The organism is Burkholderia sp. DN3021 (assembly GCF_049805555.1).
Lineage (GTDB): Bacteria > Pseudomonadota > Gammaproteobacteria > Burkholderiales > Burkholderiaceae > Burkholderia > Burkholderia pyrrocinia_C.
On record NZ_JBNCAB010000058.1, the window covers coordinates 1 to 42,958 of the forward strand.

Sequence of the window (42,958 nt, forward strand, 5' to 3'; positions counted from 1 at the left end):
CCGCCCCGGAGCCCGGTGCGCAGCGGCCGCCGGGCCGGGCGCGTCGCCGCTGGCCGGGCCCGCCCCCCGGTAGTATGCAGGCTTCTTCCCGACCGCCGCCCGCCGCGCCCGCCTGCATGGAACTGAAATGGCTCGAAGACTTCGTTTCGCTCGCGGAAACGCGCAGCTTTAGCCGGTCCGCCGAACTGCGGCACGTATCGCAGCCGGCGTTTTCGCGGCGCATCCAGGCGCTCGAAGCGTGGCTCGCGACCGAACTGATCGACCGTTCGGTCTATCCGACGCGGCTCACGCAGGCCGGGCAGATCTTCTACGAGCAGGCGCTGACGATGCTGTCGCAGGCGCACGAGGCGCGGACGCTGTTGCGCGGCCACGTCGGCGCGCCGGTGCCGACGATCGAGTTCGCGGTGCCGCACACGCTGTCGCTCACGTATTTCCCGCGCTGGCTGCAGCGGATCGAGGCGAAGATGGGCCAGGTCCATACGCGGCTGCGCGCGCTGAACGTGCACGATGCCGTGCTGTCGCTCGTCGAGGGCGGCTGCGATCTCGTGATGGGCTACCACCACCCGAGCCACCCGGTCGCGCTCGATCCGGCGCGCTACGACATGCTGATCCTCGGCAGCGAGCCGATCAGCCCGTTCTCGGCGCCCGGCCGCGCGGGCCGGCCGCGCCATACGCTGCCCGGCACGGCCGACGCGCGCGTGCCGTACCTGTCGTATACGCCGAACGCGTATCTCGGCCGGATGACGGAAGTCATCATCGCGAACGCGCCGACGCGGCTGTTCCTCGATCGCGTCTACGAAACCGACATGGCCGAAGGGCTGAAGGCGATGGCGCTCGCGGGGCACGGCGTCGCGTTCCTGCCGCACAGCGCGGTCGAAGACGCGGTCGCGAGCGGCCGGCTGATCCGGCTCGACCGTGCGGCGCGCGGCGGCGCGCATCCGTTCACGCTGACGATGGAGATCCGGCTGTACTGCGACAAGCTCGCGCTGCAGGGCGACGATCCGCGGCAGAAGCTCGTGCGCGCGCTGTGGGAGGTCGTGCGCGACGAACTGCGCGAGACCGCCGGTTAGCAACTGGGCAGCAGCCGGCGACTGCGCACGATCGACCGCGACCGGCTGACGGCGGGCTTGCCGCGCCTGTCGGACGGCTGTCCGGCGGCCGGTCCGTGCACGATCAACATGATTGTTCGCGGATGCGATGCACGGCCGATCGCGTGCGTTCTTGCGCAAATCGACCGCAGATTTGCGAAAAATCGCGATCATGCAAGAAACGCATAATCGAATAAGCAAACGGCATTGGATAAAAAAAACGGGTTTTTCGACAATGTGCGCACCTGTTGACCGTTGGAGCATCCATGTCTTCGCAATTGCAGTCCATCCCGTCCTACCTGCACGCCGACGATCTCGGCCCGTGGGGCAACTATCTTCAGCAAGTCGATCGCGTCGCGCCGTACCTCGGCTCGCTGTCGCGCTGGCTCGAAACGCTGAAGCGCCCGAAGCGCATCCTGATCGTCGATGTGCCCATCGAGCTCGACAACGGTACCGTCGCGCACTTCGAGGGCTATCGCGTGCAGCACAACGTGTCGCGCGGCCCGGGCAAGGGCGGCGTGCGCTACCACCAGGACGTGACGTTGTCGGAAGTGATGGCGCTGTCCGCATGGATGTCGGTGAAGAACGCGGCCGTGAACGTGCCGTACGGCGGTGCGAAGGGCGGCATCCGCGTCGACCCGCGCAAGCTGTCGCGCGGTGAGCTCGAGCGCGTGACGCGCCGCTACACCAGCGAAATCGGCATCATCATCGGCCCGAACACCGACATTCCGGCGCCGGACGTCAACACCAACGAACAGGTGATGGCGTGGATGATGGACACCTTCTCGATGAACCAGGGCCAGACGTCGACCGGCGTCGTGACCGGCAAGCCGATCGCGCTCGGCGGTTCGCTCGGCCGCAAGGAAGCGACGGGCCGCGGCGTGTTCGTCGTCGGCTGCGAAGCGGCGAAGAAGAAGGGCCTCGAGATCGAAGGCGCGCGCATCGCGGTGCAGGGCTTCGGCAACGTCGGCGGCATCGCGGCGAAGCTGTTCCAGGAAGCGGGCGCGAAGGTGATCGCGGTGCAGGATCACACGGGCACGATCTACCGGCCGGCCGGCCTCGATTCGAACAAGCTGCTCGACCACGTCGCACGCACGGGCGGCGTCGCGGGCTTCGAAGGCGCGGAGCCGATGCCGAACGACGAGTTCTGGACGGTCGAAACCGACATCCTGATCCCGGCGGCACTGGAAAACCAGATCACCGAGAAGAACGCAGCGAAGATCCGCACGAAGATCGTCGTCGAAGGCGCGAACGGCCCGACGACGACGGCGGCGGACGACATCCTGAGCGCGAACGGCGTGCTCGTGATCCCCGACGTGATCGCGAACGCGGGCGGCGTGACCGTGTCGTACTTCGAGTGGGTGCAGGATTTCTCGAGCTTCTTCTGGACGGAAGACGAGATCAACCACCGTCTCGAGCGCGTGATGCGCGAAGCGTTCGCCGGCGTGTGGGCGGTCGCGGAAGAGCACAAGGTGACGGTGCGTACGGCGGCGTTCATCGTCGCGTGCACGCGCATCCTGATGGCGCGCGAAATGCGCGGCCTCTACCCCTGATCATTGACTATGATCTAGCCATGACGCAATCCATCCGGTTGCGTGCATGAACCCTCGCGGGCGGTGCCGAATCCGGTGCCGCCCGCGCGCGCATTGGGGCGCGGAAAGGGTGCCCGGAGCCGGGAGGAAGGCGCCGGACAGCGCGATTCGTAGTTCGGTAAACAACCAGTACTTTCAAAAATATTACTTTGATACACTGGCGCGGGTTTTAGCCAAGGAGATGACCAAAATGAAATACCACAAGGCAGTCCTGATGGTCGCGGCGCTCTGCGCGTTCGCAAGCGGCGCGCATGCTCAGGAGACGGGCACGCTGAAGAAGATCAAGGACACGGGCGTAATCGCGCTGGGCCACCGCGAATCGTCGATCCCTTTCTCCTACTACGACCAGAGCCAGCAGGTGGTCGGCTATTCGCGCGACTTCCAGCTGAAGGTGGTCGACGCGGTGAAGAAGAAGCTGAACCTGCCGAACCTGCAGGTGAAGAACATCCCGGTCACGTCGCAGAACCGCATTCCGCTGGTGCAGAACGGCACGGTCGATATCGAGTGCGGCTCGACGACCAACAATACCGAGCGTCAGCAGCAGGCCGCGTTCTCCGACACGATCTTCGTGATCGGCACGCGCCTGATGACGAAGAAGGATTCGGGCGTCAAGGATTTCGCGGACCTGAAGGGCAAGACGGTCGTGACCACCGCCGGCACGACGTCGGAGCGCCTGCTGCGCAAGATGAACAACGACAAGCAGCTCGGCATGAACATCATCAGCGCGAAGGATCACGGCGACTCGTTCAACACGCTGGAATCGGGCCGCGCGGTTGCGTTCATGATGGATGACGCATTGCTCGCGGGCGAGCGCGCGAAGGCGAAGCAGCCGGGCGAGTGGGTGATCGTCGGCACGCCGCAATCGGAAGAAGCGTACGGCTGCATGATGCGCAAGGGCGACGCGGACTTCAAGAAGGTCGTCGACGACGCGATCTCGCAAGTCGAGAAGTCGGGCGAAGCCGCGAAGATCTACGCGAAGTGGTTCGAGAACCCGATCCCGCCGAAGGGGCTGAACCTGAACTTCCCGCTGTCCGATTCGATGAAGAAGCTGTACGCGAACCCGAACGACAAGGCACTCGACTGACCGCACGGCCGTTGATGCAGAAATGACGCTAATGAGACGGAAGAGGCCACGCTTCTTCCGTTTCTTTTTGCTGGAGTCTTGCCCATGTCTTACCACTGGAACTGGGGCATCTTCCTGAGCCCCGTGTCGACCGGCGAGCCGACGACTTATTTCGGATGGCTGATGTCCGGCTTCCGGGTGACGATCGAAGTGTCGCTTGCCGCCTGGGTCATCGCGCTGATCGTCGGTTCGCTGTTCGGCGTGCTGCGCACGGTGCCGAACAAATGGCTGTCCGCGATCGGTACCGCGTACGTGTCGATCTTCCGGAACATTCCGCTGATCGTGCAGTTCTTCATCTGGTATCTCGTGATACCGGAACTGCTGCCCGCATCGATCGGCACCTGGATCAAGCAGTTGCCGCCCGGCACGCAGTTCTTTACCGCGTCGATCGTCTGTCTCGGCCTGTTCACGGGCGCGCGCGTGTGCGAACAGGTGCGCTCGGGGATCAACGCGCTGCCGAAGGGCCAGCGCGCCGCCGGCCTCGCGATGGGCTTCACGCAATGGCAGACGTACCGCTACGTGCTGCTGCCCGTTGCGTACCGGATCATCGTGCCGCCGCTCACGTCGGAATTCCTGAACATCTTCAAGAACTCCGCCGTCGCGTCGACGATCGGCCTGCTCGACCTGTCCGCGCAGGCGCGCCAGCTCGTCGACTACACCGCGCAGACCTATGAGTCGTTCATCGCGGTCACGCTCGCGTACGTGCTGATCAACCTCGTCGTGATGTCGCTCATGCGCTGGATCGAAGGCCGTACGCGGCTGCCCGGCTATATCGGAGGCAAGTGATGCATCAGTTCGACTGGAGTAGTATTCCCGGCGCGCTGCCGACGCTGTGGACGGGGGCGATCGTCACGCTGCAGATCACGCTGATCGCGATCGTCGTCGGGATCGTCTGGGGCACGCTGCTGGCGCTGCTGCGGCTGTCGGGCGTCAAGCCGCTCGCGTGGTTCGCGCAGGGCTACGTGACGGTGTTCCGCTCGATCCCGCTCGTGATGGTGCTGCTGTGGTTCTTCCTGATCGTGCCGCAGCTGCTGCAGGGCGTGCTCGGGTTGTCGCCGACGATCGACATCCGCCTCGCGTCGGCGATGGTCGCGTTCTCGCTGTTCGAAGCCGCGTATTATTCCGAGATCATCCGCGCCGGCATCCAGTCCGTGCCGCGCGGGCAGGTGAACGCCGCGTTCGCGCTCGGCATGAACTACGCGCACGCAATGCGCCTCGTGATCCTGCCGCAGGCGTTCCGCGCGATGGTGCCGCTGCTGCTCACGCAGGCGATCGTCCTGTTCCAGGATACGTCGCTCGTGTACGTGATCAGTCTCGCGGACTTCTTCCGCACGGCCGCCAACGTCGGCGATCGCGACGGCACGACCGTCGAGATGGTCCTGTTCGCCGGCGCATGCTATTTCGTGATTTGCTCGTTGGCGTCTGTTGTCGTCAAGAGTCTCCAGAAAAAGGTCACACGATGATTTCCATCAAGAACGTTTCCAAGTGGTACGGCCAGTTTCAGGTTCTCACCGACTGCACGACCGAGGTCAAGAAAGGCGAAGTGGTCGTCGTGTGCGGCCCGTCGGGCTCCGGCAAGTCGACGCTGATCAAGACCGTCAACGGCCTCGAGCCGTTCCAGCAGGGCGAGATCCTCGTGAACGGCCAGTCGGTCGGCGACAAGAAGACGAACCTGTCGAAGCTGCGCTCGAAGGTCGGGATGGTGTTCCAGCATTTCGAGCTGTTCCCGCACCTGTCGATTACCGAGAACCTGACGCTCGCGCAGATCAAGGTGCTCGGCCGCGGCAAGGACGAAGCGGCCGACAAGGGCATGAAGCTGCTCGATCGCGTCGGCCTGAAGGCGCATGCGCACAAGTATCCGGGCCAGCTGTCGGGCGGTCAGCAGCAGCGTGTCGCGATCGCGCGCGCGCTGTCGATGGACCCGATCGCGATGCTGTTCGACGAACCGACGTCCGCGCTCGATCCCGAGATGATCAACGAAGTGCTCGACGTGATGGTCGAACTCGCGCAGGAAGGGATGACGATGATGGTCGTCACGCACGAGATGGGCTTCGCGAAGAAGGTCGCGCATCGCGTGATCTTCATGGACAAGGGCGCGATCGTCGAGGACGACCGCAAGGACGATTTCTTCTCGAATCCGAAATCGGAACGCGCGAAGGACTTCCTCGCGAAGATCCTGCACTGAGCGTTCGTGCATGGCGAGCGTGTCATGCGCGCCCATGAAAAAACCGCCCGGCCAAACGCCGGGCGGTTTTTTTTCGCCGGTTGCCCGTCGCCTGCCGCTGGCGGACGGGCTCCCGTCGCGGGCGTTACCAACTGTAGCGGTAGCCGACCTGCCCTGTGATGCCGCGCCGATAGTCGCCGCCTATGTTGCGCGCATATTTCACGTTCGCGTACAACTCGCCCGACTTGCCGAGGCCAGAGGTCACGCCGAGACCGAGCTCGTACCACGTGCGGCCGAGATGCGTCGCGAACGGCGTGCCGCCGACGACGGTCTGGCCCGGCGACAGGAAGTCGTGCAGCACGTCGGCCGTGAAGTACGGCGTCGCGGCGCCGCCGCCCGAGTTCGCTTCGAGGTTCGGCCGGAAGATGCGTACGCCGATGCGGCCGCGCAGCGCGTTCGTCGTCGTGCCCGACACGGCCGACACGTTGTCGTTGAACCCGTTGAGCTTCAGGTACTGGTACATCAGTTGCGCCTGCGGCTCGATCGCGATCGGCGTGCCGCCGATGCCGAACGGCTTGCCGACCTCCTGCGACAGCGCAATGCCGAAGCCGTTCTGCGACGCCTCATTGCCGTAGCTGTCGCGATAGCGGTTGCCGTAGTGCGTGACCTGCCCGACGCTGTCGAAGTACGTGCCGTCGGACAGGTACTTCGTCCAGTAGCCGCCGACGCTCTGCGCGTGCATCTCGACCGAGCCCGTCGATGTCGACAGGTTCTGCGTGTCGGCGCGCGCCATGTCGCTGAAGCTCGCGTTCGACACGCCGATACTGGCCGTCACGCCCGCATGCGTGCTGCCGCCGCCGGGTGCCTGGCCGAGCGTCCAGTCCTTGCCGAACTGCGCGAAGAACGTGCGTTCGTCGGCCGCGAAGCGGCCCGCGTTCGCATCGAGGCTCTGGCCGCCGATGCGCCCCCACACGCCGTCGCGGTTGCCGGGCTGCTGCTTCGCGAGGTTGTAGATGTCGCCCACGCGCTCGTGCAGCTTGCCGAGCGTCGAGAAGCCGTAGTCGAGGTTGAGCAACGGCGTCATCGTGTAGCCGGCGACGCCCGGACGGTAAGCGAGCGTGCCACCGCTGCCATCCCCGTTGCCATTGCCGTCGCCGCCGCCCGACGGGTGGATCGGGTCGCCGGGGTCCGTCGGATCGAGCTGCGAACGCAGGTACCAGCCGTTCGCGTCGCCCTGGCCGCCGCGATAGAGCCGGTATTCGTATGCGCCGGCCTGTACCGGGCCCGCGAGATGGAACGCCGACGCGGTGGTCGTGCCGCCGTTGGCCGTGACGACCACGGGAATCCCGTCGCCGGTCGTCTGCGCGCCGGTGCCGGCCGTGTTGGCGATCTTCAGGCCGGTCGTGCCGCTTGCGGTGCCGCCGTTCACGATCAGCCGGTCGGTCGGCGATGCATCGGCGCCGAGATACGTGTTGAGCGCGATCGTGCCGCCGTTGCCGACATAGCTGCCGGTCGTCAGCGTCTTGTAGCTGCCCGTGAGCGTCGGCGAGCCGACCGGCGCGGCGAACGCGACCAGGCCCGCGTTGTTCAGGCTGCTCAGCACCGAGCTGCCCGTCATGCGCCACGTGCTCGTGCCGTCGATCGTCAGCGCGACCGGGTCGATCGTTCCGGTCAGCGTCGTGCCGTTCGCGAGGAACACGTTGCCGGTGCTCGATGCGTCGGAGACGATGTCGCCCGCGAGGTTCACCGCCGATGCGTTGAACGTCACGTTGCTGCCGTTCGTGAGATTGAGCAGCGTGCCGTTGCCGGCCGTCACGACCGTGCCGTTGCGCACCGCGATGTCGGCCGTGCCGCCGCGCGCGGCGAATGCCGGCCCGGCGGCTGATGTCACGCTGCCGCCGTCGACGAGCACCGAGCTCGTCGCGCCGTTCGCGAGCGTGTCGGATGTCAGCACGCCGGCCGTCGCGCCCTTGAGCGTCGTGCCGGTCAACGCGAGCACGCCGCCGCTGTCCGCGGTCGCGCCGTTGCCGGCTGCGCTGGCGATCGACGATCCCGTATCGCCGATGCGGCCGCCATTTCGCGCGACGACGCCGTCGGCCGCGGCACCCGACGCGGTGACCTGCGCGCCCGATAGCAGCGCGGTCGCGCCACCGTCCATGACGATCGCGTGCGCGCCAACGCCCGTCGTCGCGACCGTCGTGCCGTTGGCCGTGAGCGTCGAATCCGCGCCCGATACGAACAGGCCGCGCGCGTTGGCGCCGGCGGTGCGGACGACCGTTGCCGCATCGGTTGCGATGCGCGCGCCCGCGCCGGTCGATGCGAGGCCGTCGGCGCCATTGCCGGTAGTTGTGACCTGCGTGCCGGACAACGCGATCGCGGTGTTCACGCCGAGGTTGCGGATCCCGCTGCCGGAGCCGCCGACCGCGATCGACGTCGCGCCGGCCGCGAGCCCGCCGCCCGATACGGTCGAGTCGATCAGCACGCCGTCGGCGCTGCCGTTCGCGACGACGGTGCCCGCGCCCGACAGCGCGACCGATGCGCCGGCACCCGTCAGGCGCACGCCCGCGATGCCGTCGTCGGCTTCGATCGAACCCGTGTTGGCAAGCGTCGCCGACGCACCCTGCACGAGCGCGCCGGTGCCGTCGGCTACGCGGATCGTCGACGCGTTGTTCACCGTGCCGAGCGTGCCGGCCACGACGCCCGTCGAGCCGGCACCCGTCAGCAGCACCGTGTCGCGGTTCTCGAGCGTGCCGAGGTTTTGCGCGACGAAGCCCGTCACGCCGGCCGTCGACGACGTGACTGCGGCGTCGTTGGTCAGCGTCGTCGCGACCGGCGCACCGGCGTTCGCGCCGGCGAGGTCGTGCGCCTGGCCGTCGACGACGCCCGCGATCGCACCGGCCGCGTTCAGGTTGATCGTCGCGCCCGCATCGATCGTGCCCTTCGCGCCGCCTTCGACCGCGATTGCGATGCCGTTCGCGCCGTTGACGTTGTAGATCGCGTTGCCGGTCGACAGCGTGGTGCCGGCGTCGGTCGCAAGCACGCCGTGCGCACGCTGGCCGTTGACGTCGGTCGTGAGGGTGCCGGCGGCCGACTGGCCCGTGTAGGTCGCGCCGCCCGCGACGCGGAACAGCGTCGAGTCGTCGGTGTCGACGCTGAGATGCCGCGCGGCGACGTTGATCTTCGAGCTCGCGCCATACGCGTAGAAGCCGATCTGGTTCGTACCCGACATGAAGGCCGGCACCGCGTTGGCGCCGACGTCGATCGTCGCGCCCGAGCGCGCGTGCACGCCGATCGCGCCGGTGCCCGTCAGGTTGAGCGCGCCGTCGAGCGTGGCTTTCGCGAGCGGCCCCTCGGCCCAGACGCCGTAGTTGCGCGTGCCCGATGCCGGATCGAGGCCGCCGGCCACGTCGATCGTGCCGGTCGACGTCACGGCCGTCGCGTTCGTGCCGGTCCCGACGACCATGATGCCGATGCCGTTCACGCCATTCAGCATGATCGTGCCCGTGTTGGTCACGGTCGCGGCGGTATCGGCCGCAAGCATGCCGACGTTCGCGAGCGGCGTGCCGGGCGCCGCGCCGTTGACGACGATCGAGCCCGCGTTGGTCAGCGTGCCGGACGACGAGCCGATGCTCGCCAGCGCGGCGCCGTTCTGCGTCTGCGAGCCGATCACGATCGTGCCGAGGTTGCTCGCGGTGCCCGATGCGCCGAGCAGGATGCCGTACGCGTGCGCGGACAGCGCGACGTCGTTCGCGGCCTCGGGCGACGCGGCATCGTACTGGGCCGCGCGGCCGAGATAGATCGTGCCGCCGGCTTCGTTCGTGAAGCTGCCGCCGGCGACGAGGCCGCCGATCACCTGGCTGTCGAGCGTCGTCGCGTTGACGCCGACGTTGATCGTGCCGGTGTTCGACCCCGTCGCGCCGCCCGTCACGGCTACCGCGTAGTTTTGCAGGTCCGGCTGGTTGCCGTCGAGCGTCCAGGCGCCGACGTTCATCACGCCGTTGTTGACGAACGTCGTGCCCGCACCGTTCGCATACACGCCGTTGCCTTCCGTGTACGCGTTGAAGCCGAAATTGCCCGGCTGCGCGCTGCCGCCCGTGTTGAAGTTGTCGCCGGACGCATAGCCGGACGAGATCGTGCCGTTGTTGACGCCGCTTGCGCCGCTCAGCAGGCGCACCAGCGTGAAGTCGCCCGACAGGCGCCCGTCGTTGATGAAGTGCGCACCGCTCTCCGCGAGGACGGCCGAACTCGAGACGATCGTGTTGGTGCCGCGGAAGTCGATCTGGCCGTCCTTGTCGATATGCAGCGTCGCGTTCGCGCCCATGCCGTGCATCGCCGACAGGAAATCGATCGGCAGCGTGTTCTTGTCGCCCGCGGACACGTTGTTCTGGTACTGGAAGGTTTGCTGCGAAAACGTGACGGCCTGGCTGAATGCGTTGTCGTAGGCGGCCTGCGAGCCGAGCGCGCCGCTTTGCACCGAGCGCACGAGAAAGTCGTTGTATGCGGCGAGCGATGCGGCGTCGGTGACCTTCCATGTGCTGCCGTCGAACGCGGCGAAGGTGCCCGCGTAGGCTGGCACGTCGAGCTGGACGTTGCCGACGGCGCCGCCGTCCGCAAGATAGTTGCCGGCAGTGAACAGGATCTGGTTGCGCGAATTCCAGTTGACGGTGCTTTTCGCGGAGCCCGTGCCGTCCGCGAGGGTAAGGTCGGTCTCCTTCGCGGCCATCGAGATCGCGTTGCCGGCTGCATCGGGCGCGTTCGACGCGTTGCCGATCGACACGTTGAGCGCGCCGCCGGTGCGGCCGACGGTGCCGATGCGCGTGTTCACATACTGATTGCCGTTCACGTCGTTGTAGACGGGCACGGTCTTCGCGCCGGCCGTCGACGCGGAAAACGCGGACGAGTTGTAGGTGGCGACCGACGTGCGGGTGCCCGTGATCGAGTCGGGCGTGCTGATGCTCTGCGTCTTGCCGCCGAGCGACAGCAGCGGCTGGTTCGGGTTGCCAGAGACGACGGTCGCGTTGCCGATCGGCGTGAGGGTGTAGCCGGGGTCGCCGCCGACGCCGGTCCATGCACCCGTCACGCCGACCGTGTCGCCTCCCGACACGGTGGTTGCGCCGGCCAGGTTGTCGTTGACGGTCGGGCTGAAGCCGCCGAGCGCGCAGGTGCCGCCGCTCGCGACGGCCGAGCCGCTGCCGCAGGTCGAGGCATACGCGGAGCCCGCCGACAGCGCGGCCAGCGCGGCGCCAAGCGCCACGACACGAAGCGGCGACGGGCGCGTTGCCGTGCGGGCGGCGCCGCGGCTTGCGCCGGATTCGCCGCCCGAGCGCTTGCCGCGCGCCCGTGCTGTTTCCGCAACCGCGACCCAGCAGCCGGCGGTTTCGCTCCATATCGATCGAAATGAGTGATTCACGACAAGCCCCTCTCTCTTTTTTTGAAGTGGTATTCACCGCGGTGCAGTGAAATCGCAATCCGCGGTGGAGTAATGGCCTGAATGGACGTGCAGCGGCCGTGGCCGTTTCTGCGCCAATCGTGATTCGTTACACCGAGGATGGGGGGGAGTCTAATGATCGGAAGGGTGGTCGATTATCAAAAAAATAATGAATGTGACAATAATGCCGATTTCATTCGGTATTTTTTGATTGTGTGATGAATCGAACTGAAAGCCTTTGTGGATAAGGGTTCGGGTGATTTTGTCAGCGTGGGCGCATGATTGCCGGATCGGTGGGGTGGCGCACGGTTCGCATCGGGGTGGTGCGTTAGAATGCGGTTTCCGGATTATATGTTCTCCGGATTTCCGGATTTATTTGTTTCGGATTTGAGTTATTTTCGCGTGGAAATTAATAAAATCAAGCGAATGTTGTGTGGCGTTGATTCGATATGCTGGAATGTAGCCCGGATGAAACGAAACCGGCACGCGGCAGGCGATTTTCCCCGACGGTGAAAGCCGTACGCATTGCGTGCGCACGAAATCGCCCGCCACGCCCGAACGTTGCGGACGACGGTCTTGCCGTGCGGGAATTGGAACGCGGGAAGGGCGCCGGCGCGCGGCGCTCAGAAGTCGATCGCGTCGTCGGAATCGTCGTCGGCGGCGGCGGCGAGCGCCTCGCGTGCGTCGCGCGGTGCCGAGGCCGACGGGTCGAGCGCCGGATTGCGCAGCTTCTCGAGCACGCGTTCGGGCACCGGGATCTGCATCCGCGCGGCGACGTCGCCGCACTGGAACATGATCAGCTCGCCCGGCTCGAACGCGGTCCAGACCTCGTTGTCGGTGAGCGGCTGCGTCGCGATCACCGCGACGCGATCCTCGGGCGTCGTGTATTTCGCGAAGTCGATCGACAGGTCTTCGTCGACGAGATGCGCGGTCGAGAACGGCCAGCGCCGCACGAGGTAGTGCAGCCGCGTCGAGCAGTGCGCGAAGAGCGCCTGGCCGTTCGACATCAGGAAGTTGAACACGCCGTGATCGGTGATGCCGCGCGTGAGCTCGCCGACGCGCTCGAACAGTTCGGGCAGCGGCGGCTGCGCGCCGGGAAATGCCTCGCGCAGCCCCTGCATCAGCACGCAGAACGCCTGTTCGCTGTCGGTCGTGCCGACCGGGTGGTAGACGCTGCCGTCCATGTTCGGCGCATAGTCCTGCAGGTCGCCGTTATGCGCGAAGATCCAGTGCCGGCCCCACAGCTCGCGCATGAACGGATGGCTGTTCTCGAGCAGGATGTGCCCTTGCGTCGCCTTGCGGATGTGCGCGATCGTGTTCTTTGACTTGATCGGGTAGCGCTTCACCATCTCGGCGATCGGCGACGTGGCCGATGCCTGGTGATCGATGAACAGGCGGCAGGCCTTGTCTTCGAAGAACGCGATGCCCCAGCCGTCGGCATGGTGATCGGTGAGCCCGCCCCGGGCCGCGAAACCTGTGAAGGAGAATGTGACGTCCGTCGGCGCGGCGCAGTTCATTCCTAGGAGTTGGCACATTTTACTTGGGGCGGCAGGCGGAAGCGGGGGGTAACGAACCGGGCGAACCCCGGTACAATGCGGCTTCTAGCATATCACCGAGCCCTGAGCGGTAAAAAGCGGATTCCGCTGGCCAAAGGCCTCGTGTTGCGGTTTGCCGTCAGTCGGCCCGCGCACGCGCGTTCCGGCCCCGCTGATGGCCAGTCCGTTCCTCACGACGCCTCCTATGACTGCCTCGAACGCTTCCTCCCCGGCGACGCTTTCGCTCGCCCGTCCCGACGACTGGCACCTGCACCTGCGAGACGGCGACATGCTGGCCGCCGTGCTGCCGCACACCGCGCGCCAGTTCGGCCGCGCGATCGTCATGCCGAACCTGAAGCCGCCGGTGACGACCACCGCACAGGCGCAGGCCTATCGCGAGCGCATCCTCGCCGCGCTGCCGGCCGGGATGACGTTCGAACCGCTGATGACGCTGTACCTGACCGACAACACGCCGCCCGATGAAATTCGCCGCGCGCGCGAAAGCGGCTTCGTGCACGGCGTGAAGCTGTATCCGGCCGGCGCTACGACGAACTCCGACCACGGCGTCACCGATCTCGCGAAATGCGCGAAGACGCTCGAGGCGATGCAGGAAGCGGGCATGCCGCTGCTCGTGCACGGCGAGGTGACCGATGCGTCGATCGACCTGTTCGACCGCGAGAAGGTCTTCATCGACCGCGTGATGACGCCGTTGCGCCGCGATTTCCCGGGCCTGAAGGTCGTGTTCGAGCACATCACGACGAAGGACGCGGCCGACTACGTGCGCGACGCCGACGCGGCGCCGGGCCTGCTCGGCGCGACGATCACCGCGCATCACCTGCTGTACAACCGCAACGCGATGTTCGTCGGCGGGATTCGCCCGCACTACTACTGCCTGCCCGTGCTCAAGCGCGAGACGCATCGCGTCGCGCTGGTCGAGGCCGCGACGTCGGGCAACCCGCGCTTCTTCCTCGGTACCGACAGCGCACCGCATGCGCGCGGCGCGAAGGAAACCGCGTGCGGTTGCGCAGGTTGCTACACGGCGCTGCACGCGCTCGAACTGTATGCGGAAGCGTTCGACCACGCCGGCGCGCTCGACAAGCTGGAAGGCTTCGCGAGCTTCTTCGGCGCCGATTTCTACGGGCTGCCGCGCAGCGCCGAGACGGTCACGCTGCGCCGCGAGGCGTGGGAACTGCCGCGCGAGATCTTCGCGGGCGACACGCCGGTCGTGCCGCTGCGCGGCGGCGAGACGATCGGCTGGAAACTCGCGTGACCGGCGCGCCGCCGCGCCAAGCCGGCCACACGGCCGGCAGCGGGGCGGCGGATTTCGCGCGGATCGACTGGTCCGCGCCGTGGCTTGCGCAGTACGCGGAGCCCGGCCGCGCCGCACAGGTGGCCGCACCGGCGGGCGATGCCGCGCTGCTCGACGCGCTGAACGGCGTTTTGCGCGACGGCGGGCGCGTCAGCGGTCGCGGCAGGCCGCTGCGGTTCGTGCCGCAGGCCGAACTGCCGCCCGGTGTCGCGTACGAGACCCATATCGCGGACACCGGCGGCGTGCCGACCCGCCACAATCTCCACGACTTCTTCAATGCGCTCGTCTGGTTCGCGTATCCGCGCATCAAGGCCGCGTTGAACGCGCGCCAGTCCGCCGCGATCGACGCGGCGGGCGGCGTCGGGCCCGTGCGCGGCACGCTGCGCGATGCGCTCACGCTGTTCGACGAGAATGCCGCGCTGTTCGTGACGGCCGACCGCGCGCTCGCCGATGCGCTGCGCGGCTTCGACTGGCCGCGGCTGCTGGTCGCCGCACGCGACGCTTGGGGCACGCGCTGCGAAGCGCGGCTCGTCGGCCATGCGCTGCTCGAGAAACTCGTCGCGCCTTACAAGTCCTGCACTGCGCACACGTGGATCGTCGAAGTGAGCGCCGACTATTTTTCGTGGCCCGACGCGCAGCGCACTGCGCATGTCGATGCGCGTGTCGCCGCCGAACTCGCGACGCGCGAGTTGACGAGCCGCGATTTCTCGCCGCTGCCGGTGCTCGGCGTCCCGGGCTGGTGCGACGCGAATGCCGACGCCGCGTTCTACGACGATCCGGCCGTATTCCGCAGCGGCCGCCGCACGCGCGCAGCCGGCGGCGGCGCACAGTGCTAGAATGCGCGTCGCAAAGCAGGCCAGGCAGTCGCGGCCTCGCCGCCTTCGGGCGCGCGGGGGCGAGGAAAGTCCGGACTCCACAGGGCAGGGTGATGGCTAACGGCCATCCGTGGCGACACGCGGAACAGGGCAACAGAAAGCAAACCGCCGATGGCCCGGCGCAAGCCGGGATCAGGTAAGGGTGAAACGGTGCGGTAAGAGCGCACCGCGGCGACGGCGACGTTCGCCGGCACGGTAACCTCCACCCGGAGCAATTCCAAGTAGGCAGGCGCGCATCTTCGGATGCAGGACGGGGCCCCCGTCTCGTCTGCGGGTAGGAAGCTTGAGCGCGTCAGCAATGGCGCGCCTAGAGGAATGGCTGCCACGCGCTGTGCGCTTCGGCGCGCAGCGTGCACAGAATCCGGCTTATCGGCCTGCTTTGCCGTTCGAATGCGAAAGGGCCGGCGTCTCCTTGCGGAGCGCCGGCCCTTTTTTCATACATGCGCGCCGTGCGTTCAGGCGGCGACGATGTCGAACGAATGCGTGAGTTCGGCCGTCTTCGCGATCATGATCGACGCGGAGCAGTACTTGTCGTGCGACAGGTTGATCGCGCGTTCGACCGTGGCCGGGTTCAGGTTGCGGCCGGTGACGGTGAAGTGGAAGTGCACCTTCGTGAACACCTTCGGGTCTTCGCTCGCGCGCTCGGCCTTCAGCGTGACCGAGCAGCCGGTGACTTCCTGGCGGCTTTTCTTCAGGATCAGCACGACGTCATAGGCCGTGCAGCCGCCGGTGCCGAGCAGCACCATTTCCATCGGGCGCGGCGCGAGGTTGTGGCCGCCGCCTTCGGGCGCGCCGTCCATCGTGACGAGATGCCCGCTTCCGGTCTGGGCGGAAAACGCCATGCCGTCCTGACCCATCCAGCTTACTTTGCATTCCATGCTTGCACTCCAGCGTTGCCTGATTCGGATTCGATCCGGCATTGTAGCCCGCAGCGCTTCGGTCGGCTGATGCGGTGCACGACGTGCAGTACCGGAGCCGCGCAAGCGGCGCGCAACAGCGTGCCGAACGGCGATTTCCCTGCTGGTTTTAGGGGTTTTACTCTAGGTGCGGGCTATTTTTGCTCACCCTGGTAGAAGTCATGTGGTTGATTTTAAATAAGAAATTGAATTTTTCTGTCGGTCGTTCGAAATTTCGCATTATGGTTATTGATTTCGCAATGCAAATTTTCTTGTGAAGCCGGCGGCACGTTCGTATAATGAGCCTCATTGGTTGTCGCGCTGCGGCAACCTCCGAATGTCTCCTCCACCCTCCTCCTAAGGTGGATTAAGCCCGAACCAGCCGTTCGGGCTTTTTTTCGTCCCATGCAAACATCGGCGCGCGGCTTGCGCGCCCTGGCATCCCCCGGCATCCATTACGCAGGCTGCCGTGCGGCCGGCTGCGATGTCGCGTCGGGCAGCGTGCCGCGCAAGCGTGCGTCGGGTGCCGGCGCGGTCACGGCCGACGCATGGCCGTGGCCGCGTGCGCAGAAGTGGCGGACGCGTTCGCGCACCGCACGCAGGCGGGCGACGCGATCCTCGGCATGGGCGGTCCGGGCTTCGGCAATGCGCGCATCGAGCGCGTCGAGCTTGGCTTCGCAGCCGGCCTGGGCGGCGACGGCAGGCACCGCGGCGGCCAGCAGCGCGGCCGCGAAGAAGGGCGTAAGTCGTTGTTTCATCATGCTTGTTTGTTGTTTTCCGGGTTCGGCTGGTCTGGCGCGGCAAGGTCATGTGCCGCGCGTCGATGGGTGCCTCCCCGGGCGCTCGGATCGCCTGGCTTGTCGGGGCACGACCGAATTTTCGCCCATTTCGGGCGCCGCGCACACGGGGCGAGGATTCCCTTTGACCGCGTTGCCGTATTTCCTTTATAATTCAGGGCTTTTCCGCATTCATGCCCACGGAAAAAGAACAGGGAGAGCCTGCACCGCGCCTCGAAGCGCACACAGACAAGCAGGAAGAACACATCGGGCAAAGCATTTTTTTTGGATCGATCATGAAGACGTTTTCCGCAAAAGCCCATGAGGTGACGCGCGAATGGTACGTGATTGACGCGACGGATAAGGTTCTCGGCCGTGTTGCCAGCGAAGTGGCACGCCGTCTGCGCGGCAAGCACAAGCCTGAGTTCACCCCGCACGTCGACACTGGTGATTTCATCATCATCATCAACGCGAGCAAGTTGAAGGTCACGGGCAACAAGACGCTGGACAAGAAGTACTACCGTCACTCGGGCTACCCGGGCGGTATCTATGAAACGACGTTCGGCAAGATGCAGGAACGCTTCCCGGGCCGCGCGCTCGAGAAGGCGGTCAAGGGCATGCTGCCGAAGGGCCCGCTCGGCTACGCGATGATCAAGAAGCTGAAGGTCTACGCAGAAGCGACGCATCCGCATTCGGCTCAACAGCCGAAGGCGCTCGAGATCTAAGGGGACCCACATGATCGGTAACTGGAACTACGGTACGGGCCGCCGCAAGAGCGCAGTCGCACGTGTCTTCATCAAGGCTGGCAAGGGCGACATCATTGTCAACGGCAAGCCCATCGCTGACTACTTCTCGCGCGAAACGTCGCTGATGATCGTGCGTCAACCGCTGGAACTCACGAACCACGGCCAGACGTTCGACATCAAGGTGAACGTGAACGGCGGCGGTGAAACGGGTCAGGCAGGCGCAGTGCGCCACGGCATCACCCGTGCACTGATCGACTACGATGCGACGCTGAAGCCGTCGCTGTCGAGCGCAGGCTTCGTGACGCGCGATGCGCGTGAAGTCGAGCGTAAGAAGGTCGGTCTGCGCAAGGCACGCCGCGCCAAGCAGTTCTCGAAGCGTTAATTCCGCTTCATGGCCGCGCCGCTTCCGGGCGGCGTCCGCCGGAAAAACCGCCAGCTTTCGCGCTGGCGGTTTTTTTTATGCCTGCTGCCAGGCCCGTGCTGCGGCGGCTCGCACGGGTACGTTTGATGAAATCGACAAGAACCTATTGATTTCATGGACTTCAGCACGATCTTCTGATCGGCCCTACAATAGCGGCTAAAGCTTCTTGGAGAGTTCGCAATGAACGCTGTTACCGAATCCGCAGCAACGACGACCGAAATGCCGCTTCCGTTCGTCTTCACCGACGCCGCGGCCGACAAGGTCAAGCAACTGATCGACGAAGAGGGCAATCCCGACCTGAAGCTGCGCGTGTTCGTGCAGGGTGGCGGCTGCTCCGGCTTCCAGTATGGCTTCACGTTCGACGAGGAAGTCAACGAGGACGACACCGTGATGAACAAGAACGGTGTCCAGCTCCTGATCGACTCGATGAGCTACCAGTACCTGGTTGGCGCCGAGATCGACTACAAGGACGACCTCAACGGCGCCCAGTTCGTGATCAAGAACCCGAACGCGACCACCACCTGCGGGTGCGGTTCGTCGTTCTCGGTCTGAGCGCACGACAGATCAGCGCCGGTTCGCCGGAATGAAAAACGGGGCTTCATGCCCCGTTTTTTTATGTCCGTGCGCGGCGCCTGCCGGGCGGCAGGCTTTGCGTCAGCCCGGATAGAGCGCGCCGAGCACGCGGTTGCCGGCCGCACCGGTGACCGTCGCGAGATTGCCGGGCTGGCGCGCGGTGAAGCGGTACGCGAGCCACGCGAACGCGAGCGCCTCGACCTGTTGCGGCGGCACGCCGAGCGCGGCCGTCGTATCGACCGTGGCCGGCACGCCGGCCTCGCGCAGCGCGTGCCGGAGCGCGTCGAGCAGCACCGGATTGCGCGCACCGCCGCCGCACACGAAGACGGCCTTGCAGCCGGGTGCGTGCTGCGCGATCTCGCGTGCGACCGAGACCGCGGTGAGCGCCGTGAGGGTCGCCTGCACGTCCTCCGGCGCGACTTGCGCGAACGCGGCGAGCTTCGCGTCGAGCCACGCGGGATTGAACAGGTCGCGTCCGGTGCTTTTCGGCGGCGGCGCGGCGAAATACGGTTCGTCGAGCAGCGCGTCGAGCAGCGGCACGTGTACGGTGCCGCGCGCGGCGAATTTGCCGCCGTCGTCGTAAGGCTTGCCCAGATGGCGGGTCGCCCACGCGTCGATCAGCGCATTCGCGGGACCGCAGTCGAAGCCGCGCACGTCGCCGCCTTCGCCGGGCAGGATCGTGATGTTGCTGATCCCGCCCAGATTGCAGACGACGCGCGTCTCGCCCGGCGCACCGAACACCGTCGCATGGAACGCCGGCGCGAGCGGCGGGGCGGGGGGGGCGGGGGGCCCGCGGGCGCCCACGTCGCGGCTGCGGAAATCGGCGATCACATCGACATGGGTCAGCTCGGCGAGCAGCGCCGGGTTGTTGAGTTGCCGCGTATAGCCGCGCTCGGGGCGATGGCGCACCGTCTGGCCGTGCACGCCGATCGCGCGGATCTCGTCGCGCGACAGCCCTGCGGTGCGCTGCAATTCGTGGCAGCACACCGCGTAGCGCGTGACGAGCGCGTTCGCCGCGAGCGATTCGCGGTCGATCTCGTTGTCGCCGGGTTGCTGCAGCGCGAACAGCGCGTCGCGCAGCGATTGCGCGAAGCCGACGAACGCTTCCGCGAGCACGGCCGGCGCCTTGCCGGCCTCGAAACGCACGGCGACGCCGTCGACGCCGTCCATGCTGGTTCCCGACATCAGCCCGAAGTAGATGCCGTCTGCCGGATGGACGTTTTGCGGCTGTCGTTGCGGCACGTTGGGTTCTCCTGGATCGTACGGCGCGGGCCCGTGCCGCGCACCTTGCGCCCGATTATCCGCGCAACGTGACGCGCCGTTAAGCGATGCGCGCGCAAGTTATGGGAAAATCCCTGTTTTTGCGACATTCTTCCTGGCACCGATGAGCACCGAACCCAGTTCCAAGCCCGTTTTCCCGATCACCGACGAAGTCCGGCATGCGCTCGCCGTCACGAAGCGCGGCGTCGACGAGCTGCTGATCGAGGAAGAGTTCGCGCAGAAGCTCGCGCGCAGCGCGGCCACCGGCACGCCGCTTCGCATCAAGCTCGGCCTCGACCCGACCGCGCCCGACATCCACATCGGCCACACGGTCGTGCTGAACAAGATGCGTCAGCTGCAGGACCTCGGCCACACGGTGATCTTCCTGATCGGCGATTTCACGTCGCTGATCGGCGATCCGTCGGGCCGCAACGCGACGCGCCCGCCGCTCACGCGCGAGCAGATCGAGTCGAACGCGAAGACCTACTTCGAGCAGGCCGCACTCGTGCTCGATCGCGAAAAGACCGAGATCCGCTACAACAGCGAATGGTCGATGCCGCTCGGCGCGGACGGGATGATCAAGCTCGCGTCGCGCTACACGGTCGCGCGGATCCTCGAGCGCGAGGACTTCACGAAGCGCTTCCAGGGCGGCGTGCCGATCTCGATCCATGAATTCCTGTACCCGCTGATGCAGGGCTACGATTCGGTCGCGCTGAACGCCGATCTCGAACTCGGCGGCACCGACCAGAAGTTCAACCTGCTGGTCGGCCGCGAACTGCAGAAGCAGTACGGCCAGGAACAGCAGTGCATCCTGACGATGCCGCTGCTCGAAGGCCTCGACGGCGTCGAGAAGATGTCGAAGTCGAAGGGCAACTACGTCGGCATCAGCGAGAAGCCGACCGACATGTTCGGCAAGCTGATGAGCATCTCGGACACGCTGATGTGGCGTTACTTCGAACTGCTGTCGTTCCGCAGCATGGACGAGATCATCGGCTTCAAGCGCGAAGCCGAAGGCGGCCGTAACCCGCGCGACTTCAAGGTGCTGCTCGCGCAGGAAATCGTCGCGCGCTTCCATTCGCAGGCCGACGCCGAGCGTGCGCTCGAAGACTTCAACCACCGCGCGAAGGGCGGCGTGCCGGACGACATTCCGTCGGTCACGCTCGCGGGCGCACCGCTGGCGATCGGCCAGTTGCTGAAGCAGGCCGGCCTCGTGCCGTCGACGAGCGAAGCGCTGCGCAACATCGAGCAGGGCGGCGTGAAGATCGACGGCGCGACCGTGTCGGACAAGGGCCTGAAGGTCGAGGCCGGCGAGTTCGTCGTGCAGGTCGGCAAGCGCCGCTTCGCGCGCGTCACGCTGACCGCATGATCGCGCTGATCCAGCGCGTGAAGCGCGCCGACGTGCGCGTCGGCGACCGCACGACGGGCGAGATCGGCGCGGGCCTGCTCGCGCTGGTCTGCGCGGAGCGCGGCGACACCGACGCGGCGGCCGACAAGCTGCTGGCGAAGATGCTCGGCTACCGCGTGTTCAGCGACGCGGCCGGCAAGATGAATCTCCCGGTGTCGAATATCGACGGCGCGGGTCGCGCAGGCGGCCTGCTGCTCGTGTCGCAGTTCACGCTGGCGGCCGATACCAACAGCGGGTTGCGCCCGAGCTTCACGCCGGCCGCGCCGCCCGATGAAGGCGCGCGGCTGTTCGACTATTTCGTCGCGGCCGCGCGGGCGCGCCATCCCGTCGTCGAGACGGGCGAGTTCGGCGCCGACATGCAGGTGTCGCTCGTCAACGACGGCCCCGTGACGTTCTGGCTGCAAGTGCGGCCCTGATGCTTCCCCGGAGACGCGCCGCGATGGCCACCACGCAGATTCTTTTCATCCGCCATGGCGAGACGGCCTGGAACCGCATCAAGCGCATCCAGGGGCATATCGACATCCCGCTGGCCGATTCGGGGCTCGCGCAGGCGCAGCGACTGGCCGCGCGGCTCGAGCGAGAGGCGCGCGAGGGTGCGCGGCTCGACGCGGTTTATTCGAGCGACCTGATGCGCGCGCAGCAGACCGCGCAACCCTTTGCCGATGCGCTCGGGCTGCCGCTGCAGTTGCGGGACGGGTTGCGCGAACGCTCGTACGGCGCATTCCAGGGGCACGACAGCACCGAGATCGAGGCGCTGTTTCCGGACGCGTATGCGGCCTGGCAGACGCGCGATCCGGGCTTCGCGCCGGAAGGCGGCGAGTCGCAGCGCGCGTTCTATCACCGCGTGCTGCATGCGCTCGAGCCGATCGTCGCCGCGCATCCGGGCGGCCGGATCGCGTGCGTCGCGCATGGCGGCGTGCTCGATTGCGTGTACCGTTTTGCGAACGGTCTGGATCTGTCGGCGCCGCGCAACTACCAACTGCTCAACACCAGCATCAACGTCGTCGATTACGTGGATGGCCGCGCGCAGGTCGTGCAGTGGGCCGACGTGTCGCACCTGGACGCCGACAGCGACGACGACGGTTATCGCAAGGTGCTCTGAGCACGCGGGGCCGGCCGGCATGGCCGGCCGGGATTCCCCTGAAGGGCGGAACGGCCAGCACGTGCGACCGTGCGTCGGTGCAAGCCCGTCAGCTTGTCACAGGTATTCGACAGTAAATTGAAACGATCCGAAGAGGCGAATCGTCAGGCGGAAGGTGCGCCGTCGGGCGGGGGCGCGGTCGCGCGACGGCGCGCACGCTTCGACGCGCCGTTGACGAGCGCCCAGCGCAGCACGGGTGCGACGGCCCGTACGCCGGGCCGGACCACCGCGCGTCGCAACGGCGCGAACGTCGATACGCGGAGCATGCGCTGCGCCCACGGCGGCAGCAGGTCGATCCCGGCATGCATCATCAGCGACGCGGCCGGCCGCAGCGCGGGCTTCGCGACCGGGACATTCAGCAGGATGGCCATCACTTCGAAGGTATGCGGCCCGGCCTCGAGTTCGGGCTGCATGCGCGCGAGATACGCGGCGACCTCGGCGCGCGAACGGGGCACCTCGTGCGCGCCGAGCAGTTCGGCGATCAATGCCGTTTCGGCGTAATAGCGATCCTGCAATTCTCCCGACAGCGCCGGATTTACGTAGCACAGATGCGCGGCGAGGAAGCTCGATACTTCCGCGATATGCACCCAGGTCAGCAACGCCGGATCGTCGGCGCGGTACGGCCGACCGTCGGGCGCGGTACCTGATACGCGCGAGTGGATCGTTTTCACGCGCTCGATCAGTGCGAGCGCGTCCGCGCGACTGCCGAACGTCGTGCCCGTGATGAACGTGGCGGTGCGCCGCAAGCGGCCGAGGATGTCGGTGCGAAATGACGAGTGATCCCAGACGCCCGCGAGCGCGAGCGGATGGAGCGCCTGCAGCAGCAGCGCGGCGATGCCGCCCGTCATCATCGACGTGAAGTCGGCATGCACGCGCCAGCAGACGGCGTCGGGGCCAAACAGCCCGGGATCGCCGGGCGGCGAAGAGAGATCGAGCGACGGGCCGCCGCCGCCCACGGTCAGGTGCGTGATGCCGGCGACGAGCCGCTTGCGGATCGGCTCGGCCCAGCGCGGGCCCGGTGCGGGTGCGGCGGGGTGGCGGCTAGGCGGCGTCGTCATGGCTGGCGTGGCTCGGGCGGCCGGTTACTTCCCGGCGGGCGTATCCCACATGCCGCGTTCGGTGCTGCCGGCGTCGGGCGCGGAGAGCCCGAAGTGGCGATATGTGAGCAGCGTCGCGACACGCCCGCGCGGCGTGCGCTGCAGGAAGCCCTGCTGGATCAGGTACGGCTCGAGCACGTCCTCGATCGTGTCGCGTTCCTCGCCGATCGCGGCTGCCAGGTTGTCGATGCCGACCGGGCCGCCGTCGAACTTGTACAGGATCGCTTCGAGCAGCTTGCGGTCCATCAGGTCGAAGCCGACCGGATCGACGTCGAGCATCGCGAGCGCGGCATCGGCCACCGCCGCGGTGATCTGGCCGTCGGCCTTCACTTCCGCGAAGTCGCGCACGCGGCGCAGCAGCCGGTTCGCGATCCGCGGCGTGCCGCGCGAGCGCTTCGCGATTTCCAGCGCGCCGTTCGGATCGATCTGCGCGTTCAGCAGCGACGCCGAGCGCCGCACGATGCGCGACAGTTGATCGGCGTCGTAGAACTCGAGGCGCGAGACGATCCCGAAACGGTCGCGCAGCGGGTTGGTCAGCATCCCCGCGCGGGTGGTCGCACCGACCAGCGTGAACGGCTGCAGGTCGAGCTTCACGCTGCGCGCGGCCGGACCTTCGCCGATCATGATGTCGATCTGGTAATCCTCGAGTGCCGGATACAGGATTTCCTCGACGACCGGCGACAGCCGGTGGATCTCGTCGATGAACAGCACGTCGTTCGCTTCGAGGTTCGTCAGCAGTGCGGCGAGATCGCCCGCGCGCTCGAGCACGGGGCCCGACGTCTGCCGCAGGTTCACGCCCATCTCGCGCGCGATGATGTGCGCGAGCGTCGTCTTGCCGAGACCCGGCGGCCCGAACAGCAGCACGTGGTCGAGCGGCTCGGAGCGGCGCTTGGCGGCTTCGATGAAGATCTCGAGCTGGCCGCGCACCTTTTCCTGGCCGACGTAGTCGTCGAGCTGGCGCGGCCGCAGCGCGCGTTCGAACACCTCCTCGTGCGACGAGGTGGGCGTGGCGGCGATGATCCGCTGCTCGGTGGCGAGTTTGTCGGTTTCAATCATGCGGCCATTGTACCGCGCGCCGCTCGCGGTCCGAACTGGCCGAACGGCCGACTGGCGCGCGCCGCGCGGCGGCGCGACACTGCGTCCGACAGTCGGTTCTGGCGGGCGTTATGCCTTCGACAGCGCCTTCAGCGCGAGCTTGATGCCTTCGGACACGCCGGTGCCGGCCGGCACGTTCTTGATCGCGGCGAGGCCTTCCTTTTCGGAGTAGCCGAGCGCGAGCAGCGCGTTGACGATGTCGGTCGCATGGTCGGATGCCGACGCGGCGCCGGCGAGCGCGCCGAGGTCGGCGCCGAGCTTGCCCTTCAGCTCGAGCAGCAGGCGCTCGGCCGTCTTCTTGCCGATGCCGGGCAGGCGCGTGAGGCGTGCGGCGTCCTGCATCGTCACGGCCTGCGCGAGCTCCTGCACGCTCATGCCGGACAGCACGGCGAGCGCCATGCGCGCGCCGATGCCGGTGATCTTCAGCAGCTCGCGGAAGGTCGTGCGCTCCTGCGGCGTCAGGAAGCCGTACAGCAGGTGCGCGTCCTCGCGGACGATCTGCTGCGTGAGCAGCACGACGCGCTCGCCCGTCTGCGGCAGGTTGTAGAAGGTGCTCATCGGCACGTCGATTTCGTAGCCGACGCCGTTGCAGTCGACGAGCAGGTGAGGCGGGTTCTTTTCGAGCAGGATGCCGGCGATGCGACCGATCATGGATGGCGGGATGCGAGGAAGAAAGCGCGAGTGTAGCGCACGCGCGGCGCAATGCCGATGGGCCAGGCCGTCAGGCCGAGGCGGTGCGTGTCGCGTGTGCGCCGCGCGCGGGCAAGACGGTCAGCCCGGCGCGCCGTGCGATGGCGCACGCCGGCATCAGCCGACCAGCCGCCCGCGCCGCACGCGCAGCCCTTTCTTCGCGAGCGCCGGTGCGAGGCCGCCGAGCGTGCCGAGCGTGTTGCCGCCGTGCGCATGGCAGATCGCCATGCCGAGCGCGTCGGCCGCATCGGAGCCCGGTTGTCCGGAGAGGTTGAGCAGCCGCGTGACCATCTCCTGCATCTGCGTCTTGGTCGCGCGGCCGTAGCCCACTACGGCCTGCTTGAGCTGCAGCGCCGTGTATTCGGCGACCGGCAGCCCGCCCGCGACGAGGCCGCAGATCGCGGCGCCGCGCGCCTGGCCGAGCAGCAGCGTCGACTGCGGGTTCACGTTGACGAACACCTTTTCGATTGCGGCCTGGTCGGGCGCATGTTCGCGCACGATCGTCGACACGCCCTGGAAGATCGTGCCGAGCCGGGTGGCCAGATCGGCCGTCGGCGTGCGGATCACGCCGCTCGTGACATAGGCGAGCCGGTGGCCGCTGACGTCGATGACGCCGAAGCCGGTGACGCGCAGGCCGGGGTCGATGCCGAGAATTCGCATGAGTGAGGAGAGAGGCGTGATGCAGCGATACTACAACGAATGGTGCGGCGAGCTGGCCGCAAGGTCGCGCGCGCCGGCGCCGCGCAATAAAAAACCCGGCGGGTGCGACGCCGCCGGGTTTTCGTGCAACGGCCGCGCGGGCCGCATGCGATCAGTGACGGAAGTGGCGCACGCCCGTCAGGATCATCGCGATGTTGTGCTCGTCGGCTGCCGCGATCACTTCGTCGTCGCGCACCGAGCCGCCCGGCTGGATCACGCAGGTCGCGCCGGCCGCCACGACGACGTCGAGGCCGTCGCGGAACGGGAAGAACGCATCCGACGCGACGGCCGAACCGGCCAGCGTCAGGCCGGCATTCTGCGCCTTGATGCTCGCGATGCGCGCGGAATCGACGCGGCTCATCTGGCCTGCGCCGACGCCGAGCGTCATGCCGTTGCCGCAGAACACGATCGCGTTCGACTTCACGTACTTCGCGACGCGCCACGCGAACAGCAGGTCGTCCATTTCCTTCGGCGTCGGGTGGCGCTTCGTGACCACGCGCAGCTCGTGCGGCTGCACGTTCTTCGAATCGAGCGACTGCACGAGCAGGCCGCCGCCCACGCGCTTCAGGTCGAATGCGTTATGGCCGTCGCCCAATGCGATTTCGAGCAGGCGCACGTTCTGCTTCGCGGCGAACACCTGCTTCGCGGCGTCGGAGAACGACGGCGCGATCAGCACTTCGACGAACTGCTTCGCGACAGCCTGCGCGGCCGCTTCGTCGACTTCGCGGTTGAACGCGATGATGCCGCCGAACGCGGAGGTCGGGTCGGTCTGGAACGCCTTCGCGTACGCGTCGGCCGAGTCGTTGCCGACCGCGACGCCGCACGGGTTCGCATGCTTGATGATCACGCAGGCAGGCGCGTCGAACGTCTTCACGCATTCCCACGCCGCGTCCGAATCCGCGATGTTGTTGTACGACAGTTCCTTGCCCTGCAGCTGGCGGTAGTTCGCGAGCGCGCCGGCCGGCGTCGAGATATCGCGGTAGAACGCCGCGCTCTGGTGCGGGTTTTCGCCGTAGCGCAGGTCCTGCACCTTGTCGAACGCCATGTTCAGCGTCGCCGGGTACGCATTGCGCGATGCGTGCTTCAGCTCGTCGGTCAGGCTCGTCAGGTAGTTCGTGATCGCGCCGTCGTATTGCGCGGTGTGCGCGAACACCTTCGTCGCGAGGCGGAAGTTGGTCGGGTAGCCGACCGTGTTGCCGTTCGCCTTCATTTCATCGAGCACGACCGCGTAATCGGCCGGATCGACGACGACCGTCACGTCGCGGTGGTTCTTCGCAGCGGAGCGCAGCATCGTCGGGCCGCCGATGTCGATGTTCTCGATCGCGTCGGCGAGCGTGCAGTCGTCCTTCGCGATCGTCGCGACGAACGGATACAGGTTCACGACGAGCAGGTCGATCGTCGGGATGCCGTGCTGTTCCAGCGCCTGCATGTGCTCGGGCAGGTCGCGGCGCGCGAGGATGCCGCCGTGCACCTTCGGGTGGAGCGTCTTCACGCGCCCATCGAGCATTTCCGGAAAGCCCGTGTAGTCGGCCACTTCGGTAACGGGCAGGCCCGCGTCGGCGAGCAGTTTCGCGGTGCCGCCCGTCGACAGCAGCTTGACGCCGAGGTCGGACAGCGACTTCGCGAAGTCGACGATGCCGGTCTTGTCGGAAACGGAAATGAGCGCTTGCTTGATCATGATGGAACCACCAATAGCCAGGGAAACGGGGACGGGACGGCCGACTACAGCAGGCCGTGCTGCTGCAGCTTCTTGCGCAGCGTATTGCGATTGATGCCGAGGTACTCCGCGGCGAGCGACTGGTTGCCGCCTGCCTGTACGAGCACGACCTCGAGCATCGGCTTTTCGACGCAGGACATCACCATTTCATAGACGTCGTGCGGATTGGAGCCGTCTAGATCCCGGAAATACACGTCCAGGCTCTCGCGGACACATTGTTCGATGTTGTGCTTGCTCATGCTGCTAACTGGTTATGGTCGTCCGACTCGCCCTGGCCGTTTTCCTCTTCGTCATCGACGTAGACGAGATGGTCCGACAGCGCCTTTTGCGCCTCGAAGAATGCATTGACGGCGGCGAGCTGCTCGCGGGAGGAATCGAGCGTGTTCATCCTGTGCCGGAACCCGTTGGCACCGGAAAGGCCGCGAGTGTACCAGCCGATGTGCTTGCGCGCAGTACGGACTCCCGTGAATTCACCATAGAAAGCGTAGTGGTCTTCCAGGTGTTCGTTCATCACGTGCTGGATCTCGTCGATCAACGGCGGGGGCAGCAGCTCGCCGGTTTGCAGGAAATGATCGATTTCGCGGAACAGCCACGGCCGTCCTTGCGCGGCACGACCGATCATCAATGCGTCGGCGCCCGTTGCGTCGAGCACGGCCTTCGCTTTTGCGGGCGACGTGATGTCGCCGTTCGCGACGACCGGAATTCGCACGGCCGCCTTCACGGCCGCGATGGTGTCGTATTCGGCGTCGCCGCGGTACAGGTCGGCGCGCGTGCGGCCGTGCACGGTGAGCATCGAGATGCCGGCGGCTTCGGCCAGCCGCGCGACCGTGATCGCGTTCTTGTGCTCGCGATCCCAGCCGGTGCGGATCTTCAGCGTGACGGGCACCGCATCGGGCCCCGTGCCGACCGCCGCGACGACGGCCTCGACGATCCGCTGCACGAGCGGCTCGTTCTGCAGCAGCGCGGAGCCGGCCGCGACGTTGCAGACCTTTTTCGCCGGGCAGCCCATATTGATGTCGATGATCTGCGCGCCGTTGTCGACGTTGTAGCGTGCCGCTTCGGCCATCATCGCCGGGTCGGCGCCGGCGATCTGCACCGCGATCGGCTCCACTTCGCCTTCGTGGTTCGCGCGCCGCATCGTCTTCGCGCTTTTCCACAGCTGCGCGTTGGACGCGACCATCTCGGACACGGCGTAACCGGCCCCCAGCCGCTTGCACAGCTGGCGGAACGGACGATCCGTCACCCCGGCCATCGGGGCGACGAACAGGTTGTTACGCAATACGTGAGAGCCGATAACGGGCATCGCAATGGCACCGCCCGCGACCGGCGCGGGCATGAAAAGGGCGGAGGGAAAACGCGTATTTTACCGTATTCCCATGTCCCGCCGATTTGACCCGGTTTGTGTGGCGCGCCCGCGCGTCAGTTGCGCTGGCCGAACATCATCTGGCGCGCGATCGCCTTCTTGAGCGGCGGCACGAATTCGAGCGCGGTGAGCGCGGCGCCGCGCAGCAGCGGGAGCGGGCCCGTGTCGATCGTGAACAGCCGCGCCAGCGTGTCGGTCGCGCCGATCGTGAAGCGCCGGTCGAGCGCGCGGCGAGCGTTGAAGGTCGCAAGTGCGGTCGCATCGAAGCGCTGCGCGGACAGCGCGTCGACGAGCGTATGCGCGTCGCGCAGCCCGAGGTTGAGCCCCTGGCCCGCGACGGGGTGCAGGGTTTGCGCGGCATTGCCGACGATCGCGACGCGGCCGCTGACGAGCGTTTGCGCGGCGTTCAGCCCGAGCGGGAACGATGCGCGGCCCGCGATCGCGACGAACTGGCCCATGCGTTCGCCGAACGCGCTGCCGAGCTCGCGCAGGAACGTGTCGTCGGGCAGCGCCGCGCGGCGTGCCGCTTCGTCGGGCGTGCAGCACCAGACGAGCGCGTAGTCGGCCTGGCGCGGCCCGCCGAGCGGCAGCAGCGCGAGCGGGCCTTCGTGCGTGAAGCGTTCCCATGCGACGTTCGGGCGCGGCGCCGATACCGTGACCGTGCCGACGAGCGCGGTCTGCCCGTAGTCGCGGCGATGCTTGCCGGCGTCGGCGTGCTGTTCGTGGAACAGCCCGCCTTCGGCGTTGATGACGATGCGCGCGCGCAGCGTGCGCTCGCCCTGCGGGCCGTCGAGCGTCAGCGTGACGCCGTCGGCGTCCTGCTGCGGCGCGCGCGCGGTGGTCGACGTGAGCCAGTCGACGCGTGTGCCGCGCACGGCGTCCGCGAGCGCCTGCACGAGCGAGCCGTAGCGCACGACATAACCGAGCGCGGCGAGGTCGTGCTCGTCGCGGTCGATCAGCGTGCGGCCGAAATGGCCGCGCTGCGATACGTGGATATGCTCGATCGGCGTTGCGTCGGCAGGCCACGCGAGCGTGTCGAGCAGCACGCGGCTGCCGTGCGAGACGGCGATCGCGCGCGGGTCGTTTGCGCTCGCGGCCGGTTCGCGCGCATCGATCAGCGCGATCGACGCGTGCTGCGTTGCGCTGCGGCGCGCGAGCCAGCCGGCGAGCGCGAGCCCGACGGGGCCCGCGCCGACGATGGCGAGGTCGTAATCCGGTGTGGCCGGGGAGGAAGCGGTCGTCATCTTGATTCGTGAAACGGAGGTAACGGTCGGCAGCGGCCGGTCATGCGCCCGCGCGCATCAGCGCTTCGATCTCGGCGGCGTCGACAGGCACGCCGCGCGTGATCAGCTCGCAGCCGTGCTCGCGCACGATTGCGTCGTCCTCGATGCGGATGCCGATGTTCCAGTACTCGGGCGGCACGTCGTCGGCTGCGCGCACATACAGGCCGGGCTCGACCGTCAGCGTCATGCCGGGCTTCAGCGTGCGCCACGGCAGTGCGCCGTTGCCGTCGCGCTCGGCGAGCCGCTCGCGGTAGTCGCCGCAGTCATGCACGTCCATGCCGATCCAGTGGCCCGTGCGGTGCATGTAGAAGCGCGTGTACGCGCGCTCGGCGATCACGTCGTCGACGTTCGAGAAGCGTGCTTTCGGGATGATGCCGGTATCGAGCAGCCCCTGCGCGAGCACGCGCACGGCCGCATCGTGCGGCGCCTCGAACGGCACGCCCGCGCGCGTCGCATCGATCGCGGCCTGCTGCGCGGCGAGCACGATGTCGTATAGCGCGCGCTGCGCGGGCGAGAAGCGCCCGTTGGCCGGGAACGTGCGCGTGATGTCCGATGCGTAGCCGTCGAGTTCGCAGGCGGCGTCGATCAGGATCAGGTCGCCGTCCTGCGCGGCCGCGTTGCCGGCCAGGTAGTGCAGCACGCACGCGTTCGCGCCGGCCGCGACGATCGAGCCATACGCAGGCGCCTGCGCGCCGTGCTTGCGGAACGTATACAGCAGCTCGGCCTCGAGTTCGTATTCGCGGATGCCGGGGCGGCACGCCTGCATCGCGCGGCGGTGCGCGAGCGCGGAGATGTGCGCGGCGCGCATCATGATCGCGAGTTCGTGTTCGTCCTTCACGAGCCGCATGTCGTCGACGAGCGGCGTGAGGTCGAGCATCGCGTCCGGCGCGGCGACGCCCGAGCGCGCCTGCGCGCGCACCGCGTCGAGCCAGCCCGCGAGCTGCCGGTCGAAGTCGGCCGACGCGCCGAACCGGTAGTGCACGGTGCCCGCATCGGCGAGCAGGCGCGGCATCTCGGTGTCGATCACGTCGACCGCGAACGCCGCGTCGAAGCCGAACGCATCGCGTGCGGCTTCGGGCCCGTAGTGGAAGCCTTCCCAGATCTCGCGGTCGACGTTCTTGCCGCGGCAGAACAGGATCGACTCCGGCGCGCCGTGCGGCGCGGCCGCGTTCAGCACGAGCACGGCATCCGGTTCGGTGAAGCCCGTCAGGTAGTGGAAGTAGCTGTCGTACCGGTACGGGTAGGCCGTATCGCGGTTGCGCAGCAGTTCCGGCGCGGTGGGGACGATGGCGACGCCGCCGCCGGCGGCGCGCAGTGCGGCAAGCACGCGTTCACGGCGCTGGCGGTAGACGTCGACGGCGATGGCGGTATCGTGGGGCGCATTCATCGTGCGATTGTAGCGCCGGCGGACGCGGCGCGTGAGAGAGGGGCGGGAAGCCGCGCCGGAAGGACCGCTACGGCGGCTGTTGCAAACCATCCACAGGCCGGCCGGGCGATTTTCTACCGCGCGCCGCTGGCCGGTTATGATCGGCGACAACGTATACTCTCGGCGGTTCCCTTAAAAAGGCAGATGATGAAATTAATCGGTTCGCTCAGCAGCCCGTACGTCCGAAAGGCGCGGATCGTGCTCGCTGAAAAGAAGATCGACTACAAGCTGGAGCTCGAGAACGTGTGGGCGCCGGAGACGGATATTCATGCATCGAATCCGCTCGGCAAGGTCCCGTGCCTCGTGATGGAAGATGGTGCCGCGGTGTTCGATTCCCGCGTGATCTGCGAATACGTCGATACGCTGTCGCCGGTCGGCAAGCTGATTCCGCCGTCGGGCCGCGAGCGCGTCGAAGTGCGCTGCTGGGAAGCGCTGGGCGACGGCGTGCTCGACGCGGCGGTCGCGATTCGTCTCGAACACACGATGCGCGACGAGGCGCAGCGCAGCGCGAGCTGGATCGCGCGCCAGCAGCGCAAGATCGACGATGCGCTCGTTGCGATGTCGCAGGGTCTTGGCGGCAAGACGTGGTGCGTCGGTAATCATTACTCGCTCGCCGACATCGCGCTCGGCTGCGCGCTCGGTTATCTCGACTTCCGGATGCCCGAGGTCAACTGGCGCGATCGCCACCCGAACCTCGACAAGCACTTCGTGAAGCTGCTGCAGCGGCAGTCGTTCGCCGACACGCTGCCGCAGAACTGAGCCGCTGCCGGCCACGCAGTCACACATTCGGCAGACGAAAGAAAAGCGCCCCGCGGGGCGCTTTTCTTTTTGCCGGGCCGCCCGGAGCGGGGCGGTTGCGAGCGTCACTCGATCGACGCGTAGACGGTTTCGCCGAGCGTGAACGAATCGCTGCGCGCAATCGGCCACCACTTGTCGTACAGAGAGAAGCCGCAATGGTTGCCGTCGAGCAGCGCGCCGGGCTTCAGGTATTTCAGCAACTGCGACATCAGCCGGACCTCGTGCGGCGCGATGCGCTGCACGATGTGATGCGCGCGCAGCTCGGACGGATGCGCGAGGCCGGCCGCCTGCACGAGTTCCTGCAGCGCGTGCAGCGTATTGCGGTGGAAGTTGTACACGCGGTCGGCCTTGTCGGGCACGACGAGCGCGCGCTGGCGCACCGGGTCCTGCGTCGCGACGCCGGTCGGGCAGCGGCCCGTGTGGCAGGTCTGCGCCTGGATGCAGCCGACCGCGAACATGAAGCCGCGCGCCGAGTTCACCCAGTCCGCGCCGATCGCGAGCGTGCGCGCGACGTCGAACGCGGTGATGATCTTGCCGCTCGCGCCGATCTTCACGCGGTCGCGCACGCCGATCCCGACGAGCGTGTTGTGCACGAGCAGCAGCCCTTCCTGCAGCGGTACGCCGACGTGGTCGGTGAATTCGAGCGGCGCCGCGCCCGTGCCGCCTTCCGCGCCGTCGACGACGATGAAGTCCGGCACGATGCCGGTCTCGACCATCGCCTTCGCGATCCCGAAGAATTCCCACGGATGGCCGACGCACAGCTTGAAGCCGGTCGGCTTGCCGCCCGACAGCGTGCGCAGCCGTTCGACGAATTCGAGCAGCCCGCGCGGCGTCGAGAATTCGGAGTGCGTCGCGGGCGAGATGCAGTCCTTGCCCATCGGCACGCCGCGCGTCTCGGCGATCTCCGGCGTGATCTTCGCGGCCGGCAGCACGCCGCCGTGGCCGGGCTTCGCGCCCTGCGACAGCTTCACCTCGATCATCTTGACCTGCGGATCGGCGGCCTGCTTCGCGAACTTGTCGGGGTTGAACGTGCCGTCGTCGTTGCGGCAGCCGAAGTAGCCCGACGCGATTTCCCAGATGATGTCGCCGCCGTTCTCGCGGTGGTACTTCGACAGCGAGCCTTCGCCGGTGTCGTGCGCGAAACCGCCTTTCTTCGCGCCGAGGTTCAGCGAGCGGATCGCGTTCGCGGACAGCGAGCCGAAGCTCATTGCCGAGATGTTGAAGATTGAGATGTCGTACGGTTGCGCGCGATTCGCGCCGACGCGGATGCGGAAATCGTGGTTCGGCAGCTTGGTCGGCGCGAGCGAGTGGCTGATCCATTCGTGCGCGACGGCCTTCACGTTCAGCTCGGTGCCGTACGGGCGATTGTCGGCGACGTTCTTCGCGCGCTGGTAGACGAGGCTGCGCTGCGCGCGCGAGAACGGTTTCTCGTCGGTGTCGTCCTCGACGAAGTACTGGCGGATCTCGGGGCGGATGAACTCGAACAGGAAGCGGAAATGGCCCCAGAGCGGGTAGTTGCGCAGGATCGCGTGACGGTCCTGCTTCAGGTCGTACAGGCCGAGCGCGACGAGGGCGGCGGGGATCAGGATCCACAGCCAGGAGAGTGCGTGGATCGACGCGAGCGCGGCCGTCGCGGCGAGCAGCAGGACGGCACACCACATCGCCAGATAGCGTCGTGAAAGCATGGGGACTCCGTAAGAATCTTGAAATGCCGCCATGCGTGCGCTGCGCGGCGGCACGCCGACCGCGGCGGAATCGTGTTCCGCCGGGCGCGGCGTGCCGCAAGTCTAAACCGAATAGGTGTCAGCGTGCTTCGGCGAGCGCCGGTGCGTGGCCTTCCGCGGCTGCGGCCTGGCCGGGCTGGCCGGTTGCCGCGAACTCGATGATGCCGCCGCCGAGACAGATCTCGCCGTCGTACAGCACGGCCGACTGGCCGGGCGTGACGGCCCACTGCTCGGCGTCGAACGCGAGCGAGAAGCGCTCGCCGCCGGCATGCGCGAACGTGCACGCGGCATCGGCCTGCCGGTAGCGCGTCTTCGCGCCGCACGCGAAGCCTTCCGCCGGCGGCTCGCCGGCGACCCAGCTCACGTTGCCGGCGACGAGCTGCCGCGACAGCAGCCACGGATGATCGTGGCCCTGCACGACATACAGCGTGTTCGACGCGATGTCCTTCGCGGCGACGAACCACGGCTCGCCGCTGCCGCTCTTGCTGCCGCCGAGGCCGATGCCCTTGCGCTGGCCGAACGTGTAGAACGCGAGGCCGATGTGCTCGCCGACGACCTTGCCGTCGGGCGTCTTCATCGGGCCCGGTTTCGTCGGAAGGTAGCGGTTCAGGAAATCGCGGAACGGCCGTTCGCCGATGAAGCAGATGCCGGTCGAATCCTTCTTCTTCGCGTTGGGCAGCCCGATCTGCGCGGCGATCTCGCGCACCTTGGTCTTCGGGATCTCGCCGAGCGGGAACATCGTCTTCGACAGTTGCGCCTGGTTCAGCCGGTGCAGGAAGTACGACTGGTCTTTCGTATGATCGAACGCCTTCAGCAGTTCGAAGCGCCCGTCGCGCTCGCGCACGCGCGCGTAGTGGCCGGTCGCGATCATTTCGGCGTCGAGCGACATCGCGTGATCGAGGAACGCCTTGAACTTGATCTCGGCGTTGCACAGCACGTCGGGGTTCGGCGTGCGGCCGGCCGAGTATTCGCGCAGGAACTCGGCGAACACGCGGTCCTTGTACTCCGCCGCGAAGTTGACGGCTTCCACGTCGATGCCGATCAGGTCGGCCACCGACACGACGTCGATCCAGTCCTGGCGCGTCGAGCAGTATTCGCCGTCGTCGTCGTCTTCCCAGTTCTTCATGAACAGGCCGACCACGTCGTAGCCCTGTTCCTTCAGCAGCCACGCGGTCACCGACGAATCGACGCCGCCCGACATGCCCACCACTACACGGCGCTTGCTCATTTGTTGACCGCCTGACGTTCGAATGCTTCGGGGCGCGGCGCGACCGAATGCGTGTGCACGAAATCGAGCGGAATGCGCCGCCCGGCGAGATAGTCGTCGACGCATCGCATCACCGCGGGCGAGCGGTGGCGCTCGCTGCATGCACGCAGTTCGTCGGCCGTCATCCACAGCGTGCGGACGATGCCGTCGTCGAGCACGTGGCCCGCGACCGGCTCGCCGGCCGTGCCGCAGAACGTGAAGCGCAGGTAGGTCGCGCCGGCGGTGCCGGGGCGGTCGTAGTGCGCGAGATAGACGCCGACGAGCGCGTCGGGCGTGAACGGGTGCGCGGTTTCCTCGAGCGTCTCGCGGATCACGGCGTCGGCCAGCGTTTCGCCTGCTTCGAGATGGCCGGCCGGCTGGTTGATGCGCAGGCCCGTCGAGGTTTCTTCCTCGATCACGAGAAAGCGGCCGGCGTGCTCGACGAGCGCGGCGACCGTCACATGCGGGGTCCAGATTTCGGGTTTCATGGTTCGGCATTTTACCGGTTGCGCCCGAACGCTGCCCGGCGTCTGATCTGACGATAGGCGAATCCGACCCTCGCAAACCGGCCGTCCTGCCGATGCGTGGCGCTGCGAGTCGAGTGAATGTCGCATTCGCGCACGATCGTGCGGAATGTACTGGCGCGACCGTCGCTTTCGGTTAAAGTGCAGCGTGAACGCCGTTGCCCGTGAGCCGGTAAGTCAGCCTGTCCGGCTCGTTGTGCAGTAAAAATCGCAAGAAAAGAAATACTGACAATGACTGGAGGAACTGACGATGCATATTGGAGTGCCTGCTGAAACGCGGGCGAACGAGGCGCGTGTGGCCGCGACGCCGGAAACCGTGAAGAAATACGCGGCTGCCGGCCATCGCGTCAGTATCGCGAAAGGGGCCGGCGTCGCAGCCAGTTATCCCGACCAAGCCTATGCGGCCGCCGGTGCCGAATTGACCGACCAGTCGGCTGCTTTTGATGCCGACATCGTGTTGAAGGTCCAGGCGCCCACCGACGCGGAACTGCCATCGCTGAAGCGCGGCTCCGTGCTGGTCGGCATGCTCGAGCCGTTCAACGGCGAGCAGGCGGCGAAACTGGCCGCGGCCGGCGTGACGGGCTTCGCGCTCGAAGCCGCGCCGCGCACGACGCGCGCGCAGAGTCTCGACGTGCTGTCGTCGCAGGCGAATATCGCGGGCTACAAGGCCGTGCTCGTCGCCGCGGCGCTGTATCCGCGCTTCTTCCCGATGCTGATGACGGCCGCAGGCACCGTGAAGGCCGCGCGCGTGCTGATTCTCGGCGCGGGCGTCGCTGGCTTGCAGGCGATCGCGACCGCGAAGCGGCTGGGCGCCGTGATCGAGGCTTCCGACGTGCGGCCGGCCGTGAAGGAGCAGATCGAGTCGCTCGGCGCGAAATTCCTCGACGTCCCGTTCGAAACCGACGAAGAGCGCGAGGCCGCGCAGGGTGTCGGCGGTTATGCGCGCCCGATGCCGCCGTCGTGGCTCGGCCGCCAGGCCGCGCTCGTGCACGAGCGTGCGAAGCAGGCCGACATCGTGATCACCACCGCGCTGATTCCCGGGCGCCCGGCGCCGACGCTGATCTCGGTCGAAACCGCGCAGTCGATGAAGCCGGGCTCGGTGCTGGTCGATCTCGCGGCCGGCCGCGGCCCGGAATTCGACGGCAGGAAGAGCGGCAACTGTCCGCTGACGGTCGCCGACCAGGTGATCGTGCACAACGGCGTGACGATCGCCGGCTACACGAACCTCGCATCGATGGTCGCGTCGGACGCGTCGGCGCTGTACGCGCGCAACCTGCTCGACTTCATGAAGCTGATCGTCACGAAGGAAGGCACGCTGAACATCGACCTGACCGACGACATCGTCGCCGCGACGCTGCTGTGCCGCGACGGCGAAGTCACCCGCAAATAACGGAGGAGACCATGGAAGTCATCAATCACACGGTGATCAACGTGATCATCTTCGTGCTGGCGGTGTACGTCGGCTACCACGTCGTCTGGAACGTCACGCCGGCGCTCCATACGCCGCTGATGGCCGTGACCAACGCGATCTCGGCGATCGTGATCGTCGGCGCGATGCTCGCGGCGGCGCTCACCGTCGGCGTGACCGGCAAGTTCTTCGGCACGCTCGCGGTCGCGCTCGCGGCCGTCAACGTGTTCGGCGGCTTTCTCGTGACGAGGCGAATGCTCGAGATGTTCCGCAAGAAGGAGCCCAAGCGTGTCGAGGGCGGCAAGGAGGGCGCGCGATGAGCATGAACGTCGTTACCCTGCTGTACCTCGTCGCATCGGTGTGCTTCATCCAGGCGCTGAAGGGCCTGTCGAACCCGAAGAGCGCGCGGCGCGGCAACCTGTTCGGGATGGTCGGGATGGCCATCGCGATCCTCACGACGGTCGCGCTGATCGTCAAGCAGGCGGCCTGGCTCGGCGCGAACCTGCCGCTCGGCATTGCGCTGGTGCTCGGCGCGCTGGTCGTCGGCGGCGCTGTCGGTGCGTTCGTCGCCGCGCGCGTCGAGATGACGAAGATGCCGGAACTCGTCGCGGCGATGCACTCGCTGATCGGTCTCGCGGCCGTGTGCATCGCATATGCGGTGGTGTCCGAGCCGGAAGCGTTCGGGCTCGTGCCGCAGGACGCCGTCGCGTCGAACTTCATCCCGTACGGCAACCGCGTCGAGCTGTTCATCGGCACGTTCGTCGGCGCGATCACGTTCTCCGGGTCGGTGATCGCGTTCGGCAAGCTGTCGGGCAAGTACAAGTTCCGGCTGTTCCAGGGCGCGCCGGTCGTGTATGCGGGCCAGCACCTGATCAACCTGATGCTCGCGATCGCGATGCTCGGCTTCGGCATCCTGTTCGTCATCACGCAGGCGTGGCTGCCGTTCATCATCATGACGGCGATCGCGTTCGTGCTCGGCGTGCTGATCATCATCCCGATCGGCGGCGCGGACATGCCGGTGGTCGTGTCGATGCTGAACTCGTACTCGGGGTGGGCCGCGGCCGGCATCGGCTTCTCGCTGAACAACGCGATGCTGATCATCGCCGGCTCGCTGGTCGGCTCGTCGGGCGCGATCCTGTCGTACATCATGTGCCACGCGATGAACCGTTCGTTCTTCAACGTGATCCTCGGCGGCTTCGGCGGCGAGGCGGCCGCCGGCGGCGCGGCGGGCGCGCAGGAGCAGCGGCCGGTGAAGTCGGGCTCGGCCGAGGATGCGTCGTTCATGCTCGGCAACGCGGAATCGATCGTGATCGTGCCGGGCTACGGGCTGGCCGTCGCCCGCGCGCAGCACGCGCTGAAGGAGCTGACCGACAAGCTGATCGAGAAGGGCGTCGACGTGCGCTATGCGATCCATCCGGTTGCCGGGCGGATGCCGGGGCACATGAACGTGCTGCTCGCGGAAGCGGAAGTGCCGTACGACATCGTGTTCGAGATGGAGGACATCAACGGCGAGTTGGGTCAGGCCGACGTGGTGCTGGTGCTCGGCGCGAACGACGTCGTGAACCCGGCCGCGAAGAACGATCCGAAATCGCCGATCGCGGGGATGCCGATCATCGAGGCGTACAAGGCGCGCACGGTGATCGTCAACAAGCGTTCGATGGCGGCCGGCTACGCGGGCCTCGACAACGATCTCTTCTACATGGACAAGACGATGATGGTCTTCGGCGATGCGAAGAAGGTCATCGAGGACATGGTGAAGGCCGTCGAGTAGCGTACGCACCGGCAACGCGGGCGCCTGCTTCAATGCAGGGGCGGTCCGCCCGGACAGGCCCGACCGGCGCAAGCCGGCCGGGTCTTTTTCATGGGTGCGACGAGGTTCGCGATGCACGCGGCGATCGCATCCCGCACGCGCACGATCGCCGGACCGCCGGACCGCCGGATCGCATCAGCGCATCGGCGCTTCCGCGATTCGCATGTAGTCGGCGATCCGCCGTCCTTCCATGTCCGGAAACTGCTCGTGCACGGTGATGTCGCCCATCCGCGCGATGTCGAAGGTGCGGAAATCGTCGCGCAGCTCGCACCACGCGCCGATCGTCCAGCGCCCGCCCCAGTAGACGAGCCCGAGCGGCCACACGCGGCGTTGCGAATGCGCGCCGAGCCGGTCGCGGTAGCCGAAGCTGACGATGTGGCGCGTGTCGATGGCCTGGTGGATCGCGTCGACCTTCGCGCAAAACGTCTCGTCGATGTGGAACGACGGCGCGAACACGGGCAGGCGGTCGAGCGCCGTGCGCTTGTCGGCCGGCATCGCCGACGCGATCTTCGCAAGCGCCGAGCGGGCGCCGCTCGCGAAGCGCGCACCGCCCCAGGTCTCGAGCATGCGCGCGCCGGTGGCGAGCGCCGCGAGCTCCTCGGCCGTGAACGTGAGCGGCGGCAGGCTTGCGTTGCGGTTCAGCCGGTAGCCGATGCCGGCTTCGCCTTCGATCGGCACCCCTGACAGTTGCAGGTCGCGCACGTCGCGATAGACCGTGCGCGGCGACACCGACAGCCAGTCGGCCAACTGCTGCGCGGTCGTGAGACGGCGCCCGCGCAACAGCTCGGCGATCTGGAACAGGCGGTCGGCACGGCGTGTCATGGCAGCACCTCGATTCCAACGGCTAAGGGGACTTCGCGATGATAGCGCCGCACCGCCCCGATGACCGATGCGCTCAATGGCATTTCGGCGCGTGCAGGCCGACGCGGTTGCCTTCGGTATCGATCAGGTAGCCGATGTAGCCGTAGTTGTTCGGCAGTTCGACGACCGAGCCCTGCACGACGCCGCCCGCGCGCTTCGCGCGCTCGAGCGCCGCGACGACCGAGTCGCCGGCGTTCAGGTAGACGAGCACGCCGTTCGCGCTCGGCTTCATCTGCTGCGGATCGAACACGATGCTGCCGCCCGTGCTCGACGCCTCGTGATCGAACATCGCCATCGGCACGCCGCCGATGACTTCGCGCTGCAGCGTGGTTTGCAGCACGGTTTCGTAAAAGCGGATCGCGCGGTCGAAATCGAGGGACGGAATGTCGAACCAAGCGATTGCGCGTTCCAGGGTTGCGGTGGCAGTTGCGGACGTCATGACGAACTCCTTGTTGCGTTGTTATTCGGGTTCTGTGTGGAAACCAGCGTTGCATTGCGCCGGGATTGCAGTGTGATCGCGGCCTGCTGACACCGTATTGTCAGTAGAGTTGTCATCCTTGACATGCAACCATTTGGTTGCATAATAAGACCATCGACCCGGGAGCGGCATGGATCTCGTTTTCAAGGCGCTGGCCGATGCCACGCGCCGTCAGTTGCTCGACCTGCTGCATGCGAAAAGCGGCCAGACCCTGTCCGGGCTGTGCGACGGACTCGCGATGAGCCGGCAGGCCGTGAGCAAGCATCTCGCGCTGCTCGAGGCCGCGAACCTCGTCTCGACCGCATGGCGCGGCAGGGAGAAGCTGCATTACCTGAATCCGGTGCCGATCCACGACATCGCGGAACGCTGGATCGGCAAGTTCGAGCGTCAGCGCCTGCAGGCGCTGGCGGATCTCAAGCGCGGGCTGGAAGCGGCCCGCGGCACAGGAGACGACGATGAGTAATCCCGCCTTTGTGTACGTGACCTTCATCGCGGCGACGCCCGAGCGCGTGTTCGACGCGCTGACCAACGCCGAGCTGACGAAGGACTACTGGGTACGGCATCGCAACGCGTCGCCCGACTGGCGGCCGGGCTCGCGATGGGAACATCAGGACTACGACGATCCGTCGCGGGTCGACATCGTCGGCGAAGTGGTCGAGAACGATCCACCGCACCGGCTGGTCGTCACGTGGCGTACGCCGTCGGGAGACGGCGAGGAATCGCGCGTGACCTATCTCGTCGAGCCGCACGAGGGCGTCGTGAAGCTGACCGTCACGCACGACGGGCTCGTGGCCGGTTCGGAGATGGATCGCGGGATTCGCGGCGGGTGGCCGGTCGTGCTGTCGAGCCTGAAGACGCTGCTCGAGACGGGGCACGCACTGCCGTTCACGATGGGGCGCTGGTCGAAGTCGAAGCACTGACGCGCGCCGGCGGGAGGAGCGCGCGGGCGCCGCGATGGCGGTACCGCGCAATGGTGTCGCTTACGCGTCGCCTTCCGGCGCGGCCGGGCGCGCCTTCACGCTGCCGGCGATCAGGTCGAAGCGGAACAGCCGGCATTCGAGCGCGCCGTTGAACAGCGGCGTCTTCGCCGATTCGCGCAGCCGCAACTGGCCCGGCAGCGAACGGTCGGACGTCAGCAGGAACGCCTGCCAGCCCGTGAAGCGCTGTTTCAGCGCATCGCCGAGCGCGTTGAAGAACTCGCTGTCCGGCGCGTCGGTGTGCGTGCGGCGGAACGCGTCGTCGTTGCCGCGGTTGCGGCCCGTCTCGCGCACTTCGCCGCGCGCACTGCGGCCGCGCACCTCGATCCGCTCGCCGTACGGCGGGTTCGCGAGGATGATGCCCGGCCCGTCGCACGGCGGCGTCATCCCGCGTGCGTCGACCTGCTTGAGCCACACCGACGGCACGCCCGCGCGCTCGAGGTTCGCGCGCGCCTTCTCGAGCATGTCGCCGGAAATGTCGCTGCCGTACACGCCGAGCGCATCGCCGCGCTTGCCGCGCGCCGCGCGCTTCGCGTCCAGCGCCGGGACCTTCAGCCCCTGCCACGCGGTGATGTCGTACTGCTTGAGCTTTTCGAAGCCGAACCGGCGTTCGACGCCCGGCGCCACGCCGAGCGCGATCTGCGCGGCTTCCGCGAGGAACGTGCCGCTGCCGCACATCGGGTCGTACAGCGGCGTGCCGGGCGTCCAGCCCGTCAGGCGCAGGATGCCGGCCGCGAGGTTTTCGCGCAGCGGCGCCGCGCCCTTGTCGAGGCGCCAGCCGCGCTTGAACAGCGGCTCGCCCGACGTGTCGAGGTACAGCGTGCACTCGTTGGCCGTCAGGAACGCGAACACGCGCACGTCCGGCGCACCCGTGTCGATGCTCGGGCGGGCGCCGGTCTTGTCGCGCATCCGGTCGCAGATCGCGTCCTTCACGCGCAACGTCGCGAATTCGAGGCTTTTCAGCGGCGACTTGATCGCGGTGATGTCGACGCGCAGCGTCTGCGTCGCCGCGAACCAGCGCTCCCATGGCTGCTCGAGCGCGAGTGCATAGACATCCTGCTCGTTGCGGTACGCGCGGTGCGCGATCTTCAGCAGGATCCGGCTCGCGATCCGCGAATGGAGGTTCGCGGCCATGCCGGCGGCCCAGCCGCCGCTGAAATGGACGCCGCCCGGCACCTGCGCGCCCGCGGTGAACGGCGCGCCGTTCAGGTGGCGGCCGGCGATTTCGGCCAGCTCGGCGGCAAGCGCCGCTTCGAGGCCGCGCGGGCAGGGGGCGAAGAATTCGTACAGGGTGGGCGAGGACATAAGGCGGGTGAGGACGTGCAAAAGTCCACCATTGTACGCGGCGCGGGCGACCGGGGCCGGCGTTTCGGCGCGGCGACGCAGGCGCGACGGCCGCGTTCGCGCGGGGAGGCCCGGCGCAGCGGCGC

At 67.2% G+C, this 42,958-nt stretch carries 40 protein-coding genes and 1 other RNA gene; 21 read left to right on the forward strand and 20 right to left on the reverse strand.

The features are described from left to right. The first annotated feature begins 116 nt into the window (after nt 1-116). From ACPUER_RS24925 to ACPUER_RS24950, 6 genes are all read left to right on the forward strand, one after another. Entirely contained in the window at nt 117-1,070 is a 954-nt protein-coding gene (locus ACPUER_RS24925; RefSeq protein WP_175963080.1) for a LysR substrate-binding domain-containing protein, read from the forward strand. A gap of 284 nt (nt 1,071-1,354) precedes the next feature. Continuing rightward, nucleotides 1,355-2,641, forward strand: coding sequence for a Glu/Leu/Phe/Val family dehydrogenase (locus tag ACPUER_RS24930; RefSeq protein ID WP_034182728.1), 1,287 nt, complete (start codon nt 1,355-1,357; stop codon nt 2,639-2,641). Nucleotides 2,642-2,870: 229 nt separating this feature from the next. Further along, nucleotides 2,871-3,764 (forward strand): glutamate/aspartate ABC transporter substrate-binding protein, encoded by an 894-nt coding sequence (locus tag ACPUER_RS24935; protein WP_175963079.1) that lies wholly within the window; start codon nt 2,871-2,873, stop codon nt 3,762-3,764. Nucleotides 3,765-3,848: 84 nt separating this feature from the next. Further along, nucleotides 3,849-4,589, forward strand: a complete 741-nt coding sequence (locus tag ACPUER_RS24940; RefSeq protein WP_034182729.1) for an amino acid ABC transporter permease — start codon at nt 3,849-3,851, stop codon at nt 4,587-4,589. Continuing rightward, entirely contained in the window at nt 4,589-5,266 is a 678-nt protein-coding gene (gltK, locus tag ACPUER_RS24945; protein WP_310138273.1) for a glutamate/aspartate ABC transporter permease GltK, read from the forward strand. Before ACPUER_RS24940 ends, gltK begins: the two co-directional genes overlap by 1 nt. After that, nucleotides 5,263-5,988, forward strand: a complete 726-nt coding sequence (locus ACPUER_RS24950) for an amino acid ABC transporter ATP-binding protein (protein WP_034182731.1) — start codon at nt 5,263-5,265, stop codon at nt 5,986-5,988. The genes gltK and ACPUER_RS24950 overlap by 4 nt, the downstream gene beginning before the upstream one ends. A 124-nt stretch (nt 5,989-6,112) precedes the next feature. Here the strand turns inward: ACPUER_RS24950 and ACPUER_RS24955 are convergent, their stop codons facing one another. After that, on the reverse strand, nt 6,113-11,377 hold the full coding sequence (locus ACPUER_RS24955; protein WP_425132400.1) for an autotransporter outer membrane beta-barrel domain-containing protein: 5,265 nt from the start codon (nt 11,375-11,377) through the stop codon (nt 6,113-6,115). Nucleotides 11,378-12,018: 641 nt separating this feature from the next. Then, nucleotides 12,019-12,930, reverse strand: a complete 912-nt coding sequence (locus tag ACPUER_RS24960; RefSeq protein ID WP_425132401.1) for a class II glutamine amidotransferase — start codon at nt 12,928-12,930, stop codon at nt 12,019-12,021. 205 nt (nt 12,931-13,135) lie between these two features. Between ACPUER_RS24960 and pyrC the strand changes: the two genes are divergently transcribed. The 3 genes from pyrC (at nt 13,136) to rnpB (ending at nt 15,499) form a co-directional block, all read left to right on the forward strand. Next, nucleotides 13,136-14,200 carry a dihydroorotase gene (pyrC, locus tag ACPUER_RS24965; protein WP_072436318.1) on the forward strand — a complete coding sequence of 355 codons (1,065 nt, stop codon included), beginning with the start codon at nt 13,136-13,138 and terminating at the stop codon, nt 14,198-14,200. Beyond that, on the forward strand, nt 14,197-15,075 hold the full coding sequence (locus ACPUER_RS24970) for a DUF3025 domain-containing protein (protein ID WP_425132402.1): 879 nt from the start codon (nt 14,197-14,199) through the stop codon (nt 15,073-15,075). The genes pyrC and ACPUER_RS24970 overlap by 4 nt, the downstream gene beginning before the upstream one ends. Before the next feature lie 12 nt (nt 15,076-15,087). Next, nucleotides 15,088-15,499, forward strand: an RNA gene (gene rnpB / locus ACPUER_RS24975) — RNase P RNA component class A. A 70-nt stretch (nt 15,500-15,569) separates the two neighbouring features. On the opposite strand, the gene ACPUER_RS24980 is transcribed toward rnpB, so the two are convergent. Then, nucleotides 15,570-16,034, reverse strand: a complete 465-nt coding sequence (locus ACPUER_RS24980) for an OsmC family protein (RefSeq protein ID WP_072436316.1) — start codon at nt 16,032-16,034, stop codon at nt 15,570-15,572. 431 nt (nt 16,035-16,465) lie between these two features. Next, nucleotides 16,466-16,771 carry a DUF1090 family protein gene (locus tag ACPUER_RS24985; protein WP_175963074.1) on the reverse strand — a complete coding sequence of 102 codons (306 nt, stop codon included), beginning with the start codon at nt 16,769-16,771 and terminating at the stop codon, nt 16,466-16,468. A 311-nt stretch (nt 16,772-17,082) separates the two neighbouring features. On the opposite strand from ACPUER_RS24985, the gene rplM reads away from it, so the two are divergent. From rplM to erpA, 3 genes are all read left to right on the forward strand, one after another. After that, on the forward strand, nt 17,083-17,511 hold the full coding sequence (rplM, locus tag ACPUER_RS24990; protein ID WP_009687896.1) for a 50S ribosomal protein L13: 429 nt from the start codon (nt 17,083-17,085) through the stop codon (nt 17,509-17,511). 10 nt (nt 17,512-17,521) lie between these two features. Further along, nucleotides 17,522-17,914: a 30S ribosomal protein S9 gene (gene rpsI / locus ACPUER_RS24995; protein WP_006476904.1), complete on the forward strand. Its 393-nt coding sequence runs from the start codon at nt 17,522-17,524 to the stop codon at nt 17,912-17,914. A 219-nt stretch (nt 17,915-18,133) separates the two neighbouring features. Further along, entirely contained in the window at nt 18,134-18,505 is a 372-nt protein-coding gene (gene erpA / locus ACPUER_RS25000; protein ID WP_072436314.1) for an iron-sulfur cluster insertion protein ErpA, read from the forward strand. A gap of 102 nt (nt 18,506-18,607) precedes the next feature. Here erpA and ACPUER_RS25005 read toward each other — a convergent pair whose 3' ends face one another. Further along, nucleotides 18,608-19,768 (reverse strand): anhydro-N-acetylmuramic acid kinase, encoded by a 1,161-nt coding sequence (locus ACPUER_RS25005; protein ID WP_425132403.1) that lies wholly within the window; start codon nt 19,766-19,768, stop codon nt 18,608-18,610. A gap of 142 nt (nt 19,769-19,910) precedes the next feature. Here ACPUER_RS25005 and tyrS point away from each other — a divergent pair, with 142 nt between their 5' ends. From tyrS to ACPUER_RS25020, 3 genes are read left to right on the forward strand one after another with little or no spacing between them, the layout of a single operon-like run. Further along, nucleotides 19,911-21,152, forward strand: a complete 1,242-nt coding sequence (gene tyrS / locus ACPUER_RS25010; RefSeq protein ID WP_425132404.1) for a tyrosine--tRNA ligase — start codon at nt 19,911-19,913, stop codon at nt 21,150-21,152. Beyond that, nucleotides 21,149-21,607, forward strand: coding sequence for a D-aminoacyl-tRNA deacylase (gene dtd, locus ACPUER_RS25015; protein ID WP_034182741.1), 459 nt, complete (start codon nt 21,149-21,151; stop codon nt 21,605-21,607). Before tyrS ends, dtd begins: the two co-directional genes overlap by 4 nt. Nucleotides 21,608-21,630: 23 nt before the next feature. Then, nucleotides 21,631-22,293 carry a histidine phosphatase family protein gene (locus tag ACPUER_RS25020; RefSeq protein WP_425132405.1) on the forward strand — a complete coding sequence of 221 codons (663 nt, stop codon included), beginning with the start codon at nt 21,631-21,633 and terminating at the stop codon, nt 22,291-22,293. A 143-nt stretch (nt 22,294-22,436) separates the two neighbouring features. Here the strand turns inward: ACPUER_RS25020 and ACPUER_RS25025 are convergent, their stop codons facing one another. The 9 genes from ACPUER_RS25025 to ACPUER_RS25065 all read right to left on the reverse strand — a co-directional run bounded on the left by ACPUER_RS25025 (nt 22,437) and on the right by ACPUER_RS25065 (nt 31,663). After that, on the reverse strand, nt 22,437-23,390 hold the full coding sequence (locus tag ACPUER_RS25025) for an oxygenase MpaB family protein (protein ID WP_310138246.1): 954 nt from the start codon (nt 23,388-23,390) through the stop codon (nt 22,437-22,439). Between the two features lie 24 nt (nt 23,391-23,414). After that, on the reverse strand, nt 23,415-24,485 hold the full coding sequence (ruvB, locus tag ACPUER_RS25030; protein WP_034182744.1) for a Holliday junction branch migration DNA helicase RuvB: 1,071 nt from the start codon (nt 24,483-24,485) through the stop codon (nt 23,415-23,417). Between the two features lie 108 nt (nt 24,486-24,593). Further along, nucleotides 24,594-25,175 (reverse strand): Holliday junction branch migration protein RuvA, encoded by a 582-nt coding sequence (gene ruvA / locus ACPUER_RS25035; protein ID WP_425132406.1) that lies wholly within the window; start codon nt 25,173-25,175, stop codon nt 24,594-24,596. Nucleotides 25,176-25,331: 156 nt separating this feature from the next. After that, nucleotides 25,332-25,874, reverse strand: coding sequence for a crossover junction endodeoxyribonuclease RuvC (ruvC, locus tag ACPUER_RS25040; protein WP_310138242.1), 543 nt, complete (start codon nt 25,872-25,874; stop codon nt 25,332-25,334). A gap of 151 nt (nt 25,875-26,025) precedes the next feature. Beyond that, nucleotides 26,026-27,591, reverse strand: coding sequence for a bifunctional phosphoribosylaminoimidazolecarboxamide formyltransferase/IMP cyclohydrolase (gene purH, locus ACPUER_RS25045; RefSeq protein WP_034182747.1), 1,566 nt, complete (start codon nt 27,589-27,591; stop codon nt 26,026-26,028). Nucleotides 27,592-27,635: 44 nt separating this feature from the next. Then, on the reverse strand, nt 27,636-27,869 hold the full coding sequence (locus ACPUER_RS25050) for a Fis family transcriptional regulator (protein WP_006476892.1): 234 nt from the start codon (nt 27,867-27,869) through the stop codon (nt 27,636-27,638). Then, a complete protein-coding gene (gene dusB, locus ACPUER_RS25055; protein WP_174421738.1) occupies nt 27,866-28,933 on the reverse strand; it encodes a tRNA dihydrouridine synthase DusB in 1,068 nt (355 codons plus the stop codon). Before dusB ends, ACPUER_RS25050 begins: the two co-directional genes overlap by 4 nt. 116 nt (nt 28,934-29,049) lie before the next feature. Beyond that, nucleotides 29,050-30,237 carry a UbiH/UbiF/VisC/COQ6 family ubiquinone biosynthesis hydroxylase gene (locus tag ACPUER_RS25060; RefSeq protein WP_425132407.1) on the reverse strand — a complete coding sequence of 396 codons (1,188 nt, stop codon included), beginning with the start codon at nt 30,235-30,237 and terminating at the stop codon, nt 29,050-29,052. A 40-nt stretch (nt 30,238-30,277) separates the two neighbouring features. Then, a complete protein-coding gene (locus ACPUER_RS25065) occupies nt 30,278-31,663 on the reverse strand; it encodes an aminopeptidase P N-terminal domain-containing protein (RefSeq protein WP_425132408.1) in 1,386 nt (461 codons plus the stop codon). A gap of 186 nt (nt 31,664-31,849) precedes the next feature. Between ACPUER_RS25065 and ACPUER_RS25070 the strand changes: the two genes are divergently transcribed. Then, nucleotides 31,850-32,461 (forward strand): glutathione S-transferase family protein, encoded by a 612-nt coding sequence (locus ACPUER_RS25070; RefSeq protein WP_175963147.1) that lies wholly within the window; start codon nt 31,850-31,852, stop codon nt 32,459-32,461. 104 nt (nt 32,462-32,565) lie between these two features. On the opposite strand, the gene ACPUER_RS25075 is transcribed toward ACPUER_RS25070, so the two are convergent. From ACPUER_RS25075 to ACPUER_RS25085, 3 genes are all read right to left on the reverse strand, one after another. Beyond that, on the reverse strand, nt 32,566-34,185 hold the full coding sequence (locus tag ACPUER_RS25075) for an FMN-binding glutamate synthase family protein (RefSeq protein WP_072436307.1): 1,620 nt from the start codon (nt 34,183-34,185) through the stop codon (nt 32,566-32,568). A 118-nt stretch (nt 34,186-34,303) separates the two neighbouring features. Next, complete coding sequence (gene mnmA / locus ACPUER_RS25080) at nt 34,304-35,452, reverse strand: tRNA 2-thiouridine(34) synthase MnmA (RefSeq protein WP_175963067.1); 1,149 nt, start codon at nt 35,450-35,452, stop codon at nt 34,304-34,306. Further along, a complete protein-coding gene (locus tag ACPUER_RS25085; RefSeq protein ID WP_049030822.1) occupies nt 35,449-35,958 on the reverse strand; it encodes an NUDIX hydrolase in 510 nt (169 codons plus the stop codon). Before ACPUER_RS25085 ends, mnmA begins: the two co-directional genes overlap by 4 nt. A 286-nt stretch (nt 35,959-36,244) precedes the next feature. Between ACPUER_RS25085 and ACPUER_RS25090 the strand changes: the two genes are divergently transcribed. Genes ACPUER_RS25090 through ACPUER_RS25100 form a run of 3 tightly spaced genes read left to right on the forward strand, consistent with a single transcriptional unit; the run spans nt 36,245 to nt 39,173 of the window. Continuing rightward, complete coding sequence (locus ACPUER_RS25090; protein WP_034182753.1) at nt 36,245-37,384, forward strand: Re/Si-specific NAD(P)(+) transhydrogenase subunit alpha; 1,140 nt, start codon at nt 36,245-36,247, stop codon at nt 37,382-37,384. 11 nt (nt 37,385-37,395) lie between these two features. Beyond that, nucleotides 37,396-37,722, forward strand: coding sequence for an NAD(P) transhydrogenase subunit alpha (locus ACPUER_RS25095; RefSeq protein WP_034182754.1), 327 nt, complete (start codon nt 37,396-37,398; stop codon nt 37,720-37,722). Next, nucleotides 37,719-39,173 carry an NAD(P)(+) transhydrogenase (Re/Si-specific) subunit beta gene (locus ACPUER_RS25100; protein ID WP_425132409.1) on the forward strand — a complete coding sequence of 485 codons (1,455 nt, stop codon included), beginning with the start codon at nt 37,719-37,721 and terminating at the stop codon, nt 39,171-39,173. Before ACPUER_RS25095 ends, ACPUER_RS25100 begins: the two co-directional genes overlap by 4 nt. 174 nt (nt 39,174-39,347) lie before the next feature. Here the strand turns inward: ACPUER_RS25100 and ACPUER_RS25105 are convergent, their stop codons facing one another. Together ACPUER_RS25105 and ACPUER_RS25110 are read right to left on the reverse strand one after the other, a co-directional pair. Further along, nucleotides 39,348-40,034 (reverse strand): helix-turn-helix transcriptional regulator, encoded by a 687-nt coding sequence (locus ACPUER_RS25105; protein ID WP_034182756.1) that lies wholly within the window; start codon nt 40,032-40,034, stop codon nt 39,348-39,350. A 73-nt stretch (nt 40,035-40,107) separates the two neighbouring features. Continuing rightward, the gene (locus ACPUER_RS25110; protein WP_072436303.1) at nt 40,108-40,512 is read right to left on the reverse strand and encodes a VOC family protein; all 405 of its coding nucleotides are present in this window, start codon (nt 40,510-40,512) and stop codon (nt 40,108-40,110) included. A 169-nt stretch (nt 40,513-40,681) separates the two neighbouring features. On the opposite strand from ACPUER_RS25110, the gene ACPUER_RS25115 reads away from it, so the two are divergent. Further along, nucleotides 40,682-41,014 (forward strand): ArsR/SmtB family transcription factor, encoded by a 333-nt coding sequence (locus ACPUER_RS25115; protein WP_175963065.1) that lies wholly within the window; start codon nt 40,682-40,684, stop codon nt 41,012-41,014. After that, nucleotides 41,007-41,471, forward strand: a complete 465-nt coding sequence (locus ACPUER_RS25120; RefSeq protein ID WP_175963064.1) for an SRPBCC family protein — start codon at nt 41,007-41,009, stop codon at nt 41,469-41,471. The genes ACPUER_RS25115 and ACPUER_RS25120 overlap by 8 nt, the downstream gene beginning before the upstream one ends. A gap of 60 nt (nt 41,472-41,531) precedes the next feature. Here ACPUER_RS25120 and ACPUER_RS25125 read toward each other — a convergent pair whose 3' ends face one another. Next, the gene (locus ACPUER_RS25125; protein WP_072436300.1) at nt 41,532-42,833 is read right to left on the reverse strand and encodes a THUMP domain-containing class I SAM-dependent RNA methyltransferase; all 1,302 of its coding nucleotides are present in this window, start codon (nt 42,831-42,833) and stop codon (nt 41,532-41,534) included. Nucleotides 42,834-42,958: the final 125 nt, after the last annotated feature.

Bases quoted from the DNA above. Each gene is read 5' to 3' on its own strand.
- ACPUER_RS24925 (WP_175963080.1), top strand. From the start codon at position 117: ATGGAACTGAAATGGCTCGAAGACTTCGTTTCGCTCGCGGAAACGCGC.
- ACPUER_RS24930 (WP_034182728.1), top strand. From the start codon at position 1,355: ATGTCTTCGCAATTGCAGTCCATCCCGTCCTACCTGCACGCCGACGAT.
- ACPUER_RS24935 (WP_175963079.1), top strand. From the start codon at position 2,871: ATGAAATACCACAAGGCAGTCCTGATGGTCGCGGCGCTCTGCGCGTTC.
- ACPUER_RS24940 (WP_034182729.1), top strand. From the start codon at position 3,849: ATGTCTTACCACTGGAACTGGGGCATCTTCCTGAGCCCCGTGTCGACC.
- gltK (WP_310138273.1), top strand. From the start codon at position 4,589: ATGCATCAGTTCGACTGGAGTAGTATTCCCGGCGCGCTGCCGACGCTG.
- ACPUER_RS24950 (WP_034182731.1), top strand. From the start codon at position 5,263: ATGATTTCCATCAAGAACGTTTCCAAGTGGTACGGCCAGTTTCAGGTT.
- ACPUER_RS24960 (WP_425132401.1), bottom strand. From the start codon at position 12,930: ATGTGCCAACTCCTAGGAATGAACTGCGCCGCGCCGACGGACGTCACA.
- pyrC (WP_072436318.1), top strand. From the start codon at position 13,136: ATGACTGCCTCGAACGCTTCCTCCCCGGCGACGCTTTCGCTCGCCCGT.
- ACPUER_RS24980 (WP_072436316.1), bottom strand. From the start codon at position 16,034: ATGCCGGATCGAATCCGAATCAGGCAACGCTGGAGTGCAAGCATGGAA.
- ACPUER_RS24985 (WP_175963074.1), bottom strand. From the start codon at position 16,771: ATGATGAAACAACGACTTACGCCCTTCTTCGCGGCCGCGCTGCTGGCC.
- rplM (WP_009687896.1), top strand. From the start codon at position 17,083: ATGAAGACGTTTTCCGCAAAAGCCCATGAGGTGACGCGCGAATGGTAC.
- rpsI (WP_006476904.1), top strand. From the start codon at position 17,522: ATGATCGGTAACTGGAACTACGGTACGGGCCGCCGCAAGAGCGCAGTC.
- erpA (WP_072436314.1), top strand. From the start codon at position 18,134: ATGAACGCTGTTACCGAATCCGCAGCAACGACGACCGAAATGCCGCTT.
- tyrS (WP_425132404.1), top strand. From the start codon at position 19,911: ATGAGCACCGAACCCAGTTCCAAGCCCGTTTTCCCGATCACCGACGAA.
- dtd (WP_034182741.1), top strand. From the start codon at position 21,149: ATGATCGCGCTGATCCAGCGCGTGAAGCGCGCCGACGTGCGCGTCGGC.
- ACPUER_RS25020 (WP_425132405.1), top strand. From the start codon at position 21,631: ATGGCCACCACGCAGATTCTTTTCATCCGCCATGGCGAGACGGCCTGG.
- ACPUER_RS25025 (WP_310138246.1), bottom strand. From the start codon at position 23,390: ATGACGACGCCGCCTAGCCGCCACCCCGCCGCACCCGCACCGGGCCCG.
- ruvB (WP_034182744.1), bottom strand. From the start codon at position 24,485: ATGATTGAAACCGACAAACTCGCCACCGAGCAGCGGATCATCGCCGCC.
- ruvA (WP_425132406.1), bottom strand. From the start codon at position 25,175: ATGATCGGTCGCATCGCCGGCATCCTGCTCGAAAAGAACCCGCCTCAC.
- ruvC (WP_310138242.1), bottom strand. From the start codon at position 25,874: ATGCGAATTCTCGGCATCGACCCCGGCCTGCGCGTCACCGGCTTCGGC.
- purH (WP_034182747.1), bottom strand. From the start codon at position 27,591: ATGATCAAGCAAGCGCTCATTTCCGTTTCCGACAAGACCGGCATCGTC.
- ACPUER_RS25050 (WP_006476892.1), bottom strand. From the start codon at position 27,869: ATGAGCAAGCACAACATCGAACAATGTGTCCGCGAGAGCCTGGACGTG.
- dusB (WP_174421738.1), bottom strand. From the start codon at position 28,933: ATGCCCGTTATCGGCTCTCACGTATTGCGTAACAACCTGTTCGTCGCC.
- ACPUER_RS25060 (WP_425132407.1), bottom strand. From the start codon at position 30,237: ATGACGACCGCTTCCTCCCCGGCCACACCGGATTACGACCTCGCCATC.
- ACPUER_RS25065 (WP_425132408.1), bottom strand. From the start codon at position 31,663: ATGAATGCGCCCCACGATACCGCCATCGCCGTCGACGTCTACCGCCAG.
- ACPUER_RS25070 (WP_175963147.1), top strand. From the start codon at position 31,850: ATGAAATTAATCGGTTCGCTCAGCAGCCCGTACGTCCGAAAGGCGCGG.
- ACPUER_RS25075 (WP_072436307.1), bottom strand. From the start codon at position 34,185: ATGCTTTCACGACGCTATCTGGCGATGTGGTGTGCCGTCCTGCTGCTC.
- mnmA (WP_175963067.1), bottom strand. From the start codon at position 35,452: ATGAGCAAGCGCCGTGTAGTGGTGGGCATGTCGGGCGGCGTCGATTCG.
- ACPUER_RS25085 (WP_049030822.1), bottom strand. From the start codon at position 35,958: ATGAAACCCGAAATCTGGACCCCGCATGTGACGGTCGCCGCGCTCGTC.
- ACPUER_RS25090 (WP_034182753.1), top strand. From the start codon at position 36,245: ATGCATATTGGAGTGCCTGCTGAAACGCGGGCGAACGAGGCGCGTGTG.
- ACPUER_RS25095 (WP_034182754.1), top strand. From the start codon at position 37,396: ATGGAAGTCATCAATCACACGGTGATCAACGTGATCATCTTCGTGCTG.
- ACPUER_RS25100 (WP_425132409.1), top strand. From the start codon at position 37,719: ATGAGCATGAACGTCGTTACCCTGCTGTACCTCGTCGCATCGGTGTGC.
- ACPUER_RS25105 (WP_034182756.1), bottom strand. From the start codon at position 40,034: ATGACACGCCGTGCCGACCGCCTGTTCCAGATCGCCGAGCTGTTGCGC.
- ACPUER_RS25110 (WP_072436303.1), bottom strand. From the start codon at position 40,512: ATGACGTCCGCAACTGCCACCGCAACCCTGGAACGCGCAATCGCTTGG.
- ACPUER_RS25115 (WP_175963065.1), top strand. From the start codon at position 40,682: ATGGATCTCGTTTTCAAGGCGCTGGCCGATGCCACGCGCCGTCAGTTG.
- ACPUER_RS25120 (WP_175963064.1), top strand. From the start codon at position 41,007: ATGAGTAATCCCGCCTTTGTGTACGTGACCTTCATCGCGGCGACGCCC.
- ACPUER_RS25125 (WP_072436300.1), bottom strand. From the start codon at position 42,833: ATGTCCTCGCCCACCCTGTACGAATTCTTCGCCCCCTGCCCGCGCGGC.